Below are 52,765 nucleotides of genomic sequence, written 5' to 3'. Positions count from 1 at the left end.
ATCCATCAATGGATATAGCCCTTAACTTTTCTTAATGTACCCATGTAATTTGTAACATTTCTTAATGGACAAGAATTCTCTCCATTTGCTAGAATGGTAGTCATGTACATAGAAAAAGTTCCTAACCGTAATTCCCCCCCCGCTGTTCTTCTTCGGGAGTCCTACCGAGAAGGAGATCAAGTCAAAAAAATAACCCAGGCCCATCTCTCAAAAATAACCGATGATATTATCGACAAAATAAAAACAACACCAAAATTATTAATCGACACTAAAATAGCCAACACATGACCATGAGGAAGACTTCTAAACACTACAAAATGATTGGGAATGCCTTCAGTCATGGACAGTGTTGCCCCTTTAAGAGCCAGTTTCAGATTGTCGATAATATCATCGGGTAATTTTGAGAGATTGGCCAGGGTTCTTTTTTTGACTTGATCTCCTTCTCGGTAGGACTCCCGAAGAAGAACGGCGGGGGGGGAATTACGGTTAGGAACTTTTTCTATATACATGACTACCATTCTAGCAAATGGAGAGAATTTTTATCCATTAAGAAATGTTACAAATTACATGGGTACATTAAGAAAAGTTAAGGGCTATATCCATTGATGGATAAGGGTTTTCGGCTATTATGGTATATATGTATGGGGGAAGTTCAGATATTCATCTCGATACGGATGAAGGTTATGGTTGGACGGTTAAAGGGGAGAGAGCTTGGGTTAGTTCCAGTTCCCCCGGACTCAGAAAGGTATCTTTTTATGGTGTTTATATCTACAACTTGGGTCAGGTTCGCATTTTTCCCTAGGAGAAAGCCGAGAAATTTAACACGATTGATGTGCTCAAACATCTGCGAACCGAGTTTCCCGATCTCGCGTAGCGAGCGCTTTGCGTTCATGAAATGACCGTGATTTGGGATGGGGCCTCTTATCATCGCGCTGGGATTGTCAAGGAAGCAGCCGAGGCTCTGGACATCTCTTTACAAGGTTTATCTGCTTATATAGTTATTTCAAATAAGAACGAGACACTAGGCGACACAATAAGTACGAATAATTTCATCAAGGGGTGTCCCCACAGGAGCATACATTCTTGCCCTCTTTAATGCACTAAAATCATGTTCGATATCATTTAAATCAGGAGAGTATTTTGGCAAAAACACTACCTGATGACCTGCTTCTTCTACCAGTTGTTTAATGACTGTCTTCCGATGAATTGGTGCCTTATCCATAATTAATACTGATGTTATGGGCGCGAGAGGGCAATAAATATAAAGATAACCACCCTTCAAAACCTTCGGCATTCAGGCTTCTCGTAAATACCATCGGTGCAATAAAGTCTTTTTTTCCCTTTCTTCTCCCAGCGACAAGGTTTTCTCTTTTTCCTCGTTTTCCTTGTCTATCTCCCAATACTTTCTTCCCTTTTTTTGACCAAGCATAAAGGCAGGCTTGAAATTCTTCAAACCCTGACTCATCAATGAATACAAGGCTTTCACTTCCATATGTTTTAATCAATTCTCTCAGCACTCTGTAGTATTTCATTCTTTCTTCTCGGTTTCTTTCTCTATAACGAAGTTCCTTCTTTTTTCTGGTAATTTTCATTTTTTTTAAGGCATAGCAAATGGCACTTGGTCTCACTCCAAACTTCTCGGCTCTGTCTCTTAATCTTGCCTCGGGATTTTCTTGGACATCTTTTGACAGTGCTTTACAGTCCAGCTTTCTCTGACGGTGTTTTACCTTTGTTGCTTCCAGTTTTTCCCTACCTAGCCATCTATATATCGTCGCTCTTCCTATATTAAATAGAGCGGCGGCTTTGGTTATGCTTCCCCCATTCTCTACATAATCGATTACTTTTTTTCTCAAGTCTAGGCTATAAGACATTTTTCTATATGGGTTGCTCGTTTCTCTTTATTTTACCTTATTTTTCCCTCGTCTCACACTTATTTGAAATGACTATAAAATCCGATGTTCATGCCTGTTGAGCATCTCTGGCAATGGTTGCGTGAAGATGTTACTTATCACACCTGCCATAACAGCGAAGCGGAGCTTATTGCTCGGGTTTCTACTTTTCAGCAAACGATTAATGCTTTTCCTCTTGTTTTGGCTGATCGCTTATGGGTCAAATCCCACCTTAAATCTGAGGAGGAAAAACTACGGGTCTCTACTTAGTTGGGGTTTATGATCAAGTTATTGAAATAACTAGGGAACAAACACAAATTGCCTTAGAATACGCCACAGTATTTGTAGAACAAGCAAGCCACTGGCTTAATACACATTAGTTTAGTATAAAGAGATAGATAAATTATCAGGGTAAGCTCATCTAATTTGGTATAAATTGTACTTGACAAAGATTTCTGAATAGGGTAGTGAAATCGCCATAGCACATAGCACCGTCCCGCACCGCCAGTACCCAGACTTAGCCGCTGCTACCTCTGTATAATTTATAATTAAGCCTTAGTCTCACTGTTGTTCATGAAAATTAACGAGGAAATAGCTCATGGGTAAAGGTTTTGCCCCCAGGGTGAGAGCATCTCAAACGCTATTGACAATTAGCCAATTTTGTGAACCGCTTGCTGTGTGGGCATTTCAAGTGATACCAGTCAATCAGAATAGTTACGAAATATTCACATTTGGTCGATTTTTGCTTAACAATTGAGATGGCCAATTCTCCTCAAATATGCCTGAATCGCTCTCTGGGTAAGCAAATCACATAAAGTTGATTTTGTCAAGAATTGTTAAGATGCGCTTACCCTGTATTGACGTAGATATTATTATTCTTGCTCATTGGCAGTTATTAAAAAAACAATATCCGAGCCGTTATCTAGTCATCGCTACTACCAATGTCAAACATTTTCAGGGATTCGCAGAAGCTTTAAATTGGCAAGATATTAACCTATAACAGCTTTAAGCTTGATCATTTTTTCACTTTAACTACTTAATCTTATGCAGTTTATTGATCGCGCCGAAATAGAAGTGGAAGGGGGTAAGGGAGGTGATGGAATCGTCGCTTTCCGTCGGGAAAAATACGTCCCCGCCGGCGGTCCGGCCGGAGGTAATGGGGGAAAAGGTGGTTCGGTGATTTTTGTGGCGACTCAGAACCTGCAAACCCTGCTAGATTTCCAGTATAGTCGCTATTTTAAGGCCGATGACGGTAAACGGGGCGGTCCGAACAACTGCACCGGAGCCAACGGTAGCGATCGCATTATTAAAGTTCCCTGTGGTACAGCAGTTTACGATCTCGATAGCGAGGAAATTATCGGCGATTTGGTCACTCCCGAACAGACTTTAATCGTCGCTGCCGGAGGAAAAGGGGGATTAGGCAACCGCCACTTTTTAAGCAATAATAACCGCGCACCCGAATACGCTTTACCCGGTTTAGACGGAGAAAAACGCCATTTACGCCTAGAATTGAAGTTATTAGCGGAAGTGGGACTGATCGGGCTGCCCAATGCGGGAAAATCCACCCTAATCTCCGCCGTTTCCTCTGCTCGTCCCAAAATCGCCGATTATCCCTTTACGACTCTTATCCCTAACTTGGGAGTGGTACGCAAACCCACAGGAGACGGGACGGTATTCGCCGATATTCCAGGATTAATCGAGGGAGCGCACCGAGGAATCGGCCTAGGACACGAATTTTTGCGCCATATCGAACGCACACGCCTGTTAATTCATCTTGTCTCCTTGACAGCAGAAGACCCGATCGCCGATTATCAAATTATCCAAGGGGAATTAGCCGCCTATGGTCGAGGCTTAGAAAAGCGATCGCAAATACTGGTTTTCAACAAAATTGATGCTGTGGACGAGGAAACGATAGATAACTATCAAAAGCAGTTTGCTAAAATAACCAATGCCGAGATTTTGACTATTTCCGCCGTGACAGGAGCCGGATTAACCACTTTACTCGCCAAAGTTTGGCAGCAATTAGAGCAACTGGAGAGGGTCGAGGATGAAACCCCTTCCCTGTTTTCCTAAAATCCCTCGTTAGTTGTTGAGCTGCCGGGGTGCGGGTGGTCGTCGATTACTCGGTCTTCTTTCCGTACCTTCAAAGTTACCATTAGAACGACGGGTGCGGCGCTGTTCGCCTTCATTTTCGGCCGCATAGACTTCTAGATAAAGAGAACGACCCGCACTCGCGGCCGCCATTTCTAGGGTAGTTCTAATCGCCTGTAAATTGCGTCCTCCCCGGCCGTAAACTTTGCCTTTATCGGCATCATCGAAGGCTACACGCAGCCAAAGACGTTCATTTTCCTTACAGCGCTCGATATCCAATCTCAGACTGGCCGGATCTTCCAAAAACGGCTCGATAATAAATTTCACCAGTTCGAGATAATTGGGGGTACTAGGCATTGATTTTCTCGAAAATTTTCTGTTTGGTGAGAATGCTGCGCACGGTGTCCGTCGGTTGCGCGCCTTGTTGTAAGCGTCGGATGATTCCTTCTTCATCCAGACGCACTTCATCGGTGCGGGGATTGTAAAATCCTAATTCCTCTAGGGGACGACCATCGCGACGACTGGTGCTAACGGCCGCAACGATACGATAACTGGCTTCGCGTTTTTTACCAAAGCGTTTTAGACGTAATTTGATCATGGTTACTCAAAAATTCTTCTTTCCGATTCTAACTCATCCCGGCGGTATTTCCACAAGTGGCGATCGAGGAAAGGGTCGGCAGCCATTGGCTATTATTGAAAATAACGCCGAAAACGAGGGTCTAAATGGTCTTTTTTGCGGCGATTACAGCATAAACAAAGGGTTTGCAGGTTACTAATGTCGTTACTGCCACCTAAAGCCAAGGGAATGATATGATCTATGGAAAGTTGGGCTAATTTTTCGGGTTTACCGCAACTCTGACACTGATAATTATCCCTTTGATAAACATATTTTCTCACTTCGATCGGAATCGGTATTCTCGGAGTTTTTGCCATGATAATTACAGCAGGAGACAGGAGATTGCTTTAATTTATTTTCCTCATTACCTAATTAGGTTTTCAGGAATTGAAGTTAGTTTTTTCTGGATTTTCTCGCAGCATTTGCCGAATTTCCTCTAGGGGTGATTCTGGTTCTTGCTCAATTGTGCTTTCTTCGGGAATAAATTCTAGGGTAATTTTTATTTGACGAGTTTCGTTGAAATCGTTAAAGCCTTGATTTCTGATTTCTTGAAATAAAATACCATCTTCACTAGAATTACGATGTATATACGGACTTTTTGAAAGTTTTTCTAAAACACTAGAAAAAGTACATTCTCCATAAGTTTTAACTTTTCCTGTTCTCCAGTCTTTCTCCCCCACTATTAATAATTTACAATCCTTCCCTTCACTCGGATAATGAACCCATTCAATTTTATTAATTTGACCAAATAGAGAAGAACTATCTTGCATATCTGTTCGTAGTCTTCCATGGGAAGTATATTTGCCGATATAGTTTAAAAAATCTGCTTGGATTTTTTCCCTAAATTTTCTCACTAAAATAACTTCTTCATCTTCAAACATCAATACACTATTATCATCTTCGATAATGATTTTTCGAGAGTTGTTAAAAGTATCAAAATTCATTCTTTTGCTCCTTAATGACTCAAAGACAAATTACTCGTACTCAACTAAACTAGCATAGTTATTACCCTCGGTAAACTTGCCAGCGATAGTTATCTTTCCTGAACCAACTTTAACATTACCGAAAAATAAATTACCTGACTTAGCTAAAGGAGTCCAGTTACCCGATGATTGATCGATGATAACCACAGCTAAAGCATTGGGTACTTCTATTTTAAAATTTGCCAATTGATTCTTAGTTAATTTGGCTATTGTGGGACTATAAAGATAGGCATTATTTTCTTCAAAAGTAGCAAAGGTTTTCGGGATAGGGACACCCCTAGCATTGCTGGTAATTCGATAGGATAAAGCATGATTAAAGTTATTTTGATCGGATTTATTTTTAGAGAAAACCATCAAATCATAAGTGCCAGTTTGGGGAAAGGAAACTTGAATTATTGCTTGTCCATTGACTCTTTGAATTAAGGGTAAATGGCTATTGATAGGTAAATTATTTTGTTGCAATTGAGCAGAAATCTGGGTGTGATTAGGAACTTGTAAAATAACTTCTGTCATTCCTGAAGACTGGATATCATAACTTTTGTGATTGACTAATTTTATACCATCTCGAAAAAATTGTGATGTCACAATCGGCCAAGAATCAAATTGTGGTTTTCTATAAACTTTCGGGAATAATTGCCACTGGGTTTGTTCGGGAAAATGACTATAAATTAATTGTGCGGGTGGAGTAGCAAAATAATGAGGATTAAATTGCCGTTGAAATTGATTGTTATTGACTACTCCCGCACCCCAAGTTGCATCAATTAGATACCAAGCATTATTAATTCTCACAGTATTCCAAGCATGGTTAGCATCACTAGAATTGCCCACTAGATAGCCTAATCCTTTTGCATAACCGATAACAACCGCTGATTTTAATCCCATTTTTTCTGCTAAAGCTTGATAAAGATTGGCATAACCTGAACAGACAGCTAAACGATTTTTGAGGACAGTATAAGGACTAGCATCACCGTAATTACCCCTTAAAAAACTTGCCACATCGTAGGTAATATTATGGGTAATCCAAACGTAAATAATGCGGGCTTTTTCCGCTTCTGTTTTGGTATATTTAGATAGAATTGTTGCTAATTCTGATAGAGAATTTCCTTGGTAATTGATGCTGCGAGCTAGACGATCAATATTTTGATAATTTCCCTGTCTAACTTGGGGATTATTCCCTGGAATAATTGGCTGAGAAAGTTGCAGATTATTAGTATTATAAATTAAGTCATTTGCCGGTTTAAATGATTGAAAATTCCTGAGCAGTTGAGAACTTTGGTTTTTAAATGCCATCCCAACGGACATTAAAACTAAAAAGATGAAAATTCCTGGAATTGTCCTTCCCGATGGCCGATTCTTGCGGCGGCGATAATTTCTTTTATAAGCCATGGTTGCTGCTAATAAAAAGTAAAGATTGCCAGTCTTAGTCTGCTCTGCTCCTATTATCTCTCAAAGCTAACTATTTTTTTGAGATTTTCCTGTGATCTTAATCACTGACAATTAAAATATTAATCTAGCTAAAGTAATAAGTGTGTTAGTTTTCGCTAACACACCCAAAATTAAGATTAGATTTTTTACCCTTCTCTAACCGTAAACTTTCCCATAATACTCTTGATATTCTTTGGATAACAAAGGTTGCCACCAATCCCGATGATCGAGATACCATTGAATGGTTTTTCTTAATCCCCCCTCTACCGTTTCTTGAGGTTGCCAACCTAATTCAGTGCGAATTTTACTGGCATCAATAGCATACCGGCGATCATGTCCGAGGCGATCCTTGACAAAAGTAATTAAATTCCGAGCGGGTTTCACGGGTAAATCGGGAGCTAATTCATCCATTAACTCACATAACATCCTGACTAAATCGATATTTTTTACCTCATTATTTCCGCCAATATTATAGGTTTCTCCTGCTTTGCCTTTGTGAATAACTGTATCTAAAGCTTGACAATGATCCCGCACATATAACCAATCTCGAACATTTTGACCATCACCATAAACGGGTAAAGGTTTACCCAAAAGAATATTAATACACATCAAAGGAATTAACTTTTCGGGAAAATGATAGGAACCATAATTATTAGAACAATTAGTAATAATTGTCGGCATTCCGTAGGTATGAAAATAAGCTCTCGCTAGATGATCACTCCCCGCTTTTGAGGCAGAATAGGGACTATTAGGAGCATAGGGAGTAGTTTCGGTAAAAGCTGGATCATCTACTCCTAAACTGCCATAAACCTCATCGGTGGAAACGTGCAGAAAACGATAGTGATCGGGTTGATAATTACTTAACCAATGTTGCCGAAAACTTTCTAATAGAGTAAAAGTTCCCACCACATTAGTTTGCACAAAAGCTCCAGGACCAAGAATCGATCGATCCACATGGGATTCGGCGGCAAAATGGGCAACTGTATCGATATTTTCACTAGCAAATAATTGATCAACTAAAGCTCGATCGCAGATATCCCCTTGCAGAAAACGGAAATTCTTTCTATCTTTCAGTGTCCCTAAATTATTCAAATTGCCCGCATAGGTAAGAGCATCAAGAACAATTACACGATCCTCAGGATAATTCTCGCACCAATGATGAACAAAATTCGAGCCGATAAATCCTGCTCCACCAGTAATTACTATGCTTCTAGCTTGATTTTCTGTCGCCATGGCCACCTCTAGCAAAAGTTCGCTACTTATTTTAGGCCTTTTTGCTTCACACTTCTTCATCAAAAGTGATCCGATCAGAGTGATAATCCGGCGGTTCAACGTGAATTAAAATTCTCACAGGGCTAAATTGTTGGGTTAATCTTGCTTCCACCGCTTCCGTGATTGCGTGAGCAGTTTCCACATCTTGAGCGGAGACAACTAGGTGCATTTCTATAAATACCTGTCTTCCCACCACTCCCCGAGACGCGATCGCATGACAATTAAGCACCCCCGGCACCTCCAGGACAATTTGATGAATCACTTCAGGAGCGATCGCCATTTCATCCACTAACAAAGGTAAATTCTCCTTGAGGACTTTCCAACCACTGCTAAACACCAAAAAAGCGACAGGAAAGGACAAAATCACATCTAACCATTGTAATTGGGGAATATTAGCCGTATTGCCCACCCAAACCCCAACTAACCCCAATAAAACTGTAATTGTCACCCACACATCACTCATGGTATGACGAGCATCGGCAATCAAAATCACACTACCGACACGCTGCCCCACCGATCTCTCATAGTAGGTGACAAAAATATTCACTCCTAAAACGATAATTAATAGCCATAATTCAGAACCTGCAATCTCGACGGGTTTTCCTCCTTTGATAATACGCATGATCGCCCCTTGCAAGATTTCAAAACAGGCAATCCCCAAAAAGGCGGCGATCGCTAAAGCTCCGATCGCTTCGTATTTCAGATGTCCGTAGGGATGATCTCGATCGGGATAGGGAGAGGAAAACCGCATCGCTATCAGTCCCAAGACATTATTCGCACTATCGGTGACACTATGGAGAGCATCCGCTTGCAGACTCAAAGAACTAATTCTCAAACCCACCCCCGCTTTGATCGCCATAACCAACATATTCAGCAGCAGGGTGATCCAGAGAACTTTTTGGACAGTAGCCCGATTATCTTTTAAAACAGCCACAGGATTATCAGTTATCAGTTATCAGTTATCAGTTATCAGTGGGTAAGTTATCAGTTATCAGGGAAATTTCAACTAAAACCCCAAAACCCCAAAAACCCAACTACTTGAGGGTTGAAAAAGGGCAAAAATAAGGATTAAATTGCCTAAAGTCGGTAAATAGACCATTTAATTGATTATTATTCATTTTTAATTCTCCTGACTACTGACTACTGACTACTGACTCCTAACCCTAACAACAATTTTTGATTTTTACAAGAGGTCTAGTCATCAACAATTGATCAACTCCCGAAATAATAGACTACCATCGGTCAAATTGAGCATCCGATCGGCGGCGCGTTCGGGATGAGGCATCATTCCTAGCACATTTCCTGCTTTATTGGTAATTCCTGCAATATTATTTAACGAACCGTTGGGATTTCCCGACTCATTTACCTCTCCTGTGGGAGTACAGTAACGAAAGAGAATTTGTCCGTTATCCTCCAGAGATTTTAACGTATCTTCTGCGGCATAATAACGCCCTTCCCCGTGAGCAATGGGCAAATTAAGTACCTGTTGCGGTTGATAACCCCGCGTCCAGACAGATTGATTATTTTCCACTTTTACTGGCACTCGATCGCAAATAAAATGTAAATCGCGATTACGAATTAAGGCACCGGGTAGCAGCCCAATTTCCGTTAATACCTGAAACCCGTTACAGATACCTAAAACTAATTTACCTTTTTCGGCTTCTTCTCGGACAGTTTTCATCGCTGGCGAAAATCTAGCGATCGCACCACAGCGCAAATAATCGCCGTAACTAAATCCCCCCGGCACCACAATCACATCCACATCCCCTAAATCCGTCTCTTGATGCCAAATATAGCGGGTAGGTTGCTGAAAAATCCCCTCCGTCACCGTTGCCACATCTCGATCGCAATTCGATCCCGGGAAAACAATAATCCCAAACTTCATAATTTTTAACTTGGTTAATTCATTGTGCAGAAAGCTCTCATCAGATGGGTGTTAGGGTGTTAGGGTGTTAGGGTGTTAGGGTATTAGTTGAATTTCCCCATTTCCCCATTTCCCCATTTCCCTATCCCCTATCTACTGACAATGCAAATCAAAGCGATAATTTTCAATCACAGGATTAGCCAGTAGTTGATCGCACATTTGATCCAATTGTTCGCGAGCGCTGATCTCATCCGCTGCTGTCACGGTAAGCTCAATATACTTACCAATTCGCACCCCAGCTACAGTATCATAACCCAATTGTTTTAATCCCGACTCTACCGCTGTACCCGCCGGATCGAGAACCGAGGGACGCAGGGTAACATAAATAAAGCACTGATAATTTTTTGGCATAGAATTAACTTTGATCGCTGACCTTTTTGATATGAAATCCCAACGCACCCGATCGCAAGAGCGCATTATCCACTTACTCAAAACCTTAAATCGGGCAGTATCCGCTCAAGAATTGTTTGTGGAACTCCGTCAGCGTGACCAAAATATGGGGTTAGCCACTGTTTACCGCGCCCTAGAATCCCTAAAATTACAGGGTGCAGTGCAGGTGAGAACCCTAGCCACAGGAGAATCCCTCTACAGTTCCCTTCAGCAGGATCAACACCATCTTACCTGTATTCATTGCGGTCGGTCTATCGTCTTTAATGAGTGTCCCGTTCACGAATTGGAAGAAAAACTCGAAAAATCCCACCAATTCAAGGTTTATTACCATACTCTCGAATTTTTTGGACTTTGCGATCACTGTCAACCTGGTTAAGTGTGGGCTGTACTACATTGAAACCACTGATCAGAAAAATTTTAGTACAAATGCTCGGACTGGCGACTCCAGTGCTGTCTTACAAAGATTAAACTGTTGTTTGTCCCTGGGCTGTTTTAAGAGGGATTAACTCCGGCTGACTGTGGTGATGATGACTGTTGAGGGGGGATAACAAGGGGAAAAAGGGCTGATGTAAACTAATTAATTGAGCGAGGGTTTTCTTGAGATGGGTACGGGGAACGATCGCATCGACAAACCCGTGTTTTAATAAGTATTCCGATGTTTGGAAACCTTCCGGCAATTTCTCGCGCAAAGTCTGTTCAATTACCCGTTTACCAGCAAAACCGATAGTAGCCTTTGGTTCGGCGATAATAATATCTCCCAACATGGCAAAACTGGCCGTGACTCCTCCCGTGGTGGGATTAGTCAAGACAGGAATATAAAGTAACTTTGCTTCCCGATGCCGGTTAAGAGCGCCAGAAATCTTAGCCATCTGCATTAAACTTAACATTCCCTCCTGCATTCTCGCCCCACCAGAAGCGCAGATGATCACCAGGGGTAAACTTTCATCGGTAGCTCGTTCCGTCAAACGACAGAGTTTTTCTCCCACCACCGATCCCATGCTACCCCCCATAAAACGGAAGTCCATCACCCCTAAAGCTAAGGGTAAACCATCGATCGTCCCCGTTCCCGTCTGGACAGCATCCGTCAGACCAGTTTTTTCTTGGGTTTCTCGCAGGCGATCGCTATAGCTTTTCCGATCGCGAAATTTGAGGGGATCCGTCGGTCGAATCTGTTCATCAAGGCAATTCCAAGTATTAGCATCCACTAACTGGCGAATTCTTTCTTCACTTTCCACCCGATTATGATGACCGCAATCGACACAAACCAGTTGATTAGCTAATAAATCCTTGGTATAGGACAAAACGCCGCAATTTGGGCATTTTGTCCATAAACCATCGGCTATTTCTCGTTCCTGTTGTTGTTGAACCTTGGGTTCTGTTTTTTGGCGATTTGCAAACCAATCAAATAGAGACATAGTTTAAAATAAAGATAATTTATCGACTTTCTTCTAGAGGACTTAATAACAAAAGTGCTGTCCAGCGATCTTGGGGACGGACTTGTAGGGCGGCCTGATGCCCCTGGCCGCAATAAATACCAGGGCCAATAGCGATAACGCGACTGGGGATGTCGTGAGCTTTGAGCATTTCCTGTAGCCAATCGGCTTCCCAACTACTGGGGGTTGTTCTAATGGTGATCCAAGACACGGAAGACTATTGTATCAAGATTTAATTACAGGATAACTTTTTTACAACAAAGGGAAAAAAATGGTTTGATAGGCTGAGATGATCTTATCACTCCAAAATACACTCATCAGAGCGCCGAGGGCAAGAAATGGACCGAAGGGTATAGCTTGTCTTTTTGCCATTTTACCCATAAAAATGCCCGTCATACCGATTACCGCCCCGATAGCGCAGGCCAGAAAAGCGGTGACTAATAATGCTTGCCATCCTAACCAAGCACCGATCATGGCCGCTAATTTCGCATCTCCTCCCCCCATGGCCTGTTGTCTGAGGGCAAAACTCCCCCCCCACCGGACCAGATCAAATAACCAGACTCCTAAAACCGCACTAGCGATCGCTGAAAAGAGATAGATAACACTTTGATTATTTTGCCAACCTAAAAGAGTTTGAAAAACTATCCCTAAAACTAATCCCGATTGGGTGAGGGAGTTAGGAAGCGTCATCGTGTCAAAATCAATCAAAGCTAAAGCTAATAACCAACTGAGGAGAATCCAATAGCCGAGGGTCTGCCAAGAAAAGCTAAAATCTCCTAAAACCAGACAAAATAATAAACCGGTAAAAGTTTCGATCGCTGGATAACGGACAGAAATCGGGGTTTTACACCAGCGACAGCGACCCCCCAGCCATAACCAGCCGAAAACGGGTATATTCTCGCTTTTACCCAACCTATGGTGACATTTCGGACAGTGGGAAGGAGGATAAACTAGAGATATCCCCTGAGGTAATCTATAGATGACCACGTTTAAAAAACTGCCCACCGAGGCACCAAAAGCGAAGACAAAGGCAAAAGTAACTAGATGAAAGAGGGTTTCCATAGATTCAAGGCTGAAATCCGATCACTTTCCTAGAATACCCGGTTAAGCTGCCTGCCTATCTAAAATTACCGGTTAAGACGGCATGGCAGCCCTTCGAGCATCATCATTAAGATAACTGCTATCATCCCTATTTTTGACGTTTTTGAACCCCCAAAAATTAATTATGCCAAAGGTCTCAAGGTTTTAATGGCTCGATAACTCAAAAATTAGAGTTCTAAAGCTGCCTTTAGCTTAGTTAGGGCCACAGTTTCCCTCTCGCTAACTTTCGGACTACCAGTGCCAAATAAACCGCTACCCGCCGCTGCCGCTACTGTCTCGGCACAATTATAAATAAATTCCTTGTACTCTTGCAGATCTTCGGGCGTTGCTTTCCCTCTCAACACCGCTACAGCATCATTAATTTTATCGATCGCCGTATCGACTGCCGTATCCGGTTGCAAATCGGCTGCTTTGATCTCCATTTTTGCTGGGGGATTAACTTGCGCTTTTTCTACGGCTTCCTGAGAAAATAGCGTCTGAATAATATCATTATTAGGATAATTTATGGCCGCCTCCGCCACTTCTTTCCCTAAAGCGGCAGCCTCGATCGCCGTGGAAATAATCCCCGCATCCACCATCGCCACCGCCATACCGGTAATCATGACTGCACTGGCAACTGTTGCTAATTCATCGGATGTGTAGTTCTCTGCTGTCATGCTCTTAATCTTTCCTTAAACTGGCAGATGGTTGATTAGTTTGTCATCGCCTATTATAGGGGAAAAGATGCCACTATCTCCCCTCTTAAGCATCCAGTAATAATACTTCAGGCTCATCCCTAAAGGTGAATTTTCTTCTGGGCTTTTTTGGTGGATAATTAGCGGGGACAACCCTACCTAATGGTGGGTAAAACCGCACTATCAGCCCCAGGGACAACCTGACAAAATTAAATTATCCCAGTCAGCGAGGAAAAATTAATGAAACCGATTGTTGAATCTTTTTACAACTGGTACAGCAGCAAAATTACTCACCCTAAATATCGTTGGATTATCATTCTGGGAACTATGGTTTATCTTTTTAGCCCCCTCGATATTTCTCCTGACGTTTTCCCAATTATTGGTTGGATTGATGATGGGATTGTTCTCACCCTTTTAACCACGGAATTATCGCGATTAGTTCTTGATTATCGCACTCGCCGTCCAGGAGGAGTCAAGAATCAAACCGAAGTTTCTTCCCCAACCAATACCGTTGATACCGATGCCGTAGAAGTCAAAAGTTAGAACTCAGAAGTCTCAATTTTGACTTCTGAATTCAGGAGATTGCTGTTATTTATTCTCCCCCCGCAACGCACACGAAGTGGTCTTCCCACACCCTTCTCCCCACTTCCCCACTCCCCATCTCCCTAAACTGAAATCAAAGAACTATCGACGCTGGCTAAAAGTGTTTGCACCTCCTCATCGCTGGTTTGGGAAAAATCTTCGTACCAAAGAGAAATTGATCTCAATTCGTAGGGTTTATGTAGGCAAATTACTCGATCGACTAATTTTTCTAATTGATCACAGACTTCCGGTGGGGCAACAGGAACAGCAATAATAATAGCAGCGGGATTCCCAGCTTTAAGGGTCAGAATCGCCGCTTTAATCGTTGCTCCCGTAGCGATCCCATCATCTACTAGAATAATCGTTTTTCCCGTCAAAACTGGAAAGGGGCGTTCACCTCGATACAAGCGATCGCGTCGCTCTAATTCGAGCATTTCTTCCTTTGCTACCCGTTCCATCATCGCCTCCGATAGGTGCAAGTCGTCAACGATACTTTCATTGATTACCCGCACCCCATTTTGACCGATCGCCCCAAAAGCTAACTCTTTGCGCTCCGGTACACCTAATTTTCGCACCAAACACAGATCTAAAGGCAAGTGTAACCTTTGGGCAATTTCAAAGGCGATCGGAACCCCACCCCGGGGCAAAGCCAAAACTAGCACCCCAGCACTATTGGTATATTCTGTCAAGTAACTAGCTAATAGTCTCCCTGCTGATCGCCGATCTTTGAGCAGATAAGTCATAACTCCCTCCTAGGGGCTAATCCCCGTGGAGATCCCTAGTCTCCCCTGACTCTATTCTATATTTCTCCGCTCATCTCTAGCGGAAATGTTAAGAAATTTAGCGAAGGCTTGACATTTTTTCAGCTAACCGCAGTTTTTCCAGTCCGGAGATCGGCTAAAATCTTAGGCAAAAGGGTTTTGTAAAGTTAGGTAACAAACATGAATCAAAGTTTAAGTGATGCGCTAGAGCCGATCGCCGCTGCCTTTCGCAGTCTCGGAACTCCCGAACCGATCGTTCATTGGGGACATCCAGTCATGATGGGGATTGTGGTTTTAGTTATGGGTAGTTATACTGCCTATGCCGGTTGGCAAAGCCGTTTAAGCCAAGATGGGGAAGTAGTAGCCAAAAATCGGGCTGATCACCGCAAACTCGCCCCTTGGCTGTTTTTATTTATCGCTCTCGGTTACACCGGCGGTGTTTTATCCCTAGTCATGCAGAAACATCCCATCCTCGAAAGCAGCCATTTCTGGACAGGATCGATCGCGATCGGTTTATTAGCTTTTAATGGATTATTATCCCTCACTGGCTTCGCTGGCGGTAAAAAAGAACTTTTCCGGACTATTCACGCCTATATCGGCAGCATTGCCCTGATTTTACTGCTAGTTCACGGTGTTTTCGGTCTTCAGTTGGGATTATCTCTCTAGTTGGTTTATTCATGGCTTCGGGTGGGCCAATTCCCACCTAGAAATTTTTCACCACAGAAGACTGTGGCCAAGGCCAATAATTGAAGAAATCATGACTTTAAGCGCTATTGTCGGGATTCTGCGTTTAGAATTAACAGTTAATTCACCAAGAAGGTATCGTCACGCAACGAGGAGATAGATATTTTGAAGAAAGTAGAAGCGATTATCCGACCCTTTAAACTGGAAGAGGTGAAAATCGCCCTAGTTAACGCGGGCATTGTCGGGATGACTGTCTCCGAAGTTAGAGGTTTCGGTCGTCAGAAAGGTCAATCGGAACGTTATCGCGGTTCCGAGTACACCGTCGAATTTCTCCAAAAACTCAAGATCGAGATCGTCGTCGAAGATAAGCAAGTCGATATGGTCGTCGATAAGCTGATTTCGGCAGCCCGTACCGGTGAAATCGGAGACGGTAAAATCTTTATCTCCCCCGTGGAACAGATCGTCCGCATCCGTACCGGAGAAAAAGACCTCCAAGCGATTTAACCTCCAAACAAGGGATGATAGTACAATGCTGTCATCCCCCCCATTGAAAGCAATTCCCATTAAGCAGTGTAACCTAATTTGATAGCGACCACCAACGACCGATTCCCCCAAACAAAAACTTTGTACCTCACCATTAAGATAAATACTATAATTGCAATCTGCTGAATATCAGTTTAAGCCTTGCTATAAAAGAGTTTTGCGAATTTTTTGGCTAAAAAATTGCCAGAAACCTGAAGGGGTGACAAGCAGATTGAAAGTGAGACAGGGGGTGGGGGGTAGGGAAAAACCTTGAGACTTTCCCCGCAATGAAGACGAGAGAATTAAGTTAATCAATTTGAAGGGTGACAGGGGGGAGATTTTCCCAGAACCCCACAGCCTAGACCCTGCACCCAGCCTAGACTTCAACCTCATTGTCACCCCTTCCTTCAGCCAGACTAGATAGGATCATTGCCTGTGACTGAAAAAACCCCTTGCCTAAAAAGTCATAAATATTATATAATGTTTGATCGTGGCCAAAATCGGTCTTAGGTGGTGCTAAAGGCACTGCCGAGCAGAACCGCCTTGGCCGCTCGGTCTTCGCCGGGATACTGAAGATAAACCCTTTAAGTCCCGAAGAAACAAAGACCAGCAACAATCTAGGCAGAACCAGCAACCCTGTCTAGCCCTACTTACGAATCTAACGGGATGCCAGCTTAAATAACTCGAAAAAAGTCATTCAAGTTGGGCAGGCTGATAAAGCGGGAAAGATTTTTCTCGCTCCTATAGCCACGGCCACGTTATTTTTGATTGTCGTCTAGTAAAGATAAAGAGAACAATCCGTGTCTATCGGTATCCTCGGTACAAAACTGGGCATGACCCAAATCTTCGACAACAAAACGGGAGTCGCCATTCCCGTCACCGTCGTTCAAGCCGGTCCCTGTCCCGTCACCCAAGTCAAAACGAAAAAAACCGACGGTTATGAATCCATTCAAGTGGGATACAAAACCGTCAAAGAAAAAGCCCTCAACAAACCGCTACTCGGTCATTTAGCCAAAGCCGGTGTCTCCCCCCTGCGGCATTTAATCGAATACCGCCTCGAGGACGCATCCGCTTACACTTTAGGCCAAGAAATTACCGCCGCTATCTTCCAAGAAGGCGATTTAGTCGATGTGGCCGGAACCACCATCGGACGAGGTTTCTCCGGCTATCAAAAACGCCATAACTTCAAACGCGGTAACATGACCCACGGTTCCAAAAACCACCGTCTCCCCGGTTCCACCGGTGCCGGTACTACCCCTGGCCGCGTCTTTCCGGGTAAGAGAATGGCCGGACAATACGGAGCCACCCAAGTGACCATCCGCAAACTGTCCGTGGTCAAAATCGATAGCGAACGCAACCTGATCCTGATCAAAGGAGCCGTCCCGGGCAAACCAGGAACCCTGTTAAACATCACCCCCGCCAAGAAATTTGGTAAATAGGGCAAGGAAAGATTAAAGCCATGGTTAACTACACAGTCAAAAATTGGCAAGGGGAAGAAGCGGGAACAGGCACCCTGGAACTGAAAACCGCTAAACCCGAAACCGCCAAACATCTAATTCACCGCGTCGTCGTCAGCCATCTAGCGGCGGCCCGTCAAGGTAACGCCTCCACCAAAACCCGCTCGGAAGTGCGCGGCGGTGGTCGCAAACCTTGGCGGCAAAAAGGCACCGGTCGCGCCCGGGCCGGTTCGATCCGTTCTCCCCTCTGGCGTGGTGGCGGTGTCATCTTCGGACCAAAACCGAGAGATTTTGAGGTTAAGGTCAATCGCAAAGAGAAAAGATTAGCCCTGAGAACCGCTTTGATCAGCCAGGCCGATAACTTTATCGTGGTTGAAAGCTTCGCCGAACAATTCTCCCAACCCAAAACCAAAGAACTCACCGCTGCCTTAAGTCGCTGGGGAGCCAGTCCAGAGGAAAAAATTCTGCTGATTCTGACGGAAATTCCCGAAAATGTCTATTTATCGGGACGTAATATCTGCAATCTCAAAATTATTCGCGCCGATAGTCTCAACGTCTATGATGTCATCCTAGCCGATCGAGTTATCGCCACCGCCGCAGCCCTAGCTAAAATTGAGGAGGTCTATGGTGCTTAAAACTGAAGCCAGACAACTCGCCGATCTGATCCTAAAGCCGATCGTGACCGAGAAAGCCACCCTACTCCTAGAACAAAATAAATACGTCTTCGATGTCGCCTTGAAAGCGACCAAGCCGGAAATTCAAGCGGCGATCGAGTTGTTGTTTGACGTAAAAGTAACGAAAGTGAACACCAGCCGCCCCTCTCGTCAGAAAAAACGCGTCGGCCGTTTCCTCGGTTACAAACCCCAATACAAACGCGCGATCGTGACCCTAGCAGCTGGCGACTCGATCGCCCTCTATCCCGACGTATAACCACCAAGAAACCCGATAACGGAAAACTAAACTATGGGTATTCGTTCTTTTAGACCTTTAACCCCCGGGACAAGGCAGGCGGCCATCTCCGACTTTAAAGAGATCACCAAAACCGAACCGGAAAAGTCCCTAACTCATCGCAAACACAGCAAACAAGGGCGTAATAATCGCGGTGTCGTTACCAGTCGTCACCGGGGCGGCGGCCATAAACGCCTCTACCGGATTATCGATTTTCGTCGCGATAAACGGGATATTCCCGCCACAGTAGCGGCGATCGAGTACGATCCTAACCGTAACGCCCGCATTGCCCTGCTTTTCTACAAAGACGGGGAAAAACGCTACATCATCGCCCCCGCCGGTTTAGGTGTTGGTGATACCGTCATCGCCGGAGAAAACGCTCCCTTCGAGGTCGGTAATGCCCTACCCTTAAGTCGCATCCCCCTAGGGACAGAAGTTCATAACATCGAACTCGTCCCCGGTCGCGGTGGTCAAATGGTGCGGGCTGCTGGTGGTTTCGCCCAAGTGGTGGCGAAAGAAGGCGATTACGTTACCATCCGCCTCCCCTCCAAAGAAGTACGCATGATCCGGCGTGAATGCTACGCCACCATCGGAAAAGTCGGTAACGCCGAAGCGAGAAACATCAGTCTCGGTAAAGCCGGTCGTACCCGTCACCGCGGTCAACGGCCTCATGTTCGGGGTAGCGTCATGAACCCAGTGGATCACCCGCATGGAGGTGGAGAGGGTCGCGCTCCCATCGGACGTTCCGGCCCGATGACTCCCTGGGGTAAACCCGCCCTCGGTCGCAAAACTCGCAACAAGAAAAAACGCAGTAGCGATCTGATCGTGCGCCGTCGTAACCAGGGTTAGAAATTATTACTTTACTTTTGACTGAAAATTATGGGTCGTTCACTGAAAAAGGGGCCATTTGTCGCCGGCCACCTGATGGAAAAAATCGAAAAACTCAACGCCCAGGGCAGTAAACAAGTGATTAAAACTTGGTCCCGGGCCTCGACAATCATTCCCGATATGGTCGGTCACACGATCGCCGTTCACAACGGCAAACAGCACGTTCCCGTCTATGTTTCCGAGCAGATGGTCGGTCATAAACTCGGTGAATTCGCTCCCACCCGCACCTTCCGCGGCCACGCCAAGAGCGACAAAAAAGCAGGACGGAAATAGACCGGTGGGCGGTAATCTTAAAACCGTCAGCCCCCGGTCAGCGTTCAGATAACTATGAGATGGTGGGTGACGGCGACTAGATAAATTAATAACTAAGTCTTATAAGTTGTCGTCGCCTAACCCACCCTACCTAACTGATAACTGATAACTGAAATGACCATCGATACCTCTAACGAAGTCAAAGCGATCGCCCGCTATATTCGGATGTCACCCCTGAAAGTCAGACGGGTACTCGATCAGATCCGCGGTCGCTCCTATCGGGAAGCCCTAATTATTCTCGAATTTATGCCCTACCGGGCCTGTGATCCGATTCTGAAAGTCCTGCGTTCCGCCGTTGCCAACGCCGAAAATAACGAAGGACTCGATCCCGCCACTTTAGTAGTTAGCCAAGCCTTTGCCGATGGCGGCCCGACCCTAAAACGTTTTCGACCCCGGGCCCAAGGCCGCGCCTACCAAATTCGCAAACCCACCTGTCATATCACCGTCGCCGTCGCTCCTAGCAACAAAGACTAATCACCTTAACTAGAAAAACCACAATGGGACAAAAAATCCATCCCCTCGGTTTTCGTCTCGGCGTTATCAAAGATCACAAATCTTGCTGGTATGCCGACGCGAAACGTTACCCCGAACTACTGCAAGAAGATCGCCGCATTCGTGAATACGTCGAAAAAAACCTCGCTAATGCCGGTATCGCCGATATTCGCATCGAACGTAAGGCCGATCAAGTAGATATTTCCATCCATACCGCTCGCCCCGGGGTCGTCGTCGGTCGTGGTGGCACGGGAATCGAACAGCTGCGCCTAGGTTTGCAAAAAGCCCTCGGTGGCCAGCGTCAAATTCGTATTAACGTCATCGAAGTGGCTCGCGTTGATGCCGATGCCAACCTGATCGCCGAATACATCGCCCAACAATTAGAAAGACGGGTTTCCTTCCGTCGTGTGGTGCGGCAAGCTATCCAACGGGCGCAAAGGGCCGAAGTCAAAGGGATCAAAATTCAGGTTAGCGGTCGTCTCAACGGGGCAGAAATCGCTCGGACTGAATGGGTGCGGGAAGGACGAGTTCCCCTGCATACCCTGCGGGCCGATATCGATTACTCCTATAAAACCGCCAGCACCATCTACGGGATTCTAGGCGTGAAAGTTTGGATCTTTAAGGGCGAAATTATCCCCGGCCAAGAAGAAATTCCCGCCGCCGTTCCCGCTCAAGCACCGCGCCGTCAACAGCGTCGCCGTCAACAGTTTGAAGATCGCTCTAGCGAAGGCTGATCCCTAATATTTATCAGTGGTAAATAGCTCATGTTAAGTCCCAAAAGAACAAAATTCCGCAAACAACAGCGCGGACGGATGCGCGGGCTGGCCACCGGCGGAAATACGATTAATTTCGGCGATTTCGCCCTGCAAGCCACCGAACCCTGTTGGATTACTTCCCGTCAAATCGAAGCGGCCAGACGGGCTATGACTCGTTATATTCGTCGGGGTGGCAAAATCTGGATCCGCGTTTTTCCTGATAAACCCGTCACCCAACGGGCTGCAGAAACTCGGATGGGTTCTGGGAAAGGTTCCCCCGAATTCTGGGTGGCCGTGGTTAAACCGGGCTTCATTATGTTTGAGATTGCCGGGGTAGCTGAACCAGTAGCCCGGGAAGCCATGCGCCTAGCGGCTCAAAAATTACCAATTAAGACCAAATTTATCACTCGCGAGGAGGATTTTGTCTAATGGCTTTACCAAAAATCGCCGAAGTGAGGAAGATGAGCGATGAGGAAATCGCTGATGCTATCCTCAATGCCAAAAAGAAACTGTTTGAATTGCGTTTGCAGCAGGCCACCCGGCGCTTGGAAAAAACCCACGAATTCAAACACACCCGCCACCGTCTTGGCCAATTATTGACCGTAGAACGGGAGCGCCAACTAGCCCAGTCCACCCCGGAGGCATAACCCGTTATGGCAGTTAAAGAAAGAGTTGGGGTAGTGGTCAGCGACAAAATGGATAAAACCGTAGTGGTAGCCATTGAAAACCGCTCTCCTCACCCTAAATACGGCAAAATCGTCGTGAAAACCCAGAAATTTAAGGCTCACGACGCAGAAAATCAAGCCAAACAAGGCGATCGAGTTCGCATTCGTGAAACCCGCCCCCTCAGTAAAACCAAACGTTGGGAAGTGGCGGAAATATTAACCGATAGTTAAATTTCACCTAGGTAAAAACCGTGATTCAACAACAAACCTACTTAAATGTCGCTGACAATAGCGGGGCGCGGAAACTAATGTGTCTGCGGGTGCTGGGAACAGGTAACTGTACCTACGGTGGCATCGGTGACAAAATTATCGCCGTGGTTAAGGACGCTATCCCCAATATGCCCGTGAAAAAATCCGATGTGGTCACTGCGGTGATTGTGCGGACCCGTCAAACCGTCCGTCGCGATAGTGGCATGAGCATCCGTTTTGATGATAACGCCGCCGTGATTATTAATAATGACGGTAATCCCAAAGGTACTAGGGTTTTTGGTCCGGTCGCCCGGGAATTGCGCGATAAAAACTACACCAAAATTGTTTCCTTAGCCCCAGAAGTTCTCTGATCAAAGTCAAAATTATCAAGGCAATCGGAGGTCAAAAAAAATGAGTAAGAAAAACATTCAAACCCCGCCCCAAAGGCAAAAAATGCACGTTAAAAAAGGGGATGTTGTGCAAGTAATCGCTGGTTCCGATAAGGGCAAAGTGGGCGAAATTTTACGCGCTTTACCCCAAGAAAGTACCGTGGTGGTCAAGGGAGTTAATATCCGCACCAAACATACTAAACCCCAACAGGAAGGAGAATCGGGTCAAATCGTTACCTACGAAGCACCGATTCACAGTTCCAAAGTGATGATTTATTCCGAGAAGAAAAAAATCGCCAGTCGGGTGGGTTATACCTTTACCGAAGACGGTCGGAAAGTGCGGATACTGAAGAAAACTGGCGAAATTATTGATTAGTTTCCCATCAATTCTAGTTCCTGACCAAGCCCAGGAAAAGTAAGCAGAAAAACTATGAGCCAAAAACTAAAAACCACCTATCAAGAAACCATTGTTCCGAAACTGAAAGAACAATTTGGTTATACCAATATCCATCAAGTACCTAAAGTTATCAAAATTACTGTTAACCGCGGTCTTGGGGAAGCTTCACAAAACGCCAAAGCTTTGGAGTCTTCCAAGGAGGAACTGTCCACCATCACCGGACAACAACCGGTAGTGACTAGAGCTAAAAAAGCGATCGCCGGCTTCAAAATTCGCGAAGGAATGCCCGTGGGAGTGATGGTGACACTGCGCGGCGATCGAATGTACGCTTTTTTAGACCGTCTAATTAATCTGGCCTTACCACGTATTCGCGACTTTCGCGGTATCAGTGGTAACAGTTTTGATGGTCGTGGTAACTACAGTTTAGGCATTCGTGAACAGTTGATCTTCCCTGAAATTGAATACGACAAAATCGATCAAATTCGCGGGATGGACATCTCAATCATCACCACCGCTAAAAACGACGAAGAAGGACGCGCCCTCCTCAAAGAGATGGGAATGCCCTTTAGATAAATCAATCAAGAGAAAAGTAAACAGTGACCAGTAAATAAGTGATCAGTGACCAGTAAACAGTGAACAGTAAACAGTGAACAGTAAACAGTAAACAGTAAACAGTGATTCAGTCAAAAGACAGCAGGAAACTGCTATTTAATACTACTCACTTAATACTCAAATCTGATAACTGATAACTGATAACTGACCACTGATAACTGATAACTGATAACTGACCACTGATGTTGATCCCAATTTAGGAGAAAAACAGGTAATTCATGTCTGCTAACGATACCATCTCGGATATGCTGACCCGCATCCGTAACGCTTGCGCGGTTCGGCAGACCACTACTCAAATTCCCACCACGCGGATGACGCGCAGTATTGCTCAAGTTCTCAAGAACGAAGGCTTTATTGCTGACTTTGAGGAAGTGGGTGAGGGGATTAAATCTCAATTAGTTCTTTCCCTCAAATATAAAGGCAAAAACCGTCAACCGATCATTACTACCCTCACCAGAGTCAGTAAACCGGGTTTACGAGTTTATTCCAATAGTAAAGACTTACCGCGCGTCCTCGGTGGCATTGGCATCGCCATTGTTTCCACCTCTAAAGGCATTATGACCGATCGCGAAGCGCGTAAACAAAACGTTGGCGGCGAAGTCCTTTGCTACATCTGGTAAACAAGGATAAGCTATCAGCCGTCAGCCTTTCCAAGTTTAAACCTGATAGCTGACCCACTGATAACTCTTCCCTGATATCTGACCCACTGATAACTGATAACTGTTATGTCTCGTATTGGCAAACGCCCGATTCCTATTCCCAATAAAGTCACCGTCGATATCGATGGTGCTACCGTGACGGTGAAAGGGCCCAAAGGAACTCTCCAGAGAACCCTACCCACCGCCGTCACCATCAATAAAGATGGCGAAACCATCCTCGTTACCCGTCAAGACGATTCCCGTACCGCCAGAGAACGCCACGGACTCTGTAGAACTCTAGTAGCCAACATGGTGGAAGGAGTCGCTACCGGCTTTCAAAAACGCCTCGATATCCAAGGGGTGGGCTACCGCGCCCAGGCGCAGGGTAGTAAATTAGTTCTTAATGTTGGTTACAGTAAACCCGTGGAAATGGAGATGCCCGATGGTGTTTCCGTCGCCGTAGAAAATAATACCCAAGTTATCGTCAGTGGCATCGACAAAGAAGCGGTCGGTAACATTGCCGCTAAAATCCGCGAAGTTCGTCCCCCCGAACCTTATAAAGGAAAAGGGATTCGCTATCTTGGTGAAGTCGTCCGTCGCAAAGTTGGTAAAGCTGGCGGTAAAGGTGCTAAAGGCGGTAAAGGAGGTAAAAAATAAACCATGAAACTTAGTCGCAAAGAATCAGTCCGTCGTCGTCACCAGCGTGTGCGTCGCAAACTTAGTGGCACTGCTGAACGGCCTCGTTTATCCGTATTTCGTTCTAATAACCACATCTACGCCCAAATTATCGACGACGTAGCCCAACATACCCTCGCGGCCGCTTCTACCCTAGAGGCCACCTTGCGCGGGGAATTAGAGTCCACCGCTACCCAAGAAGCCTCGGCAGCCGTGGGTAAACTGGTGGCCCAACGGGCCCTAGAAAGAGGCATTGAACAAGTGGTTTTTGATCGCGGTGGCAATCTCTATCACGGTCGCGTCAAAGCCTTAGCAGAAGCGGCTCGGTCAGCAGGCTTAAACTTCTAAAATATCCTTTCAACACTGATAAAACTATGGCAAAACGTCGCAAAGGCAACCGCGAAAAAGAAAAAGAAACCACTTGGCAAGAGCGGGTCATCCAGATCCGCCGGGTTAGTAAAGTGGTTAAGGGTGGTAAAAAACTCAGCTTCCGGGCTATCGTCGTGGTCGGTAATGAAAACGGCCAGGTGGGAGTGGGAGTTGGCAAAGCAGGGGATGTTATCGGGGCCGTCCGTAAAGGTGTGGCCGATGGCAAAAAACAACTAATTGAAGTCTCCTTAACTAAAGCCAGTTCTATCACTCACCTCACCCGGGGCGCTTCCGGTGGAGCTCAGGTGCTTATGCGTCCGGCTGCTCCGGGGACTGGGGTTATTGCTGGGGGTGCTGTCCGTACCGTTTTAGAACTAGCCGGGGTAAAAAATATCCTCGCTAAACAACTCGGTAGCGATAACCCCCTCAATAACGCTAGAGCCGCTGTTAACGCCCTGGAAACTCTCCGCACTTTCTCGGAAGTGGCCAAGGATCGAGGCGTATCTGTAGAACATTTGTACACCTAAAGAAATCACCATGAAACTCCACGAAATCGCCCCCCAACCGGGGTCAACTAAACGTCGTCGTCGTGTGGGACGGGGTATCTCGGCCGGCCAGGGTGCTAGTTGCGGTCTGGGAATGCGCGGACAAAAATCTCGCTCTGGGACAGGGACTCGCCCCGGTTTTGAGGGGGGACAAATGCCCCTCTATCGTCGGGTGCCGAAATTAAAGCATTTTCCTTTGGTTAACCCCCGTCAATACACAATCGTTAATCTGAAAAAATTAGCTTCTTTACCCGCTAATACGGAAGTCACCCTGGAAAGTCTCCTAGAAGCTAAAATTCTCACCAGTAACGACGGCCCTTTAAAAGTTTTGGGTGATGGTGAAATTACCGTTCCCCTCAAGGTTAAGGCCGCTGCTTTTAGCAATAGTGCTAAAGAGAAAATTACCGCTGCTCAAGGTACTTGGGAAGAAATTTAACGGAGACAGAAGGCGGTCGGCGGAAGGCAGAGGGCGGAAGGCAGGAGACAGGAGATTATTTTTATTTATCCTTCCCATCCCCCCACACCCTAACACCCCACACCCTAACACCCAATCCCCAAGACCGGATTGATATATCATAAGAAGCACAGGGGAAATCTTAAAAAAATCGAGAAAGTTTTCCCCCTCGATTACTTTTTCCCATAAAAAAACTGCACTAGAGGTAACTGTTAATGGTCGTCAGTCGTGATAAGGCTCCCACGGCACAGGAAACGTTTATGCAAATGGCACAAGCGGCCGGTTTACGCGGTCGCTTGTTGATTACATTGGGTTTACTGATTCTGCTCCGTTTTGGGATGTTTGTACCGATACCCGGTTTAGATCGGGCAAGATTAGCAGAAATTATTCAAGGTAACGCCGCTTTGGGAATCCTTGACCTGTTTACCGGGGGAGGATTATCGACGTTGGGGATTTTTGCCCTCGGCATTCTTCCCTATATCAACGCCTCAATTATCGTGCAACTGCTCACCGCTGCCCTTCCTTCTTTGGAAGATTTACAGAAAAATGAAGGAGAGGCAGGAAGGCGAAAAATTGCCCAAATTACCCGTTATATTGCCTTTGGTTGGTCAATTATTCAAAGTATCGGTATTACTCTTGGTTTATTGGTGGCTAACGGCGTTGTGGCCGGAACTTTACCCTCGATCGCCGCTACGGTTCTCGCTTTAGTGGCCGGTTCTATGTTCGTAATGTGGATTTCGGAACTGATTACGGAACGCGGTCTGGGAAATGGGGCATCTTTGCTGATTTTTGTCAACATTGTCGCCGTTTTACCAAAAACCCTCGGTGATACGATTACTTTTGCTCAACAGGGTGGCCGACAAGCGATCGCTCAAGTGGTGATTCTCTTGCTGGTTTTCTTGGTGATGATTATCGGCATTGTTTTTGTTCAGGAGGGAACCCGTCGGATTCCTATTGTTTCTGCCCGTCGTCAGGTGGGTCGTCGTCTCTATCGGGAAAGAACCAGTTATCTACCCCTACGACTCAATCAAGGGGGCGTGATGCCGATTATTTTCGCCTCGGCAGTGTTGGTGTTACCTTTCCAATTGGTGCAAGCTTTACCCACGGATAACCCGGTCGGTCAGGTTTTAGTTCAGTTGGTCAATGCCCTGCGTCCCGATAGTTGGGGTTATGTGGCTTTTTATAGCTTACTAATTCTCGGTTTTAGTTTCTTCTACGCTTCCCTGATTGTTAACCCCAAGGATATGTCCCAAAACCTGAAAAAAATGGGAACCAGTATTCCGGGGATTCGTCCGGGGACCGCTACTACTAATTATCTGGAAGGGGTGCTGAATCGTCTCACCCTTTTGGGCGCTCTCTTTTTAAGTTTGGTGGCTACGGTTCCGACTTTGGTAGAAAGCGCCACCGGTGTCACCACTTTTCGCGGTTTGGGGGCAACTTCCCTGTTAATTCTGGTGGGGGTGGCGATCGATACGGCGAAACAAATTCAAACCTATGTCATCTCTCAACGCTATGAGGGCATGATTAAACAGTAGTTAGATAGTCAGCCAGTGACCTTTTAGCGGTTACTGGTTATTTTTTTCCTTAAAACCCTATATTTAATCCATGAGCAAACGGATCGGTGTGATATTTTTGGGACCGCCCGGATCGGGAAAAGGGACCCAAGCGGCAAAATTAGCGGAATCTCTGACGATTCCTCATATTTCTACCGGTGAAATTTTACGTCAAGCAATTACAGAGAAGACAGAACTTGGTCAGCAAGCACAAGCTTATGTGGAAAAGGGTGAATTAGTCCCCGATGAGTTGTTGTTAGGTTTAATTCAGGAACGTTTAAAACAGCCTGACAGTGCTAAGGGTTGGATTCTTGATGGTTTTCCCCGCACGGTGGCACAGGCGAGATTTTTAGACGCATTACTGGAAGAATTGGCCGATAGTTACACATTTGTGGTTAATTTGGCTGTACCAGATACGGTCTTAATTGAGCGTCTGATGCAACGGGGTCGTCAAGATGATACTCAAGAAACGATCGCCCGTCGCCTACAGGTTTATATCGACCAAACTGCCCCCGTTTTAGATTATTACGGTCAAAAAGGGACTCTTAACCATATCGACGGTAATCAACCGCTGGACGCGGTTACGGCGGCTCTAACAGCAGTTGTCACTCCTGGGTAAAGTTTCCCTCATTCAGTCATCAGTCATCAGTTATCAGTTATCAGTAGGTTGGGTTGAAGCATGAAACCCAACGCCCGATTATGTTACGCTACCGCTAACCCATCCGACAAATAATTGTGCCTCCCTACTTATCAGTTATCAGTTATCAGTTATCAGTTATCAGTTATTAGTTATTAGTTATAATTTAATATGAAATATCTTAAATTTATCTTTCTAGGTTTAGGTTTTGTTTTACTAGGGGTAATTTTGCGCCAAACAAATCTGCAAGAAGTTTGGCAACAAATCACCCTAGTCGGTTGGTGGGGAATGACATTAGTAATTATTTTTTACTTCCTAGAATTCCTCACCGATGTTTTTACTTGGCAACTAACTTTTAAAAGTATTCCTATCCAACCTCGATGGACAATTCGCCTATTATTAATTTACATGGTAGGGGCAGCCTTTAATCGCGTGACTCCCTTCGCTTCTTTGGGAGGAGAAGGTTTTAAAGCAGTGATGTTGAAAACTCACTATCAGATTAGCTACAAAGAAACCAGTGCCTCGATCATTCTGACCAAGACATTAAATACTGCTTCCCTTGTCTTCTTTGCAATTATCGGTTTTTTTCTGCTCCTAGCTTCCCCAAAATTCTCCAATTCTTTTAAAACTTTTACCGGATTAAGTCTTGCTATATTCTCCAGTTGTATCCTGATATTTTTCTTGATTCAGCGATTCCGTTTATCCTCCCGAATAGTTAATCGATTAGGTCATTCTTTTTTAGGCGATCGCCTAGCTAAACCTTTAGAAAATCTTCGCAGTGTCGATGATCGTTTAGGAGAATTTTACCGGAATCTGCCCCTATTTAGAAATGGCTTGATCGTCGGTTTTCTCAATTGGCCCCTCGGAGTTTTAGAAATTTATGTTTTAATGCAGTTTCTCCAACATCCGATCAGTTTTGCCGATGCTTGGTTATTTGATTCTGTTGCCCAATTAGTGCGCGCTGGAACCTTTTTTATTCCCGCTAATATCGGTACTTTAGAAGGTTCTTTAGTGCTGCTGGGTGCTTCTTTAACTGGTAGTCTAGAATTAGGTTTAGCGATTTCTGTAATTCGCCGGGTTAAAGATATTCTCTGGATTATATTAGGTTTATTGATCTGGTGGTTATTTTCCCTAAGACCGACTTTACCCGATCGCCCTTCAAAATAATATACAGCTTTTCTCACAAAGCTGCATCTCAAATTTGTAGAAATACCGACAATCAGCAATGATCCGTAACTTTTAAATTATACTAAATCCGCTTATTAAAAACTGATTATTTATTCTCCGTTTTGCATGAGTGCCTCTTGCATGAGTAGCCTATACTCAACGGATTTAGTGTTAGTACAAATATATCTAGGGCTTGCTGAATAAATCTAAAAACCTTGTTGGGTAAGACTTTTAGACTTTTTTTACCTCAAAAAGTGCCGACCATTGGAGGGATCGGGGGTAAAATTCAGATACTTTTTCCCTGAAAATTGGGTAATTGACCCCCTCAAAATCGGTAAAACCCTACACCCCCCAACCACCCCCGATCCCCCCGATGTCGGGGGGGCAGGGGGGGTGGGGGTTGGGGGGGCCACACCCTGTCCCCACCAACAAACTTTTTGCCGCAAACCCTAGTTAAATTATGCCTTGGAAGCGCATTAATTCTATCTCTTGTTGTAGTCCGGCTTCTAGAGTACGAGGAGTAAACCCTAAATCCCTTTTAGCTTCTTCGTGGGCATAAGCTTTGTCTTCTTGTAATCGCAAGATTTGTTCTCGTCGCACTGGTGATTTTTTACCTAATGTTTTTTCTAGTAGGGTAGCTGACCAAATGCCAAAGTTCAAGGGAAAGGACAGGGGACGCACCGATTGGCCTAATAATTGTTCTATCAAGAAAATTAACTGACGGAAGGAAACAATACTACCTCCGGAAAGATCGTAAGCACCTTTTATATCAGGACATTCCCAGACTTTTAACAACATCTGGGCAATGTCATCAGCGTGAACTGGTTGTAACAGGTTATCACCAGAGCCAAAAATGGGAAAGAATCCGTAGCGGTGACAGAATTTAATCAATTTGTGTAGGTTTTTATCCTTAGGGGTGCCATAAATCATTGTCGGTCTCAGCAGACAATAAGAAGCAGGATACTCTTGTAAATAATTTTCTGCTTGTTTATACTCGGCAGAATATTCATTATATTTTGAATATATTCCTGTAGTTCCAATAATAATTAATCGGGGAGTTTGTTGGATTTTTTTTAGACTATTAAGTATAGTTGGTACTTGTCGAAGTTGGACGAGATGGATGATGGTTTCAAAACTATTTTCCCTAAAAATTCCTTCCCAAGTTTCTGAGATAGAGCTATCGCCAAAATCGTAGGTTAAATTCAGTCCTAGACTATCTAACATACTGCGATCGCTAGTGGGTCGAATTAAACAATGTATTTCTATTTCAGGCTTAGTAGATGCCAAATGTTGCATGAAAAAACCACCGGGCAATCCCGTAGCACCTGTGATTAATATTTTATTCTCAATCATCATTTTTTCTCCTTTTGGCTAAAACTTGCTGATAAACCTGAAAGGTTTTTTCAAACATCTTCTCAAAAGTATATTCTGCTTCGTAGCGGTTGCGTCCTGCCGCTCCCATTTTAGCTCTGAACTGTTGATCAAGAACTAATTGTAATAGTCTCTGGTGTAACGTCTTAACATCTCCTCGCGCTACGGTGTATCCGGTTATTCCTTCCACAATTGCTTCCGATGCTCCACCCACATCTGATACAATTACTGGTAATCCCGCTCTCATCGCTTCGATTGTGGTGCGAGGAAAACCTTCCCAATTAGATATTAAAGTAAATACTTGGGCTTGAGCTAGGACTTCAGCTACATTATTACGAAAACCTAAAAAGTTAACTCTGTCGATAATTTTTAGCTCCTTAGCTAAGGTTTTAATCTTTTCTAAATCTGGACCGTCTCCGACTAAATCCAAATGGGCTTCGGGAATATTTTGAAAGGCTTTCAGTAAGGTGACATGGTCTTTTTGCTGATCAAATCTTGCCACCATAACAATACGAACAGGATTAGCATCACTAGGATTAGCTCTCAATTCTGCGGGTAGATCTGGCATCCCATTATGAATGGTCAATAATCGCTGCGGTTGCATACCAGTTTTTATTCCAATTAATCGATCTTGTTCCGAAACACAGATAATTTTATTAGCTAAAGGTTCTGTAATTTTTTCTAACCACTGATAGATAGTGCGACTCGGCTCTGGTACACCTCCTGTAAAAGCCCAACCATGGGCGGTAAAAATGCAAGGAGTCTTGCTTTTTCTGGCCGCTAATCGTCCTAAAATTCCGGCTTTACTAGAGTGAGTACTGATAATATCTGGTTGGAATTCTGCAATAATTTGTTTGATAAAATTCAAGGTTTGCCAGTCTTGAATTAAGTTAATTTTTTTGCCGAAGTATTGACAAGATACATTGGTTATGTTGCCGCTCGTCAGATCGTCATTATAAATGCCTTTTATTCCAGTAACAACTAAGACTCGATGGTGAGAATCTTGCAAAAATCTCGCTAAATCTCGCACATGAACCTGTGCGCCTCCAACGGTATCTGCTCTAGTAATAATAAAAAGTATTTTCATTTCATGCACAGTTTAGATTCTTGATTTATGGATAATTTTAGAAAAACATTTTTAGGTTTTTAAAACTTGATTAGCTTTTTGTAATAGCTGCAGCATTTTAGGGGCGGTTATTTGAATATTATACTTATCTTCGACAAGTTTTCTGCCAGCCAACCCCATACTTTCTCTTAAATCTCGATCATTTTTCAGGTTTTGAAAAGCTTGCAACCATTCAGCTTGACTACTAGCTTGAAAGCCGTTGATACCCTCCTTAATAATCTCTGCGTTCACCCCCACTGGTGAACCAATAACTGGGCGAGTAGATGCCATATATTGGATTAGTTTAAATCCGCATTTTCCTCGCTCAAATGCTGTATCGGTAAGGGGCATAATCCCCACATCAAATTGTTGCATCTCTTTCACCTCGGTTGCCTCAGACCAAGGCTTAATTTCTAAAGGGATATCCTCTAGATTTGTCTCTTTGGCACCAATAGCAACGACTTTGGCACCACCATCTCGACAAATTTCTTTTAAAACAGGATAAAGTTCTTGTATATAATCGACAAACTTCAATGGACTTCCTATCCAGCCGATGGTAAAGACTTCATTTTGAGGAGATCTTGATAAGGGATAGCGATCAAGATCGACGACGGTGGGTAATATTTCTACCCATTTAGCTCCTGCTTGTGTTGCTCTGTTAGCTAAGTAATCATTTCCCGCAATCACTAAGCGAGCATTCTGCATTACTCGATCGATTTTCTGTGCCAATAGCCATCTAACTACAGAAGCAGAATGTTGATCGTAACGGTGGAATACTGCGTCATCATAATCAACTACATAAGGTGTTCTTCCTCTGAGAAACAGTAATTCTAGCCAAGCTGGTAGCCAAGGTAATGCTTCCTTTTCCAACCAGATTAAATCGTATTTTTGAGATTTCAACAGCAGCGAAATTCTCTGTTGATAAGCAGATAATAATCTCGATAAAGGGTATTTTTTCCCTAAGTAGCGAGTTCTAAGATAATCATTATCTAATAAAGGAGCGGTCTCAACCTCTATTCCCTCTTTTTTCAAATAAGGCAAATATTGGTAGGTACGATAGCGGCTACTAGCACCTAAAGTATCGTAGCGACTGAATAACAAAATTTTCATCACTGTTGAGGATTTAATTAGATTATTTTCCTGTATAAACTGGAGAATTGAAGATATTCTTTAGGTATGGCGAAGATGATTAGCCCCTTTATATCTCTCAATAATCATTTGATCCGAAACTACTTTCTCAGGAGATTTTTCTCCTAAGAAATATGTACAAGAAGCCCCATCGAGAGCCTGAGGATTATTTTTGAATAGATAGTCAAAATATTTAAGCCAAGAAAATACTAATCTCACTATTGCTTTAGTTAATAATCTTGAGGTATTATTGTCAGCAAAACATAAAGCGAAATGTTCGATAGACCAGACTAAAACTGTTCCAGGTCCAGCAACTAAACCACTGGAAATTTCTGAAAAATAGTTAAACAAGCGCCGATGACCAGAAAGGGTATATCTGGTAAAATCATAGGCCCCTTCATGAACCTGCTGCATAAAGGGAATTTCTGAATAAATTACCCCGCCATCTTTGAGAACTCTGTGCATTTCACTAACGACTTTTTCGGGGTAGAGAACGTGTTCTAAAACTGCTGTAGTAATAATACCATGAAAAACTTGGTCTTGAAAAGGAAGATCGTGAGCATCACAGAATAAATCAACATCTGCATTAACATCAACATCGGAATATATCAATTTGATATTGCTATATTCTGACATTAACCTATCCAAATCTCTTTTCTGATTTCCTCCACCCACAACCAAGACATATGCTAAGGTAAACTTTTCTAAAGTCTGAGCGAAATTTTGAATCCTCTCAATATAGTTTAAGGTGATCGATGGACTAGGGACAATTTTTGAGAATATATTTTTTTCTTTTGGACTATGATTAGTCACCGTATTAGTATAAAAAGAGGGAGAAAAAATTTTATTATCTTCTCGAATGAATACCGGTTTATTATTGACAATAGCAAATTCAGAATTACAGTTTTTGCAAATAATCTGATGATCATCAAAAATTAATTGACTACTTTGGCACTTAGGGCATTGACTCAACGTCTCGATAAATTGTTGCATTTTCTTACTCCGATCGATTAACTAAAAGTCTGCTTTTTCTCAAGAAACAAAGTTACACTGGCAATATACTTAAGAAAAAATATAGATAAAAACTCCAAGATAAATGAGCTATAATGGTTGGTATAGATTGATTTTGGTGTTCGTTTCATTTTCTTGTCTAGGTATAGTTGATAAAGTTCCCTCGTATATCTGAAAGATGTTCTTAAATTAGATATTTTGCCCATATTTAAAGTCTCTTGGTAGCTAATATAGTTAGTAAAACAATGTAAATAATACGTAGGTTTTTCAGTCCAATCTTCCCAGGATATACCCGATTCTTTAGTCTGACGATGAAAAGTCCCTAAACCTAAAGTGCTTAAGAATTTAATGTTATCAAACAAAAAATCAAAATTTTTAACCTTATGAACTAAAGGTAAATGAATATGCCATTCCCAGAGAACGTTAGACAAGGAAAATAGATGTACAGAATATCCATTCATTTTTAATGTTCTAGATAGCTCAAGAAAAAAAAGTAGATGATTCTTGACTTGTTCCACCACTTGGTTAGAAATAATTACATCAAAAAAATTATCTGGATATTGCCACTTTTCATCATCATAAATTAAAGTTAGTCTTTCATGCCAATCTACCTCAGAAAAATTCTTTGATAGATTTTCAATTGTTTCATCCATAAACCCCTTTTTTTGAACACCATGATTAACCACGTCTAAACCATAGACTTTCCAATTAATATTTGGCTGTACACAGGGAAGATTTTTTGTCAAGTATGCAATCAATTGTCCGTTACCACAACCAACATCTATAATTTTGACTTCTTGATCAGTTAAATGTCTGTAAGATTCAGTATTGATTATACTTAATAAATGTTGATAATTAGTACGATTTTCTACATTCTTCATAGACAGTTTCTAACCCGTTTGACTTGTTAATTTCTCAAATACGTTCATGCAAATATTATTCGAATAAAAAGGATTATTCGCAGTCTTTTAAAATTCTTTTCAAGGTTTTGTAATCGGTATGTAAATGGGTATTGTTTCTAACAACTAAACCTCGTACAGTCCCCCAAATCCAAGATAAAATCAGCCCAGACAAACCAAAATTATCATAAATAACTCTAGCGTACTCCTGCTTACAATTCGCTAATTTTGACTTATCTTGATAGGAACTGCTGGCACCACCAAGTCTAAAAAAAGCAATTGTAGATTTGTCTTTGATTGACGATGCACTCATCTTATAAATCTTTTGATTAAGGTCGAAATCAGCATATATTTTATATTTCGTGTTGAACGGAAGTTGATCAAGTAGGTTTTTCTTAATGAATAGTCCTTGCGGACATAAAGTATTTTTGAACACAATCAATGGATTATATCTACTGATCCGTAGCTGACCGTTATCCATAATTACATTGCCATGAATTATGTCCGTATTGTTTAAACTTGCTTTTTGAATAGATTGGCTAGGTATATTTAACAATATATCATCGCTCCCCAGGTAGTAAATGTAATCTCCTTGACTCAATTTCCAACCTTTATTCATCGCATCATATATACCTTCGTCAGGTTCGCTTAACCAATAATCTATCTGATCATCATACTTACGAATAATATCAATTGTGCTGTCCGTAGAACCTCCGTCTATAATAATGTACTCAACATTATTGTAAGACTGGCTAATGACACTCTGAATTGCTTGCTCTAAGTGCTTTTCTCCATTAAAAACTACCGTTATAATAGTAACCAAAGGAACTGCAAATTTTTCCGATAACTCACTTGTCTCTGGGTAGGAATGCTTGAAATATCCCTTTGTTCTTAATCCTCCTTCTCCCCTGCGTTCTGGATTTGGTGGCAAAAATAAATGAGATTGCACTTTTGTAGAAGGATCGTTAATAATAGCAGGCCTCTCCATCGTTACTCGGCGAGTTGTAGAGAAGTTAGCATCTAGCTCGATAAATTTTTTCTCTTGCAATGGTGGCTTTATTGTCATATCTTATCTTGATACTGGCAAGCTAAAAGCTTTGTCATCAAGATTACAAACTAGCTCAGTTTGTAATCAGCCCTATAGAACTAGAAAGATTATTGTAGCTCTCTCATACTTGCCAAAATACTATTAAACTAGCCTGCGGGTTATATCAGCTAATGTGATTAGCTAAAAAAATTAACCTCTAGACCTAGAGAAATTGTACCTGATCATGAACTTATTGTCAAGAAAATTTTTAAACAGCCCATACTAGAAAGCCAACGGCTCTCCCGGTATAATGAATGGGAAAAAATGTTCGCAGGTAGTGATCCGATAGTAGTGGCGTAGCTCTCTTGCTTATCTAGCCTGAGTTGTGTAGAATATTGACTAATAAAAATAATTACCTGACAAATGTCAAGAATTTGCTTTTTATGATTGCTGTTTTTATCAATATCTTGTCTTGGATCATTAAATTTTGGTATTTTGGTAAAGGAAATCAGAAAAATCTTTATAAGCGAATACAAGACCTGAGTAATTCCTCAAAGGCAGAAAGTTGCTTTCTTGAACAAGATAATAGTCATGGTCGAAAAATATCAAGAAAAATAGAAATTTTTAAAGTCAGGAAAAATGAAAGACAAGGGTTGGAAAATCTGCGAAGACTTATTAAAGTAGAAAGAAGGGGTAGTCGCGGGGATAAAACTTATGAAGAAACAGCTTACTATATCAGTAGCCTAACCGAATCCGCCCAAGTATTTGCTAAAATTATTCGAGGACATTGGAAAATAGAAAATCAGTTACATTGGGTAAAAGATGTAATTTTTGAGGAAGATAAAAGCCAGATCAGTGATTTTCAAGCGGCCAGCAATTGGTCAATTCTCACAACTATAGGATTGCATCTTTTCCTTTGGGTTTTCTCTCAATAACAGAGGGACAGAGGTGGTTAGCTGAACGTTGGAAAAAACTGATAGTTTTATCGACGTAAGAAGCAGAAAAATTAGCTAAATTAACAGGATTTACTCTCAAACAATTTCAAGAGAGATAGGCTTTTAGTGGCTTGGGAACAGGCTTTATCAATTTATTAATAATAAATTTGGCAGAGGATTAAAGATTAGTTATTGTGACTAACTCTTTTGGTTAGAACAAGATAAACTTGAGAATCTTCGGTCAAATTTATTGACTTAAAATTAGCTGTACTTAATTTAAATGAATCAACCCTACCTTAGCCCCCCTTGATAAGGGGGAATCTGACAATTTTTAAAACCTACCTACTTAGGCATATTTTAACATATTAGCCATTCATTTCTTACTCAAGCTTGAACATTGAAATAATCGTAATTTTTGCTCATTTTTTGGGGGGAGAGTTGGCAACTCTCCCGACTTTGGTGGACTAGGGACTTTTTAAGGTAAAGGGACAAACTGCTCACCGGAGGGAGTCGATCGCACTTGAATTAAGACCGGTTGACCAACGCGATCGCCAGTATTGGGATCAAAGCTAATTTTTCCGGTGGCCCCTGTTTGATGAAAACTGCTGGAACGCAGCCTGGATTGTAGGCCCTGACGTTGAGGATTTTCCCTTAAACCGGCAATAATCACCCGTGTAGCGTCAAAACTGGTGGCTGTGCGCCAACTAACTGGACCGCGCCACTGTTCCTGCATAAGATTGGCAAAAGTCTGGTTAACCGAGGGGTGCCAGGGTGCGGCAAGGGTTAAACCCTGGGCGTTTTTGCCGCCATCTTCGAGGGTGCGAATATTGTAGAGGGTGGGACTACTAAACAGAGGCAAACGCTGACGATTGGAGCGAATAACCTCAAAAACGGGATCGAGACGATCAACATGAGCGACGACAAATAGGCCGTTAGCACCCCCAGAAATCGCCTGATTAAGGGCTTGATCGGCCTTAAAATTGGGGACACTCAGATCACAGACAATCGGCACAATTTGACCGCCTTTTTTCGCCACATTAGCCATCAACTCATCTTTAAAGGAAATATTATCGGGAGCTTGAGAATCGTAGCAAAAAGCAATTTTCTGGACTTTAGCAGTATTTACTATGTAATTTGCTAATTTTTCCGTAATTTTGCCGTTAGAAGTCACCAGACGAAAGATATAATTTCCCGCACCGGAGAGATTATTAGCCAGGGAGGTGGGAGAAATCATCACCAAACCGCCTTTTTCGTAGATAGGAGCGGCGGCTAAACTGGCATCGGAGGCATTATGACCGATAACAGCGATAATATCGGGATTTTTGACTAATTCCCTGGCTACCTCTTTCGATATCTGCGGCTGATTATCGTCATTAACCACGATAACCATCAGTTTTCTGCCGTTGATCCCCCCCTGTTGATTGATCTGGGTTTGTGCGCTGGCGACTCCTCGCAATATTTCCTGAGCGACGTTGGGATTAGTTGCAGGCACAACAACGGCGATTTTAAAGGGATTTGAGCCAGTTTGCAGGTTGCTGAGATAAATTACGCTTTCGGGATCGTTGGGACGTTGAGCGAGGGATTTTTGCAGGAGTCCCTCTGCTTCTTGGTGATTACCTTGGACAATAGCAGCGATCGCTGATTCTTTGGTGGTGTTAGAATTAGTTTTGATCAGCAGATGATTGCCGTAACTGATGCGGGGATTATCATCGACTTTTGGGGCAAATATTGCCGAGATTTGGGGAAAAAGAAACCAACCGATCAACCCCAGTAAAATATATGAAATTGGCGGTAAGCTCGCTTTTTTGCCAGTCTTTGTCATTGCTTTACTCCTTAACTTTGCTAATTGAATTCGGCTAAACGGCGGTTAATTTCGTCATCAAGGCTTAAGAAATCGATTTCTTGAGCTAATTTCTCGCTATAGTTCTCGCTTAATTCACTATAGGCGTTTTCTTTTCGATAACGGTCGTTAATCGCTTCATTGGCATCCTCAAAGCGATCGCGGGAGGTATTGAGGTTGAGACTACTGTCAAATTCGTTTATTTTACCTAAAGCCTCATTCATGGAACTAATCGCTTTTAAGTTGCTCATTTCTAACTTATAATGCTCGATTTTTTCCTGCTCTTTACGAAGTTTTTCCTTAGCAGCAATGACCACTTTTTCCGCATTATCGACCCGATCTTTCATGGCGGGTAGAATTTTTTCTAGGGAGATAACCTTAGCCATAGCAAGTCTTGCCGCTTCTTGAAGGCCTTTTTTTTGAGCGGTGACAGCCTGCTGCAAGTAGTTTGTGTGTTCCTGTTTTTTTGCCTCGTATTGTGCTTGAGCCGATTGCTGGGCCGCTACTACTTTCGCCACCGATTCTGTTAATTCCGCTAGGGATTTTTGCATCGATTCTAGGGATTCTCTGGCCGATTCTACGGCAATTTTGCCGCCGGATTCGATGGGAATACCCCACAACCAATTCCAGATGGCAACGAGAGAATTTCCTGCCTTATCACCGATCAGCCAAAAAATCAAGGCTTTTGGGGTTAATTTTTTTAACAATTTCATGCCGTTTGTCTCCTAGAGGTATTACCTGTTAATTAGGAGTGATGGCCAACTTTGATGCAGTGGATAAGGTTAAGTTTTGTAAAAAGTCTTGACAAGGATAGGAAGGTTTAGAGTGGACCGGCAGATTTAATGGGAGCGAGGGGGACAAATTGACCATTTTTGACCTGTAGAATCAAGTTGCGGCGATCATCAGGATTATTATTCATGTTGCGGACACCATTCTCATCGAATCTAACAGTGCCAGTCATTCCTTCGATAGAAAAATCGTTTCTTAAAACTTGATTTAATGATTCTCGATCGAATTTTTGTCCTTGTTGGTATAACTGTCGCAAAGCGGTGAGGATAACTTTAGTCGCATCGTAGGCCATGGGAGTGCGCCAAACATTGATCTTATTTTGCCAAAAACTGTGGATATAATTATCTCGTGTGAGATCATACCAAGGCACGGTGATAACTAAATTTTCTACCCCCTGTTTACCTTCTGCAAGGGTGAGATAACTTTGAAAAGTGGGGGAACCTAAAGTTACTAAGTTTAACTTTTCTGCGGGACGTTGCTTAAAGATATTAGCGGCTCTTTTCAGATCGTTAATATAGGGAGCAATCATCAGGATATTTACTTGATATTGAGCAATTTTTTGATAAATTTCCTGTTCATCTAAATTAATTTTTGGTTCGATATTGCAGTCAAAATCTTCATCTTTAACGAATTTTTGAAACTGCTGACCGAGAAGAATATTTCTATATTTTTGAGCGAAGTTAGTATTATCCCCAGAGCGATTATCATAACAAATTAAATTAGTGGGGTTTTGGATAATTAGCTTCTCAGTTTGTTCGCGGATATATTCACTTAAGGTTGTGGCAAAAGTTTCCATCTCAGGAACCATTTTATATATATAGCCATTGCCAGAGATTTTCGGGGAAAAGCTGGTGGGAGATAGGGCAACAATTTTCCCTTGTACATAGATATCTTTGGCCGCTTCACTAGCAGCAGAAGCATTATGACCAACCACTGCTATAATTGAGCGATCCTTAACAAATTTTTCGGCTCGATCTTTGGCATCTACGGCGCTATTATTATCATTAGCGACCACTACCTGTAGAAAGTGAAAATCGTGGTTTTTGGCCTGTTCATCGTTTAACTCCTGTTGGAATAAAGCAATACCTCGTAAAATTTCCTGAGCAATTTCTGGATTATTACCAAGAGGAACACTGGTGGCAATTTTTAAGGAATTTCTGTCTTGATAGGCCGCACGAGCGTTATTATAATAGATGCGAATCTCTGGATTATTGGGCAAGCGATCAAGGGATTTTTTAAAAAGCTGAATTGCTTGTTTATATTCTTTGTTTTTAAAAGCTTGTCTTCCCCGTTCAAGACTGTTATCTTGTCGATTTGTCTTTAATAATATTTCTTCACCTAAGCTAATTTCTGGGTATTTACTAGCATCATCGGAAAATACTCCTCCCCAATATAAAACTGATAAAGTTACCAGAAGACTTAAAATAAATAACAGAGCTTGTTTCCAACGAATAGATAGACGTAAAGGCCAACTTTGCTCATGATTATTTTGGTGATTTTCCTCCGTATTTTCAGGGGGTAAAGGTAAAATCAACGGTGGTTCTTCAGGATTTTCTATCAAACGAGGCAGCAAAGAAGAACTAGCAGCATCCACCGCAAATCCGTGTAATTTTAAGTCTTGTCGAGCGATTGTTAAGGATTCTTGTAGGGATTTATGTCCAAGAAAATTGGGAAGAAAAACTTCTAGAAATCTCAAAGCAACCCGCACGGCGATCGGTTCTTTCATAACAATAATATGGGGTACTCCGATATTAGCCAACTGACGACCAATACCTAACCCATCGCAGGAATTACAGATAACAAGTTTTAAGCCTTTTTTAACAGCTATTTCTAGGGAATTTCTTAAGTTATGTTCTGGAGATAAAGCCGTATCATTATCAATGATAAAAACTCCATCATGTCCGTCGCTACTGGTTTGACTATGACCTAAATAAACTACAATATCCCATGGATTTTTGATCAACTCATTGTGAATATTTATCGTTGAAAGAGGAGGGTCTGAACCAGGACTTAATATTTGCATAGAAACCTTATCTTGGTTTCCTAGTACCGTTTGCAAACTGGATAAACACAGGGAAGTATGCTTGTTTTCGATGTCAATATTGCCCAAAATTACTAAAACCTTAATTGCGGAAGTAAAAGTACGTTCTCTCGGGGGATCTATCTGGATAGTAAGAGCAATTTCCACATCGGGAAACCATTTGTGTAAAAAATTCCAACACTCCCAGGGAATTTGTTGTAAATCAAAGTGGGTAGTTTGGATAAAAAATCTTACTTCTGACTCAGTACCTATATGGAACAAGATATGATTTTGTATCGAACTCAGAGAACTGGAATTTAGCCATTCATTTAAGCTATCTTTTAAAGTTTTAGTGGCTTTTTTGAGGTTGTCTCTAGGATCACCTACCGCTGCATGGGTGATCATGCTATGAGGAACGGTAATTCCTAAACTGGGTTGACTTTTTACCCAATGATAATAAGCTCGACGATAATTTTGCAAAGCGTCAGCAATGTCAAGGTTAGGGACTAATTTCCCGTCAGCAAAAGGTGCTATCAAGAGATGATTGTCACGAATTTCTAGAGTGACGGAAAATCCCGTTTCAAAACTGCCATCACCAATTTTCAGAATCACAACTCTGCTCATGTCTTTACCCTTGACATTTTCTGCTATCTCTATTAAATCCTAAACTGTTCGGTAATGCTACTGTCCCCTAAACTTAGGTTAACATTAAAGCGATCGTCGGCATCAGCTAGAAAATAAAGCTGTAGATAGCTATCTAAGGGTTTCTCCCTTGCTATTGCCTCTAAACTGGGGATTAATTGGCCTATTTCATCGCTAATTTGCAAAGATAAACCGGGGGGTAGCTTGGCAAAATTGTCCATGGCATAGGCACGAATTAAGACAGCAATTCTCTGGTCACTGGTCGATAAAACTCCCACCATTAAAGCGATTTTATAACCCATTAATTGACTACCCACATCGAGCATTTTACGGATAGCAGCATTGGGATAATGAGGATCGATATTCCAGAGATATTCGGCCGCTTGCCAGCGAATAGTTTCATCTTGGGTTTGATGTTGTAGTTTTGCTAAAGCTTCCTCTGGGGTTAAATGTTCCGAAAATTCCACCTCTTTTTGACTAGCATACAGTTGTCTAATTTCTCGCTGAATATCTGCCAGAGATTCTCGGCTGCTGATTTTTTCAGCAGCCAACAAAAAACCCGGATTAATTGGACGATAATTGTCGATAGTGCTGAGGATTTCCTGCCATTTCTCTGTAATAATTCCCTGCAACCATTGACTAAGTTTGGTGGGGATTACCTCTAAACGCTGCTGATAAAGTTTTTCTCGCCATTGTTGATTATTCAACAAAGCTAACCACTGCTGACAACTAATATCTAATCTCGGAGAATAGGGTGAAACTTGACCTAACTTTTTAATTAAATTTTCTGCTGTTGCTGGCGATAACTTTGCTAGAGATTCCAGTTTTCCTTGTTCACTCTCTCCCTCTAAACAACTCTGCCAAAGAATATCTAAATCATCAATAATTTGCTCACTGTCCAAATAATATTGATGGTAAATTGGATCGTATTCTGCGAGATTTTTAACATCTTTTCTGGATATAAAACCCCAGATATTGAGGAATTTTTCTGCTAAATCTACCTGCACCCCTAGATAAAAATCGGCCGCTAAATCGGGAATATCAACCCATTCTTGCTCTATTGTCAATCCCTCAATGTCAATAGTTTGACTGGGAATAGTAGTCACTTTTTTATCTTGAATTTGCCAAGTAAACCCGTTAATAAACTCCCAAAGATACTGATGGTTTTTAGGTGTTGTTTGAAGGGAAAAATCAAGATTATCTTTCAGCCAATTGCTTAAGCATATTTGGACTAAGTAATTAATCAAAGCCTGATTTTTGGCGGTTTGATTAGAGTATTGACCGAGAATCGATCGAGCTTGTTTAATCTCTGTTTCCGAAAAAGTTAGCCAAAGGGATTTCGGGTTAATTTGTTGCAAAATATCGAGGTTGACTTTCATGGTATCTCCTAACAGATTAGATTTGAGTTAAGTAGGACTGACAAAAATATTCCAGATAAGCATCGATCTCTTGTTTTTGCCGAGATTGTAATTTAATCTCATTTAACAAACTAGGACAATCTTTGCCTTCCCTTGCACAGAGTAGCTGATAAAATTTTTTACATAATTGGGTTATTTCTCGACTAATAGTAGATGAGTGAACTCCCAATCGATTAGCGATCTGTACCTGTGTCATCTTTTGATGATAGTAACAATAGACAATCTGTTTAACTTCCTCCTCTTGAGTGATCAGTAACTTCTTAATATCTTCCTGGATTTCTTGCTGTTGTAGTAAATCGTTACTTGGCTTCTTGCTGGAGAGATTTTCCCAAAAGTAATTGCTATTATCGTCATAATTAGTAGGCTCAAATTTAGAGTAAGGAGGATCGATATGATTACGCATTATCTCCCCTATTTGATTGAGTTTTGCTTGCACTTCCTCAACGGTGAGAATAACTTGCGGTTGTAACTGCTGTAGGCGATCGATTACTTGTTGCCAATCTTCCTCTTGCCATTTATCTAATGATCTAAGAGAAGCTTTTTTAACCTCTCGAAAACAGTTAAATATTAGCAGGTGATTCTCGGTCAAGATACCCGATGTTCGTAAAACTTTTTGAATTTTATTCGCACTAAAAAGACTGACTATACCGAGATTAGTCCTGCCAATAGTTTTATACTCTCCTCGCAGGAAATTATAGAGAGTATTTCTCAATTTTTTGTCTGTCCATTTTTCTAAGATTAAGCGAAAAAATCCCGGTTGGGTCTTTTTATCCTGAAAGTTACCGTAAAAATTGCTAGGATTGTTGGTGATTGCCGTGGTCAGCAAATTCAGCAAATAGTAGAATAGGGTTTCATAATCAGCATCGATCCGATGGCCAACATTTTGATAGACCCTTTGAGTTACCATAGAGGAGCGATATTGTAAGAAAACCATCCAATGGGACTTGACTAATTGGTTATTAGGATCATTCTGTAAGCATTGCCACAGATAAAAATACACCGCTTCATCATTGGCCGCGCTTCCAGCGATCGCATCGATCGATTTTCTTAATTGTGGCACTTCGCACCAGAAAACTCGATCGCCTTCAATGGCTTTAATAGTAGTATAAAAGTACCTAACGATCATTTCTATCACCGGCTACAGGTATCTGATATCTGATTAGGTAAAAACCGAGGATTTTCTGCAAGAGTAGCAAACAAATTGAGCGATTGCCTTGCCAAGCGCACCTCTTTCTCTGACAATAGATCAGGGACTGATGAGAAATTATCAGTTATAGTGAGACAGCCTTAGCAAACCAGTAAAAGAATCATAAATTAACTCTGAGCTGCCACAAATAGCCGTCATATCAACTTCTAGGACAAAAATTAGGAATGCGAGTAACTTTTACCGAAAATCAGGGTTTTAGAAAGGAATTGAATAAACGGGTTGATGCTTATTTTACCGAAAACGGCATCCCCACCAGAGATAATTTTGCCATGTACCTGAAGACGATCACGATTTTAACTTGGGTAATTGCCGCTTGGCTATTTGTGCTTTTTGGTCCAGATATCTGGTGGCTGAAAATTATCGGTTGCATGGTTTTAGGAGGAGGATTAGCAGGAATCGGTTTTAGCATTGGTCATGATGCTAACCATGGCGGCTATTCTAGTAAAAAATGGGTTAATTCTCTCCTTGGCATGAGCTACGATTATATCATCGGTACTTCCAGTTATCTCTGGCGTTTTCGTCATAATTATCTCCATCATACCTACACCAATGTTTTAGGGTACGATGTGGAAATTCACGGCGATGGTATCGTGCGAATGACTCCCCATGCCGAGCATAAATGGTATCATCGTTATCAACATTTATTTATCCCGATTCTCTACGCTATAATTCCTATCTATTGGTCATTCTCCGATGTGCGCTCTATTCTCTTTGGTCATCGTTTTGGCGAGATTAAAATTCCCAATCCTAAACCGATCGATCTATTCGTTTTATTGAGCGGAAAACTTGTTTATCTCTTTTGGTTTATTGGCATTCCTCTCTTAGTTGGTTATAGTCCCCTAGAAATAGCGATCGGTTTTCTCATTGCTTTTATGACCTATGGAGTGCTTGCCTGTCATGTATTTATGTTAGCTCATGTTTTGGAACCCGCCGAATTTATTCAACCCTCGGCAGCTAACCAAATCGAAGACGAATGGGCAATCTTTCAAGTGCGAACTACCGTAGATTTTGCTCCTAAAAATATCTTTTTAAATTGGTATTTAGGGGGATTAAATTATCAAGTTGTTCACCATCTTTTCCCGCAAATTTGCCATATTCACTACCCCAAAATTGCCCCAATCTTAGCGGAAGTTTGCCAAGAATTTGGCGTTAATTATGCCGTTTATCCCACCCTGCGAGGTGCTTTAGCTTATAATTATCGTTGGCTCAGACAATTAGGCAATAAACAAAGTAATTTCGATCTCAAATTAGCCAGCTAAATATCAGTTATCAGTTATCAGTTATCAGTTATCAGTGATCAGGTGTGAGTTTTCAGTGAATAGTATTAAGCGACAAGCTCGCAGCTGCCTTTTTACTGATTAATGTTGACTGATTACTGATTACTGTTTACTGTTTACTGATCACTGAAAAATGAACCTACCCAACTCGATTACCCTATCGCGACTCTTGGGACTGCCATTAATTTTATACTGGTTGCACCGAGGCACAGAAATCGATCGCTGGTTAAGTTTAATTATCTTTCTGATTGCTGCCAGCACCGATTGGCTCGATGGTTATCTAGCGCGAAAATTAAATCAAATCACCGAATTAGGTAAATTTCTCGATCCTTTGGTCGATAAATTGCTGGTTCTCGCTCCCCTCTTAGCTCTGATTGAAATGGATTTAATTGCTGCTTGGGGAGTATTTTTGATTCTCGCTCGGGAATTAGCGATCGCTGGTTGGCGTATTAATCCGAATTTAACGGGAAATAGCGACATAAAAGGGGCTAATTGGTGGGGAAAAAGCAAAACAGTCAGCCAAATTATCGCTATCGCTCTCTTAATTGCTCCCTTGCCTTCTGAATATAACTTAATTTCTCAGATTGCCTTTTGGCTATCAGTAGCATTAACTTTAATTTCTGGCGTGATTTATATCACACCCAGCCGAAAATTAACCCAAAATTGATAAAAATTTAACCATTAGCAACAATTCAGGAAACAAACCTAGCAAACACGGTTGCATTTTTTTCTGGGTGTGTAATAATCGGGTAGAATATTGTCAAAATCCTCAGGTTCAAACATACCACTCAAAAAAAAACTATGTCCACTACATATATCTCTGCTCCGACTGGCTCCACCACGGGTTATACCATCGATAGTACCACTTTCCCCCCAAGTCTAGCAGCTTTTTGGAAAGCCGCTCCAGCCAATCTCGACCTAGCCGTTTCTATCACTACCACAGTCACCGGTAGAAATCTTACTGCTTTAGGTAAAATCTCTGGACGTTCCGCTTGGTTACTTCGCAACGGAGTCGGTCAGACTGACGTGGCGAGTGCTAACCTCTCTGGTTATAAAAGCACCCCCCCTTTTTCACAAAATTATTTTCTTCCTGGCGGAACTGACACTTACGTCGCCTCTACTTTTGCAACCGGTCCGGCAACCCATATCCTCGACTTTGGTGGTAATCAAAGGTTTACTAAAGCACAAAACCAAGATGCCGCTAGCGAAGAAATTGCCATGTTGGGTAACCTTGGTCCCTTCGTACTTAGAGGTGCAAATGGTAACGATACCCTAACCGGTAGCATGATGGCCGATACCCTGTTCGGTTTCGACGGAAACGATAGCCTAAATGCTGGTTCGGCAAACGATAGCCTAGATGGTGGCAATGGAAACGATACCCTAATCGGTGCCAATGGAAACGATACCCTAATCGGTGGCAATGGAAACGATAGCCTAGATGGTGGCGCGTTATCCGATACCCTAACTGGTGGCGACGGAAACGATACCCTAACTGGTGGCACGGGAGTGAATACCCTAGATGGTGGTAATGGTGCTGATACATTTGTATTTACCAATCAGGGTAATCAGACAGTTTCCCAATTCATTACCGGTGATAATGATGTCTTCGCATTTACTGTTAGTGCTTACGGAGGCGTTCCAACAGCGGGTACGACGGCAGTTGTTAGTGATGCCGCTACTGCTGTCAATGCTTCTAGCAGTATCATTGTTGATACTTTTGATAATATTGAGGCCTTGGGGAATACTAAATCATCAATTCGTTTTGCCTTCGCCACCGATACAAAGACCCTCCTCTATGACTTTGACAGTGACTGGTCAACCCCCAACATCACCGTTGCGACAGTTACCTCGATTACTGGTACATTAGCTGCTGGTAACTTCGCCTTCATTTAATTCCTTGTTTGAATAGACAGATACTGGGTGTGTTAGCTAGGGCTAAGACACCCTTATTACTTTAATGGTGAAGTGGGAAGTCTCTGGTTTTAGGGAACTCTGGAACAGGCAACGGGAACAGTAGCTAGGGTCTGCTGAATAAATCTAAAAACCTTGTTGGATAAGACTTTTGGACTTTTTTCCCCTCAAAAAGTGCCAGCCATTGCGGGGATCGGGGGGAAAATTCCGGGACTTTTTCCCTGAAAATTAGGTAGTTGACCACCTGAAAATCGATAAAACCCCACACCCCACCTGCCCCCCGATGTCGGGGGGGTTGGGGGGCCACACCCTGCCCCTAGGAAAAGCTTTTTGCCGCAAACCCTAGCTAGTAGTATTGGGATTAGTTTTGTGTGGTGATTAACTGACGGTGATAATCGCCCCATAACCGGGCTGCCTGTTGACTACTGCCGGAAGTGGGAGAATTATTATCATTACCTAACCAAATGCCTGTCACCCAGTCGCGCCGGGGAAGATAACCGATAAACCAGAGATCCACATAATTATCCGTAGTTCCCGTTTTACCCGCTTCTCCCATGCCAATACTAGCAGCACCTCCTGTACCATTGGTTATCACCCCCCGCAATAAACTATTCATCGTTTCGGCGGTTTTAGCTGAGATTACCTGCTGATTTCTATCGCTATCTTCGCCATAGTCATAAATAACCCGACAAGTACTCAAATCCTCCACATTTTTACAGTCGGAAGCGTCGAGAATGCGTTTAATGGCGTGGGGACGATTCCAGCGCCCGCCATGGTCAAAAACCGCATAAGCGCCGGTCATTTCCAAGACATTTACCTCGCTTTGCCCTAAAATTAGCCCCGGTACGGCATTTAAAGGTGATTTCACCCCCAAACGTTCCGCCACATTGACCACATTGCTTAATCCTGCCTCGCGAGCAATGCGAAGGGCAACACTATTTTCCGATCGCGCTAAACCTTGAAACATATTGACCCCCCCGCTACTACGTTCACAGGGAGAATAGGCTTGTCCTTGCCAAGAGAGTCCAGCGCAGGTATAGGTTTTATAGGGCGATATTCCCTTTTCTAGGGCGGCAGCATAAGCAAATACCTTAAAAGTGGAACCGGGTTGACGTTTAGCTTGGATAGCGCGGTTAAATTGGCTTTTTTGATAATCAACTCCCCCGACTAAAGCGAGAATTTCCCCGGTTTGACTGTTTAAGGTAACTAAAGCACCTTGGGAGTATCGATAGCGGGAACCTTGATTTAAAATATGAGTTTTTAAGCTTTTTTCTGCGATCGCTTGCAGCCGGCGGTCTAAACTGGTTTCAACGATAAAATTGCCCTCTTTCGCCACTTCTTCCCCTAAAAGGTCTTGTAATTCCTCGAAAACGTAACTATAAAAATATGGTGCAATTGTACTAGATAGGGATTTTTTGGCTTGGGGACTGATTTCAATGCGGGATCTGCGAGCGCTGGCGGCCGCTTCCGGGGAAATCATGCCTAATTGAGCCATGCGATCGATGACACGATTGCGTAATTGTACAGAAGTGTCGTAATCTTGAATGGGATTAAATCGATTCGGGGCGGGTAACATAGCCACAAGGGTAGCAGCCTCGGAGATATCTAAATCTCTAGCGGATTTATCGAAATAAAAGCGGGCCGCATCTTCAAAACCGTAACCGGCCAGACCGAGATAAACTCGATTGAGATAGGTTTTGAGAATTGTATCCTTACTATAGACCGCTTCTAATTGTAAAGCGACCACAGCCTCCCGGATTTTGCGATCGGCAGTATTTTGGCGACCGACTTCCGGGAATAAACTACGCGCTAACTGTTGAGTCAGGGTACTGGCCCCCTGATGAATGCCTTGACGTTCCCGATTAATCATAACAGCCCGGACAATCCCCAAAGGATCAACGCCAAAATGCCAGTAAAAACGACTATCTTCGGAAGCGACAAGCGCCTTGGGCAAATAGGGAGAAAAATCGCCCAGATTATCTAATTCTTGGTGAGTTTCCTGTCGCCTGGGATTGAGGGGAGTTTGACCATCCCTAGGGTAAACCACCACTGGACCGCTCACCCCGGAAGGGAGTGGATAAACATTAACTTTGCGACTTTCCCAGATAATCCCTAGAACCAATAAACCGAAAATACCACCCGCACCATAGAAACCATAGCGCAAAAGTCGCGCCCACAGGGGAGGGGGACAGTAGTAGGAGATGGTGACACAATTGGCTAAGTCTGGGGGGGCCAGGGTAAAAGTATCACCATGACGCAGGGAAACGCTTTTCAGACGACGTTTACCCATATAAACCCCGTTAGTGGAGTTTTCATCTGTGAGCAGGAAATTATGGGGATTTTTCGGGTCACGCTGCAGGGAACAATGAATCTGACTCACTACGGTGTTACGGATAGTAATATCACAGGAACTGGAACTACGGCCCAACAAATAGCGATCGCCGATAAGGGGATATTTGCTTTCCCCGCTGCCATTCTCGTTTTTAATGCGTAATTCGGGAACTCTCGCCCCTTTTTTGAGATTTACCGCCTGAAAATTCACCTTTCCTTGCAATTTCTGCACGGCAACGGTGACAAGTTGACTAATTTGGGTTTTCGGCGACTGGTTAGACATAGTTTTTATCGGTTATCAGCTTCTGAAGGCAATAGGCAAGTGGGGGAATGGGGAAGTGGTAAATTTCAACTAAAACCCTAACACCCTAACACCCTAACACCCCAATTCATCCCCAATATGCCTAAATTGCCATTTTAGCCTCTAAAGCTTTCAGGTATTCCGTATTGACTCCCGACTCGCGAATCAGAGCAATTTTACCGGTACGGGCCACCTCGCGAACGCCAAATTTATTCAGCATTTGCATAATCGCCACCATTTTACCCGGATCCCCCACCACTTCGATGGTCAGGGTTTCCTCGGAAATATCCACAATCCGCGCTCGGAATACCTGCGCTAATTCGATCACTTCCGCTCGGCGCTCGGCGGTAGCATTAACTTTAATCAGCATTAATTCCCTTTCCACACAAGGGGTTTGGGTGATATCCTGCACCTTAAGGACGTTAATTAATTTGTAAAGTTGTTTGGTTAACTGTTCGATGCTGTCCTCGTCCCCTGGTACTACCATCGTAATCCGAGAAACTCCCATCTGTTCGGCAGGACCCACGGCCAGACTTTCAATATTAAAGCCGCGACGGGCAAATAATCCAGCAATACGGGTTAAGACTCCCGCTTCATCTTCAACTAATACGGATAATGTGTGTTTCATGGCGCTCTATCTGCACAACCTAGATTCAACTATTTTGACACTCCCTGCGCTAAAGCGACAGGGATTCTTGGTTCAAAGAGATTACTTGCTTAGACAGAATTACTTCTGAAAAAGTAGAGGTATTCTCTCCCCAAGCGTTCATCGGGTCTAGCCCGAAAGTTCCCGTATGCCCTACGGTACTTAACCCTTTTTTAAGGATATTAATATCGGCGTTTTCATCCCTATCTAAAACACACCCACACTTACACTGATGGGTTCTAGTCGATAAAGATTTTTTAACAACTTCACCACAGTTTGAACAGTTTTGGCTTGTATAGTTCGGTGGGACAGCAATCGTTATCTTGCCGAATTTAACCCCAAAATACTCCAGCCATTCTCGAAACTGATACCAGACCGCATCATTGATCGATTTAGCTAAACAATGATTCTTGACTAAGTTCTTAATTCTTAAATCTTCGTAGGCTATCACATCGTTAGAGCGAACTACGCACCTTGCTAACTTTACAGCAAAGTCTTTACGTTGCCTACTTATTTTAAGATGAGCCTTAGCTAATCTTTGTCTAGCTTTTTGACGATTTTTACTTCCCTTTTTCTTTTTAGATAATCGTCTTTGAAGTCGTTTTAATCTTTTCTCGGACTTTTTTAAAAATTTAGAATTGTCAACTTTATTACCTTCATGATCAGTATAAAAAGAAGCTAATCCCACATCTATTCCGATACACTTACCTGATGGTTTAACATCCTCTTTTACTTCACAAGAGAGAACAAATTGACAATAATAGCCGTCAGCACGTTTAATAAGCCTAACTCGTTTAATGTCAGACTGCTGAAAGTATCCTAAGTCCCAAGTCCCTTTTAGTTTAAGTGTTCCAATCTCCTTTTTATCACTGAAATGAATGGTTTTAGGGTTAAGAAGCTTCCATCCTGTTGTTTTATATTCAACCGAGCGGGAAAACTTTTTAAACTGAGGATAGCCTTTCTTTCCGATTACCTTCTGCTTACAGTTGTCAAAGAAACGGGAAATAGAAGACCATGCCTTTTCAGCCGATGCTTGCCTTGCTTGGGAATTTAACTCATCAGCAAATTTAAAGTCGTGCGCTAAAACCCGACAATAAGCTGATAGATTATACTTATTTACACCTTTGTTGTCCATCCAATACCTTAAGCATTTATTACGGATGAATTGAGCGGTGCGGATAGCATCTTCTATAGCCTGATACTGTTTTAATTTAGCTTTAAGTTAAACTAAGCCGAAGCGTCACCGCTTCGACTTGTCTTCAGAACGGAACGTGAAACTTTCGCTTCATTCCGCTCCTCAACTACATGGCTCTTTTCATGAGTACCAGTCATATCCTGTGCAGTTTTCAGGTCATGGC

General features: G+C 42.8%; 59 protein-coding genes and 4 pseudogenes. 33 read left to right on the top strand and 30 right to left on the bottom strand.

The features are described 5' to 3' along the window. Positions 1-245 precede the first annotated feature (245 nt). A pseudogene (locus tag O9324_RS04595) lies at positions 246-509 on the bottom strand (IS1634 family transposase N-terminal domain-related protein); the annotation flags it as partial. Positions 510-628: 119 nt separating this feature from the next. On the opposite strand from O9324_RS04595, the gene O9324_RS04590 reads away from it, so the two are divergent. Then, a complete protein-coding gene (locus O9324_RS04590) occupies positions 629-802 on the top strand; it encodes a hypothetical protein (protein ID WP_002770977.1) in 174 nt (57 codons plus the stop codon). A 219-nt stretch (positions 803-1,021) separates the two neighbouring features. On the opposite strand, the pseudogene O9324_RS04585 reads toward O9324_RS04590, so the two are convergent. After that, positions 1,022-1,871: pseudogene (locus O9324_RS04585) on the bottom strand (IS630 family transposase). An 84-nt stretch (positions 1,872-1,955) separates the two neighbouring features. Between O9324_RS04585 and O9324_RS04580 the strand changes: the two are divergent. From O9324_RS04580 to obgE, 3 genes are all read left to right on the top strand, one after another. Then, positions 1,956-2,159, top strand: a complete 204-nt coding sequence (locus O9324_RS04580; RefSeq protein WP_002770993.1) for a hypothetical protein — start codon at positions 1,956-1,958, stop codon at positions 2,157-2,159. A 571-nt stretch (positions 2,160-2,730) separates the two neighbouring features. Beyond that, positions 2,731-2,889 (top strand): hypothetical protein, encoded by a 159-nt coding sequence (locus O9324_RS04575; protein ID WP_002770995.1) that lies wholly within the window; start codon positions 2,731-2,733, stop codon positions 2,887-2,889. A 44-nt stretch (positions 2,890-2,933) separates the two neighbouring features. Then, positions 2,934-3,962 (top strand): GTPase ObgE, encoded by a 1,029-nt coding sequence (gene obgE / locus O9324_RS04570; protein ID WP_288139571.1) that lies wholly within the window; start codon positions 2,934-2,936, stop codon positions 3,960-3,962. A gap of 9 nt (positions 3,963-3,971) precedes the next feature. Here obgE and O9324_RS04565 read toward each other — a convergent pair whose 3' ends face one another. The 9 genes from O9324_RS04565 to purS form a co-directional block, all read right to left on the bottom strand. Beyond that, positions 3,972-4,337: a KH domain-containing protein gene (locus O9324_RS04565; protein WP_002770997.1), complete on the bottom strand. Its 366-nt coding sequence runs from the start codon at positions 4,335-4,337 to the stop codon at positions 3,972-3,974. Beyond that, entirely contained in the window at positions 4,330-4,578 is a 249-nt protein-coding gene (rpsP, locus tag O9324_RS04560; protein ID WP_002736858.1) for a 30S ribosomal protein S16, read from the bottom strand. Before rpsP ends, O9324_RS04565 begins: the two co-directional genes overlap by 8 nt. 92 nt (positions 4,579-4,670) lie before the next feature. Next, on the bottom strand, positions 4,671-4,913 hold the full coding sequence (locus tag O9324_RS04555) for an HNH endonuclease (protein WP_002738070.1): 243 nt from the start codon (positions 4,911-4,913) through the stop codon (positions 4,671-4,673). A 63-nt stretch (positions 4,914-4,976) separates the two neighbouring features. After that, on the bottom strand, positions 4,977-5,540 hold the full coding sequence (locus O9324_RS04550) for a KGK domain-containing protein (protein ID WP_288139570.1): 564 nt from the start codon (positions 5,538-5,540) through the stop codon (positions 4,977-4,979). A 30-nt stretch (positions 5,541-5,570) separates the two neighbouring features. Further along, entirely contained in the window at positions 5,571-6,965 is a 1,395-nt protein-coding gene (locus tag O9324_RS04545) for a transglutaminase domain-containing protein (RefSeq protein ID WP_288139569.1), read from the bottom strand. A 195-nt stretch (positions 6,966-7,160) separates the two neighbouring features. Continuing rightward, on the bottom strand, positions 7,161-8,237 hold the full coding sequence (rfbB, locus tag O9324_RS04540; RefSeq protein WP_288139573.1) for a dTDP-glucose 4,6-dehydratase: 1,077 nt from the start codon (positions 8,235-8,237) through the stop codon (positions 7,161-7,163). Between the two features lie 46 nt (positions 8,238-8,283). Next, positions 8,284-9,210: a CDF family zinc efflux transporter Cdf31 gene (gene cdf31, locus O9324_RS04535; RefSeq protein WP_002771006.1), complete on the bottom strand. Its 927-nt coding sequence runs from the start codon at positions 9,208-9,210 to the stop codon at positions 8,284-8,286. A gap of 267 nt (positions 9,211-9,477) precedes the next feature. Next, the gene (purQ, locus tag O9324_RS04530) at positions 9,478-10,161 is read right to left on the bottom strand and encodes a phosphoribosylformylglycinamidine synthase subunit PurQ (RefSeq protein WP_287630643.1); all 684 of its coding nucleotides are present in this window, start codon (positions 10,159-10,161) and stop codon (positions 9,478-9,480) included. 132 nt (positions 10,162-10,293) lie between these two features. Then, complete coding sequence (gene purS / locus O9324_RS04525) at positions 10,294-10,551, bottom strand: phosphoribosylformylglycinamidine synthase subunit PurS (RefSeq protein WP_002771010.1); 258 nt, start codon at positions 10,549-10,551, stop codon at positions 10,294-10,296. 31 nt (positions 10,552-10,582) lie between these two features. On the opposite strand from purS, the gene O9324_RS04520 reads away from it, so the two are divergent. Then, the gene (locus tag O9324_RS04520) at positions 10,583-10,966 is read left to right on the top strand and encodes a Fur family transcriptional regulator (RefSeq protein ID WP_002771012.1); all 384 of its coding nucleotides are present in this window, start codon (positions 10,583-10,585) and stop codon (positions 10,964-10,966) included. Between the two features lie 88 nt (positions 10,967-11,054). Here O9324_RS04520 and accD read toward each other — a convergent pair whose 3' ends face one another. The 4 genes from accD to O9324_RS04500 form a co-directional block, all read right to left on the bottom strand. After that, on the bottom strand, positions 11,055-12,005 hold the full coding sequence (gene accD / locus O9324_RS04515) for an acetyl-CoA carboxylase, carboxyltransferase subunit beta (protein WP_288139568.1): 951 nt from the start codon (positions 12,003-12,005) through the stop codon (positions 11,055-11,057). Between the two features lie 19 nt (positions 12,006-12,024). Then, positions 12,025-12,234, bottom strand: coding sequence for a hypothetical protein (locus O9324_RS04510; protein WP_002746583.1), 210 nt, complete (start codon positions 12,232-12,234; stop codon positions 12,025-12,027). A 41-nt stretch (positions 12,235-12,275) separates the two neighbouring features. Further along, positions 12,276-13,085, bottom strand: a complete 810-nt coding sequence (locus tag O9324_RS04505; protein WP_287630639.1) for a prepilin peptidase — start codon at positions 13,083-13,085, stop codon at positions 12,276-12,278. A gap of 206 nt (positions 13,086-13,291) precedes the next feature. Continuing rightward, positions 13,292-13,780, bottom strand: a complete 489-nt coding sequence (locus tag O9324_RS04500) for a hypothetical protein (RefSeq protein ID WP_288139567.1) — start codon at positions 13,778-13,780, stop codon at positions 13,292-13,294. Between the two features lie 258 nt (positions 13,781-14,038). Between O9324_RS04500 and O9324_RS04495 the strand changes: the two genes are divergently transcribed. Then, a complete protein-coding gene (locus O9324_RS04495; RefSeq protein ID WP_002787856.1) occupies positions 14,039-14,341 on the top strand; it encodes a YkvA family protein in 303 nt (100 codons plus the stop codon). A 122-nt stretch (positions 14,342-14,463) separates the two neighbouring features. Here O9324_RS04495 and O9324_RS04490 read toward each other — a convergent pair whose 3' ends face one another. After that, positions 14,464-15,123, bottom strand: coding sequence for a phosphoribosyltransferase (locus tag O9324_RS04490; protein ID WP_193959066.1), 660 nt, complete (start codon positions 15,121-15,123; stop codon positions 14,464-14,466). A gap of 198 nt (positions 15,124-15,321) precedes the next feature. Here O9324_RS04490 and O9324_RS04485 point away from each other — a divergent pair, with 198 nt between their 5' ends. The 23 genes from O9324_RS04485 (at position 15,322) to O9324_RS04375 (ending at position 29,549) form a co-directional block, all read left to right on the top strand. Next, positions 15,322-15,807: a DUF4079 domain-containing protein gene (locus O9324_RS04485; protein ID WP_002787862.1), complete on the top strand. Its 486-nt coding sequence runs from the start codon at positions 15,322-15,324 to the stop codon at positions 15,805-15,807. A 183-nt stretch (positions 15,808-15,990) separates the two neighbouring features. Continuing rightward, complete coding sequence (locus O9324_RS04480) at positions 15,991-16,329, top strand: P-II family nitrogen regulator (RefSeq protein WP_002746593.1); 339 nt, start codon at positions 15,991-15,993, stop codon at positions 16,327-16,329. 818 nt (positions 16,330-17,147) lie between these two features. After that, complete coding sequence (rplC, locus tag O9324_RS04475) at positions 17,148-17,786, top strand: 50S ribosomal protein L3 (protein ID WP_002734589.1); 639 nt, start codon at positions 17,148-17,150, stop codon at positions 17,784-17,786. Positions 17,787-17,806: 20 nt separating this feature from the next. After that, positions 17,807-18,439, top strand: coding sequence for a 50S ribosomal protein L4 (gene rplD / locus O9324_RS04470; RefSeq protein WP_002771031.1), 633 nt, complete (start codon positions 17,807-17,809; stop codon positions 18,437-18,439). Continuing rightward, positions 18,429-18,734 (top strand): 50S ribosomal protein L23, encoded by a 306-nt coding sequence (locus tag O9324_RS04465; RefSeq protein WP_002771034.1) that lies wholly within the window; start codon positions 18,429-18,431, stop codon positions 18,732-18,734. The genes rplD and O9324_RS04465 overlap by 11 nt, the downstream gene beginning before the upstream one ends. A gap of 33 nt (positions 18,735-18,767) precedes the next feature. Then, positions 18,768-19,601 carry a 50S ribosomal protein L2 gene (gene rplB / locus O9324_RS04460; protein WP_002746601.1) on the top strand — a complete coding sequence of 278 codons (834 nt, stop codon included), beginning with the start codon at positions 18,768-18,770 and terminating at the stop codon, positions 19,599-19,601. Between the two features lie 30 nt (positions 19,602-19,631). Next, positions 19,632-19,913, top strand: coding sequence for a 30S ribosomal protein S19 (gene rpsS / locus O9324_RS04455; protein WP_002753908.1), 282 nt, complete (start codon positions 19,632-19,634; stop codon positions 19,911-19,913). A gap of 153 nt (positions 19,914-20,066) precedes the next feature. Further along, positions 20,067-20,426 (top strand): 50S ribosomal protein L22, encoded by a 360-nt coding sequence (rplV, locus tag O9324_RS04450; protein WP_002746605.1) that lies wholly within the window; start codon positions 20,067-20,069, stop codon positions 20,424-20,426. Between the two features lie 23 nt (positions 20,427-20,449). Beyond that, a complete protein-coding gene (gene rpsC, locus O9324_RS04445) occupies positions 20,450-21,178 on the top strand; it encodes a 30S ribosomal protein S3 (RefSeq protein WP_002771046.1) in 729 nt (242 codons plus the stop codon). Positions 21,179-21,208: 30 nt separating this feature from the next. Next, positions 21,209-21,628 (top strand): 50S ribosomal protein L16, encoded by a 420-nt coding sequence (gene rplP / locus O9324_RS04440; protein WP_002734310.1) that lies wholly within the window; start codon positions 21,209-21,211, stop codon positions 21,626-21,628. Beyond that, the gene (gene rpmC / locus O9324_RS04435) at positions 21,628-21,846 is read left to right on the top strand and encodes a 50S ribosomal protein L29 (protein WP_002771048.1); all 219 of its coding nucleotides are present in this window, start codon (positions 21,628-21,630) and stop codon (positions 21,844-21,846) included. Before rplP ends, rpmC begins: the two co-directional genes overlap by 1 nt. 6 nt (positions 21,847-21,852) lie before the next feature. Beyond that, complete coding sequence (gene rpsQ, locus O9324_RS04430; protein ID WP_002734070.1) at positions 21,853-22,095, top strand: 30S ribosomal protein S17; 243 nt, start codon at positions 21,853-21,855, stop codon at positions 22,093-22,095. 20 nt (positions 22,096-22,115) lie between these two features. Continuing rightward, the gene (rplN, locus tag O9324_RS04425; protein ID WP_002732358.1) at positions 22,116-22,484 is read left to right on the top strand and encodes a 50S ribosomal protein L14; all 369 of its coding nucleotides are present in this window, start codon (positions 22,116-22,118) and stop codon (positions 22,482-22,484) included. 40 nt (positions 22,485-22,524) lie between these two features. After that, entirely contained in the window at positions 22,525-22,878 is a 354-nt protein-coding gene (gene rplX / locus O9324_RS04420; RefSeq protein ID WP_002771051.1) for a 50S ribosomal protein L24, read from the top strand. A gap of 54 nt (positions 22,879-22,932) precedes the next feature. Continuing rightward, positions 22,933-23,472 carry a 50S ribosomal protein L5 gene (gene rplE, locus O9324_RS04415; RefSeq protein WP_002734750.1) on the top strand — a complete coding sequence of 180 codons (540 nt, stop codon included), beginning with the start codon at positions 22,933-22,935 and terminating at the stop codon, positions 23,470-23,472. Between the two features lie 257 nt (positions 23,473-23,729). Beyond that, positions 23,730-24,131 carry a 30S ribosomal protein S8 gene (gene rpsH / locus O9324_RS04410; protein ID WP_002771056.1) on the top strand — a complete coding sequence of 134 codons (402 nt, stop codon included), beginning with the start codon at positions 23,730-23,732 and terminating at the stop codon, positions 24,129-24,131. A gap of 105 nt (positions 24,132-24,236) precedes the next feature. After that, on the top strand, positions 24,237-24,806 hold the full coding sequence (gene rplF / locus O9324_RS04405; protein WP_002771057.1) for a 50S ribosomal protein L6: 570 nt from the start codon (positions 24,237-24,239) through the stop codon (positions 24,804-24,806). A gap of 3 nt (positions 24,807-24,809) precedes the next feature. Beyond that, a complete protein-coding gene (rplR, locus tag O9324_RS04400) occupies positions 24,810-25,172 on the top strand; it encodes a 50S ribosomal protein L18 (RefSeq protein ID WP_002771058.1) in 363 nt (120 codons plus the stop codon). Between the two features lie 26 nt (positions 25,173-25,198). Continuing rightward, the gene (gene rpsE / locus O9324_RS04395) at positions 25,199-25,720 is read left to right on the top strand and encodes a 30S ribosomal protein S5 (protein ID WP_002757584.1); all 522 of its coding nucleotides are present in this window, start codon (positions 25,199-25,201) and stop codon (positions 25,718-25,720) included. A gap of 10 nt (positions 25,721-25,730) precedes the next feature. Next, on the top strand, positions 25,731-26,174 hold the full coding sequence (gene rplO, locus O9324_RS04390; protein WP_002771060.1) for a 50S ribosomal protein L15: 444 nt from the start codon (positions 25,731-25,733) through the stop codon (positions 26,172-26,174). Positions 26,175-26,407: 233 nt separating this feature from the next. Continuing rightward, positions 26,408-27,727 (top strand): preprotein translocase subunit SecY, encoded by a 1,320-nt coding sequence (gene secY, locus O9324_RS04385; RefSeq protein ID WP_287630632.1) that lies wholly within the window; start codon positions 26,408-26,410, stop codon positions 27,725-27,727. Positions 27,728-27,797: 70 nt separating this feature from the next. Continuing rightward, positions 27,798-28,364: an adenylate kinase gene (locus tag O9324_RS04380; protein ID WP_288139566.1), complete on the top strand. Its 567-nt coding sequence runs from the start codon at positions 27,798-27,800 to the stop codon at positions 28,362-28,364. Positions 28,365-28,553: 189 nt separating this feature from the next. Next, a complete protein-coding gene (locus O9324_RS04375) occupies positions 28,554-29,549 on the top strand; it encodes a lysylphosphatidylglycerol synthase transmembrane domain-containing protein (protein ID WP_002767441.1) in 996 nt (331 codons plus the stop codon). Positions 29,550-30,002: 453 nt separating this feature from the next. Here O9324_RS04375 and O9324_RS04370 read toward each other — a convergent pair whose 3' ends face one another. The 6 genes from O9324_RS04370 to O9324_RS04345 form a co-directional block, all read right to left on the bottom strand. Further along, the gene (locus O9324_RS04370; RefSeq protein ID WP_288139565.1) at positions 30,003-30,902 is read right to left on the bottom strand and encodes an NAD-dependent epimerase/dehydratase family protein; all 900 of its coding nucleotides are present in this window, start codon (positions 30,900-30,902) and stop codon (positions 30,003-30,005) included. Continuing rightward, positions 30,895-32,007, bottom strand: coding sequence for a glycosyltransferase family 4 protein (locus O9324_RS04365; RefSeq protein ID WP_288139564.1), 1,113 nt, complete (start codon positions 32,005-32,007; stop codon positions 30,895-30,897). Before O9324_RS04365 ends, O9324_RS04370 begins: the two co-directional genes overlap by 8 nt. Before the next feature lie 51 nt (positions 32,008-32,058). After that, complete coding sequence (locus O9324_RS04360) at positions 32,059-33,135, bottom strand: glycosyltransferase family 4 protein (protein WP_288139563.1); 1,077 nt, start codon at positions 33,133-33,135, stop codon at positions 32,059-32,061. Between the two features lie 60 nt (positions 33,136-33,195). Further along, positions 33,196-34,146: a methyltransferase domain-containing protein gene (locus tag O9324_RS04355; RefSeq protein WP_288139562.1), complete on the bottom strand. Its 951-nt coding sequence runs from the start codon at positions 34,144-34,146 to the stop codon at positions 33,196-33,198. 17 nt (positions 34,147-34,163) lie between these two features. Next, positions 34,164-35,045, bottom strand: coding sequence for a class I SAM-dependent methyltransferase (locus tag O9324_RS04350; RefSeq protein WP_288139561.1), 882 nt, complete (start codon positions 35,043-35,045; stop codon positions 34,164-34,166). 73 nt (positions 35,046-35,118) lie between these two features. Then, positions 35,119-36,129: a glycosyltransferase family 2 protein gene (locus O9324_RS04345; protein ID WP_287629527.1), complete on the bottom strand. Its 1,011-nt coding sequence runs from the start codon at positions 36,127-36,129 to the stop codon at positions 35,119-35,121. A gap of 461 nt (positions 36,130-36,590) precedes the next feature. Between O9324_RS04345 and O9324_RS04340 the strand changes: the two are divergent. After that, positions 36,591-37,084 (top strand): annotated as a pseudogene (locus O9324_RS04340) (ISAs1 family transposase); the annotation flags it as partial. Between the two features lie 416 nt (positions 37,085-37,500). On the opposite strand, the gene O9324_RS04335 reads toward O9324_RS04340, so the two are convergent. From O9324_RS04335 to O9324_RS04315, 5 genes are all read right to left on the bottom strand, one after another. Continuing rightward, positions 37,501-38,847, bottom strand: coding sequence for an ABC transporter substrate-binding protein (locus O9324_RS04335; protein ID WP_288139560.1), 1,347 nt, complete (start codon positions 38,845-38,847; stop codon positions 37,501-37,503). Between the two features lie 20 nt (positions 38,848-38,867). After that, on the bottom strand, positions 38,868-39,578 hold the full coding sequence (locus O9324_RS04330; protein ID WP_288139559.1) for a PspA/IM30 family protein: 711 nt from the start codon (positions 39,576-39,578) through the stop codon (positions 38,868-38,870). A 107-nt stretch (positions 39,579-39,685) separates the two neighbouring features. Further along, positions 39,686-42,298, bottom strand: coding sequence for an ABC transporter substrate-binding protein (locus O9324_RS04325; protein WP_288139558.1), 2,613 nt, complete (start codon positions 42,296-42,298; stop codon positions 39,686-39,688). A gap of 32 nt (positions 42,299-42,330) precedes the next feature. Continuing rightward, positions 42,331-43,695, bottom strand: coding sequence for a DUF1822 family protein (locus O9324_RS04320; RefSeq protein ID WP_288139557.1), 1,365 nt, complete (start codon positions 43,693-43,695; stop codon positions 42,331-42,333). A 16-nt stretch (positions 43,696-43,711) separates the two neighbouring features. Beyond that, positions 43,712-44,860 carry a sigma-70 family RNA polymerase sigma factor gene (locus O9324_RS04315; RefSeq protein WP_288139556.1) on the bottom strand — a complete coding sequence of 383 codons (1,149 nt, stop codon included), beginning with the start codon at positions 44,858-44,860 and terminating at the stop codon, positions 43,712-43,714. A gap of 245 nt (positions 44,861-45,105) precedes the next feature. Between O9324_RS04315 and O9324_RS04310 the strand changes: the two genes are divergently transcribed. The 3 genes from O9324_RS04310 to O9324_RS04300 all read left to right on the top strand — a co-directional run bounded on the left by O9324_RS04310 (position 45,106) and on the right by O9324_RS04300 (position 48,111). After that, positions 45,106-46,200 carry a fatty acid desaturase family protein gene (locus O9324_RS04310; RefSeq protein WP_288139555.1) on the top strand — a complete coding sequence of 365 codons (1,095 nt, stop codon included), beginning with the start codon at positions 45,106-45,108 and terminating at the stop codon, positions 46,198-46,200. A gap of 151 nt (positions 46,201-46,351) precedes the next feature. Beyond that, positions 46,352-46,885, top strand: a complete 534-nt coding sequence (pgsA, locus tag O9324_RS04305; protein ID WP_288139554.1) for a CDP-diacylglycerol--glycerol-3-phosphate 3-phosphatidyltransferase — start codon at positions 46,352-46,354, stop codon at positions 46,883-46,885. Between the two features lie 134 nt (positions 46,886-47,019). Continuing rightward, positions 47,020-48,111, top strand: coding sequence for a calcium-binding protein (locus O9324_RS04300; RefSeq protein WP_288139553.1), 1,092 nt, complete (start codon positions 47,020-47,022; stop codon positions 48,109-48,111). 379 nt (positions 48,112-48,490) lie between these two features. On the opposite strand, the gene O9324_RS04295 is transcribed toward O9324_RS04300, so the two are convergent. The 3 genes and pseudogenes from O9324_RS04295 to O9324_RS04285 form a co-directional block, all read right to left on the bottom strand. Continuing rightward, positions 48,491-50,743, bottom strand: coding sequence for a PBP1A family penicillin-binding protein (locus O9324_RS04295; RefSeq protein WP_288139552.1), 2,253 nt, complete (start codon positions 50,741-50,743; stop codon positions 48,491-48,493). 121 nt (positions 50,744-50,864) lie between these two features. Further along, positions 50,865-51,389, bottom strand: coding sequence for an acetolactate synthase small subunit (gene ilvN / locus O9324_RS04290; RefSeq protein WP_002743360.1), 525 nt, complete (start codon positions 51,387-51,389; stop codon positions 50,865-50,867). Positions 51,390-51,438: 49 nt separating this feature from the next. Next, positions 51,439-52,629: pseudogene (locus O9324_RS04285) on the bottom strand (RNA-guided endonuclease InsQ/TnpB family protein); the annotation flags it as partial. Between the last annotated feature and the right edge of the window lie 136 nt (positions 52,630-52,765).

The organism is Microcystis sp. LE19-84.1B, from assembly GCF_027531875.1.
Lineage (GTDB): Bacteria > Cyanobacteriota > Cyanobacteriia > Cyanobacteriales > Microcystaceae > Microcystis > Microcystis panniformis.
The sequence above is the reverse complement of the archived record's forward strand: the minus strand, read 5'-3'. Positions and strand labels throughout refer to the sequence as shown.

Bases quoted from the DNA above. Each gene is read 5' to 3' on its own strand.
- O9324_RS04590 (WP_002770977.1), top strand. From the start codon at position 629: ATGGTATATATGTATGGGGGAAGTTCAGATATTCATCTCGATACGGAT.
- O9324_RS04580 (WP_002770993.1), top strand. From the start codon at position 1,956: ATGTTCATGCCTGTTGAGCATCTCTGGCAATGGTTGCGTGAAGATGTT.
- O9324_RS04575 (WP_002770995.1), top strand. From the start codon at position 2,731: ATGCGCTTACCCTGTATTGACGTAGATATTATTATTCTTGCTCATTGG.
- obgE (WP_288139571.1), top strand. From the start codon at position 2,934: ATGCAGTTTATTGATCGCGCCGAAATAGAAGTGGAAGGGGGTAAGGGA.
- O9324_RS04565 (WP_002770997.1), bottom strand. From the start codon at position 4,337: ATGCCTAGTACCCCCAATTATCTCGAACTGGTGAAATTTATTATCGAG.
- rpsP (WP_002736858.1), bottom strand. From the start codon at position 4,578: ATGATCAAATTACGTCTAAAACGCTTTGGTAAAAAACGCGAAGCCAGT.
- O9324_RS04555 (WP_002738070.1), bottom strand. From the start codon at position 4,913: ATGGCAAAAACTCCGAGAATACCGATTCCGATCGAAGTGAGAAAATAT.
- O9324_RS04550 (WP_288139570.1), bottom strand. From the start codon at position 5,540: ATGAATTTTGATACTTTTAACAACTCTCGAAAAATCATTATCGAAGAT.
- O9324_RS04545 (WP_288139569.1), bottom strand. From the start codon at position 6,965: ATGGCTTATAAAAGAAATTATCGCCGCCGCAAGAATCGGCCATCGGGA.
- rfbB (WP_288139573.1), bottom strand. From the start codon at position 8,237: ATGGCGACAGAAAATCAAGCTAGAAGCATAGTAATTACTGGTGGAGCA.
- purQ (WP_287630643.1), bottom strand. From the start codon at position 10,161: ATGAAGTTTGGGATTATTGTTTTCCCGGGATCGAATTGCGATCGAGAT.
- purS (WP_002771010.1), bottom strand. From the start codon at position 10,551: ATGCCAAAAAATTATCAGTGCTTTATTTATGTTACCCTGCGTCCCTCG.
- O9324_RS04520 (WP_002771012.1), top strand. From the start codon at position 10,583: ATGAAATCCCAACGCACCCGATCGCAAGAGCGCATTATCCACTTACTC.
- accD (WP_288139568.1), bottom strand. From the start codon at position 12,005: ATGTCTCTATTTGATTGGTTTGCAAATCGCCAAAAAACAGAACCCAAG.
- O9324_RS04505 (WP_287630639.1), bottom strand. From the start codon at position 13,085: ATGGAAACCCTCTTTCATCTAGTTACTTTTGCCTTTGTCTTCGCTTTT.
- O9324_RS04500 (WP_288139567.1), bottom strand. From the start codon at position 13,780: ATGACAGCAGAGAACTACACATCCGATGAATTAGCAACAGTTGCCAGT.
- O9324_RS04495 (WP_002787856.1), top strand. From the start codon at position 14,039: ATGAAACCGATTGTTGAATCTTTTTACAACTGGTACAGCAGCAAAATT.
- O9324_RS04490 (WP_193959066.1), bottom strand. From the start codon at position 15,123: ATGACTTATCTGCTCAAAGATCGGCGATCAGCAGGGAGACTATTAGCT.
- O9324_RS04485 (WP_002787862.1), top strand. From the start codon at position 15,322: ATGAATCAAAGTTTAAGTGATGCGCTAGAGCCGATCGCCGCTGCCTTT.
- rplD (WP_002771031.1), top strand. From the start codon at position 17,807: ATGGTTAACTACACAGTCAAAAATTGGCAAGGGGAAGAAGCGGGAACA.
- O9324_RS04465 (WP_002771034.1), top strand. From the start codon at position 18,429: ATGGTGCTTAAAACTGAAGCCAGACAACTCGCCGATCTGATCCTAAAG.
- rplB (WP_002746601.1), top strand. From the start codon at position 18,768: ATGGGTATTCGTTCTTTTAGACCTTTAACCCCCGGGACAAGGCAGGCG.
- rpsS (WP_002753908.1), top strand. From the start codon at position 19,632: ATGGGTCGTTCACTGAAAAAGGGGCCATTTGTCGCCGGCCACCTGATG.
- rplV (WP_002746605.1), top strand. From the start codon at position 20,067: ATGACCATCGATACCTCTAACGAAGTCAAAGCGATCGCCCGCTATATT.
- rpsC (WP_002771046.1), top strand. From the start codon at position 20,450: ATGGGACAAAAAATCCATCCCCTCGGTTTTCGTCTCGGCGTTATCAAA.
- rplP (WP_002734310.1), top strand. From the start codon at position 21,209: ATGTTAAGTCCCAAAAGAACAAAATTCCGCAAACAACAGCGCGGACGG.
- rpmC (WP_002771048.1), top strand. From the start codon at position 21,628: ATGGCTTTACCAAAAATCGCCGAAGTGAGGAAGATGAGCGATGAGGAA.
- rpsQ (WP_002734070.1), top strand. From the start codon at position 21,853: ATGGCAGTTAAAGAAAGAGTTGGGGTAGTGGTCAGCGACAAAATGGAT.
- rplX (WP_002771051.1), top strand. From the start codon at position 22,525: ATGAGTAAGAAAAACATTCAAACCCCGCCCCAAAGGCAAAAAATGCAC.
- rplE (WP_002734750.1), top strand. From the start codon at position 22,933: ATGAGCCAAAAACTAAAAACCACCTATCAAGAAACCATTGTTCCGAAA.
- rpsH (WP_002771056.1), top strand. From the start codon at position 23,730: ATGTCTGCTAACGATACCATCTCGGATATGCTGACCCGCATCCGTAAC.
- rplF (WP_002771057.1), top strand. From the start codon at position 24,237: ATGTCTCGTATTGGCAAACGCCCGATTCCTATTCCCAATAAAGTCACC.
- rplR (WP_002771058.1), top strand. From the start codon at position 24,810: ATGAAACTTAGTCGCAAAGAATCAGTCCGTCGTCGTCACCAGCGTGTG.
- rpsE (WP_002757584.1), top strand. From the start codon at position 25,199: ATGGCAAAACGTCGCAAAGGCAACCGCGAAAAAGAAAAAGAAACCACT.
- rplO (WP_002771060.1), top strand. From the start codon at position 25,731: ATGAAACTCCACGAAATCGCCCCCCAACCGGGGTCAACTAAACGTCGT.
- secY (WP_287630632.1), top strand. From the start codon at position 26,408: ATGGTCGTCAGTCGTGATAAGGCTCCCACGGCACAGGAAACGTTTATG.
- O9324_RS04380 (WP_288139566.1), top strand. From the start codon at position 27,798: ATGAGCAAACGGATCGGTGTGATATTTTTGGGACCGCCCGGATCGGGA.
- O9324_RS04375 (WP_002767441.1), top strand. From the start codon at position 28,554: ATGAAATATCTTAAATTTATCTTTCTAGGTTTAGGTTTTGTTTTACTA.
- O9324_RS04370 (WP_288139565.1), bottom strand. From the start codon at position 30,902: ATGATTGAGAATAAAATATTAATCACAGGTGCTACGGGATTGCCCGGT.
- O9324_RS04365 (WP_288139564.1), bottom strand. From the start codon at position 32,007: ATGAAAATACTTTTTATTATTACTAGAGCAGATACCGTTGGAGGCGCA.
- O9324_RS04360 (WP_288139563.1), bottom strand. From the start codon at position 33,135: ATGAAAATTTTGTTATTCAGTCGCTACGATACTTTAGGTGCTAGTAGC.
- O9324_RS04355 (WP_288139562.1), bottom strand. From the start codon at position 34,146: ATGCAACAATTTATCGAGACGTTGAGTCAATGCCCTAAGTGCCAAAGT.
- O9324_RS04350 (WP_288139561.1), bottom strand. From the start codon at position 35,045: ATGAAGAATGTAGAAAATCGTACTAATTATCAACATTTATTAAGTATA.
- O9324_RS04345 (WP_287629527.1), bottom strand. From the start codon at position 36,129: ATGACAATAAAGCCACCATTGCAAGAGAAAAAATTTATCGAGCTAGAT.
- O9324_RS04335 (WP_288139560.1), bottom strand. From the start codon at position 38,847: ATGACAAAGACTGGCAAAAAAGCGAGCTTACCGCCAATTTCATATATT.
- O9324_RS04330 (WP_288139559.1), bottom strand. From the start codon at position 39,578: ATGAAATTGTTAAAAAAATTAACCCCAAAAGCCTTGATTTTTTGGCTG.
- O9324_RS04325 (WP_288139558.1), bottom strand. From the start codon at position 42,298: ATGAGCAGAGTTGTGATTCTGAAAATTGGTGATGGCAGTTTTGAAACG.
- O9324_RS04320 (WP_288139557.1), bottom strand. From the start codon at position 43,695: ATGAAAGTCAACCTCGATATTTTGCAACAAATTAACCCGAAATCCCTT.
- O9324_RS04315 (WP_288139556.1), bottom strand. From the start codon at position 44,860: ATGATCGTTAGGTACTTTTATACTACTATTAAAGCCATTGAAGGCGAT.
- O9324_RS04310 (WP_288139555.1), top strand. From the start codon at position 45,106: ATGCGAGTAACTTTTACCGAAAATCAGGGTTTTAGAAAGGAATTGAAT.
- pgsA (WP_288139554.1), top strand. From the start codon at position 46,352: ATGAACCTACCCAACTCGATTACCCTATCGCGACTCTTGGGACTGCCA.
- O9324_RS04300 (WP_288139553.1), top strand. From the start codon at position 47,020: ATGTCCACTACATATATCTCTGCTCCGACTGGCTCCACCACGGGTTAT.
- O9324_RS04295 (WP_288139552.1), bottom strand. From the start codon at position 50,743: ATGTCTAACCAGTCGCCGAAAACCCAAATTAGTCAACTTGTCACCGTT.
- ilvN (WP_002743360.1), bottom strand. From the start codon at position 51,389: ATGAAACACACATTATCCGTATTAGTTGAAGATGAAGCGGGAGTCTTA.